Origin of the sequence: Parabacteroides sp. CH2-D42-20, assembly GCF_003670185.1 — a bacterium.
Taxonomy (GTDB): Bacteria; Bacteroidota; Bacteroidia; order Bacteroidales; family Tannerellaceae; genus Parabacteroides; species Parabacteroides distasonis.
In genome coordinates this window covers 1-57,671 of the sequence record NZ_RAYG01000032.1, presented here as the reverse complement: position 1 = coordinate 57,671, position 57,671 = coordinate 1, and the positions used below count along the sequence as shown (strand labels likewise).

The following is a 57,671-nucleotide window of genomic DNA, read 5'->3' as shown; positions in this document are numbered from 1 at the left end:
GGTCACGGGCTGGTTACATCCGTTTGAGACGGTTGTCTGTATGCCTTTTGTAATTGTCACTAGTTCGCTATCACCATCTGAGGCGGTTGTCCGGAATACGTAGTCACCGGTTACTCCGGCAGTCATATTCGTAACTTTTCCGGTGGATGAGACTGCTACGTTCTCTCCCGTGGGTTGGCTTACGACTTCCCATTTTGTGATATCGCTATTTCCTGTAAGTTGGTAAGTGGTTTGGTCGGCGCATATTGTTGTATTTACGGTCAATCCGAAGTTATGATGATGAGTAACTTTCAATGGTTCATAGATGTAGCCATAATAGACTGATTTTACATTTGTACTTAAAACACTCGCAAAAGTTAGCCTAGCTTTGTTAAATGCTTGGCCTGCTATGACCGAAACTTGAACGACCCCTTGTGAGAGAACGCCGAGCCCCAATACTGAAGGCTCGAAAGTCGTAGTTGATGTGTTTCCTTTGCTATCGGTTAACGTAAGTGTGGTAGTGGCTAGTAGATTTATGTTTAAGATACCAGTATCTTTGTATTTAAATCCGACTTCTGTGCCTACTGGATAATCACTTGTCCAAGATAATTCAACATAGGTAGAACCAACGGGGGAACCTACCACGGAAAAATCTGTTAAGTCCGCATTAATAAGCCTACTGGTATTAGTAGCGCCTACAGTTGATCCGGTTACACTCAGCCCTGCTATCGAGTTATTGGTAGTCAAAGTCTTCTCTACGGCATCTCCCACGAAAGCGTATCTGATCTTTAACTCGCCGAGAGCGGCTACACCTACTCCGGTATTGATAAGTCCGACTTCGTCAAAATCTTTGGTGGACGTAACGGTAAGATAGGATACGGCCTCCTGTTGCCCCGGTAGTTGTATCAAGTGAAGGCTGAGAGCGCTGGTATTTTGTCCTTCTTTAACTAGAATTGTTTCTTGTAAGACCCCTCCTTTATAGAGCATAATACCTATACCTTTCAATACATCTAAAGATAGGATACTACTATTTCCTCCTGCTTGGATACAGAAACCGGCTGTAGTACCGGCGGGGTATACGTTTTTAAGGTCCTTGATTCGTACGACGGGTCCTACGGCTACATCGACTCCGGCTACACCACTAAATGTTGCGTAATTGTTTAAGTTCTCATCCAGCAAATAATCCATATTTGTCACGCCGGAAGCTACTTTCGCTACGTTTATTAAATTATTTATCATACAATCGGGAGCTACTAATGCTTTACGGGCTAATCCTTCGGCCATTTGTACGTTGAACGCTGATAAAACGAGCAGGATTATTATAGGTATATATTTTCTCATGATCTATTTAAACTCTGGTAATGCCGGATATATGTCTTGTATTGCAAAAGGACTAGTACGAAGCGGCTTCTATGCCGCTCCGTCTATTTTATTAAGTTTGTACTCTTTCTATTCAACAACTAGTTTGTGGATTAACTCCCAGTTATCATTTACACGAAGAGTAATGATTTGACCTTTGAAAAGATCTTCAGGTTCCTCTACCTCTCCACCACCGGGAGTTTCAGGATTGCTTGGTTTGGCTATCGTTTTTTCTCCGATAGAATACAGATGATTACGTACTAAACTATAACTGGAGGTTGACTCATTCGGGATGGTACTATTGTCTATTTGTACCACATTTGCTTGAGCGGCCGCTAAGTTTACGGTCCAATATTTTATGATCGTATTGCTATTATCTAATAATTGTAATTCTAATGTATTCTTGTTTTGATTCGCAAATGGTATAACGAAATTGCTAGCGAAGACGGTTCCCTTTTTGGCATTGAAATCTGCGTTCATGGCTGCCGGTATTACCCAAGTCGGAGATATCTCCGTTCCTGCGTCTTGATCATTTAACAAGCCATCGTCATTAACATCCATCGGTGTTCCTTTAAACCAGTCGCTTAAATTAATTTCATAGAGGACAGCGGCGTCATTGGCACCCGTGGAATTATGGAATTTAGCTGTTGCTGTTGCTGGAGTTTTACCGTTTACGACATATTTTACATTAGTGCTTCCTGTTTTTCTGAAGCTACTGTTGAAATTTGTCATATCCAATTGAGTGTTTTTACCAGAGGAAACCAAACGTAGTTTAACGGCGTCTTTATTGTCTACCTTGGCGGGAATATTCTTGAAATATCCAAATACGCCGGCAACTTGGCGATGTAGATAAAGCACGTTGTTAGCGACATTCGCTGTTAACGCAAAATTCCGATTGTTATCAACGGTAATCTTTTGGATAGATCCGGCAAAGATCTCTTCACCCTCTCCTGCGGTTGTACTCGTAACATGATTGAATGTGCTTGCGCCAGACCAACCTTTGGCAATGTCAGTAAGAGCCGGGGCGTGTGTATAGTTTGATCCGGAAGAGGTATAACCAACCGCGTATACTAAATAACTCCCGGGGTCTAAGCCAGTATTAGCTCCGCTTGTGATCTCGGTTTTGAGGTTTAATGTCGCATAGCGGCCATGATCCGCCGAACCATCATAGGTTGAGCCGTTATATATGATTCCGGAAGGAGAGGAGGCATCGCTCCACTGAGCATATTCCTTATCATAGACACAACCTGTGATAGCATCACTTGCCCCTAGAGAGAATATAGCCACCTTTACTTTGTCGATTGTTTGTGCGGCCTCCGAGCTATATAGCGGACGTCCAGCCTTTGTCGTCAGCCCATCACCGGTATTAGCTACACGGAGTACTAGTTCTTGCCCTACCGGAGAACCTTGGCTCGGATCATCCTTTGGATCACCATCATTACTACATGCAGAGAACAAGAACATGCCTGTCGCTGCTAAACATAAAAACTTCTTCATCGTTTTGAAAATTAAAGTGAAACATTAATTGTTAATTACAGATTTGTTTAGTTGATCACGAGACCGTGTTGTTGTTCCCAGCTGTCGTTTACCAACATGTAAATCCTGAAATCTCCGCTATCATCATACACGTATTTTAATACTGTCAGTTCATTCCTTCTCATAGCGATATTTATACCTTTGGGTGTGAGGGCTGGAAGATCGTGCTGAGCGGTAGCGTAGAAGTTTAGCCTTAACAGCGAATATTGATCTTTTCCGGATGGTGCCAGCATTGTTTTAATGACAGTTTCGGACGCCGTTTTCCAGTCAGATTGTTTATAGACGGATGTAGATTCTGAATAATTAAAGTGACGGTCTACTCGTTTGAAAAGACTGTCTATTGACTTCTCTGAATGAACGATCGCACGCGGCAAGTTTACTAACTGTACGATTAGCTTACCTTTTGTACGTTCCATATTTATTGTATAATGATAATTATCAACGTTATATATAAGTGTATCATTCGATAGGTAAAGATCGTCACCCTCCTTGTTTCCTACATGTAATGTCGCTTTCTCTGGATCATCTTTTAAAGCAGTCTCATCGGCTAAACCTCCCCATACCGTAAATACATATTTACCTAACGGCATATTTTCAGGAAACGTGATTTGAAATGTCTTTTCATCACCACTTACGTTAAACACATTCTTTTGTTCAACTATATTTCCCGTATTAAAGTCGTATAATGTATAATGAAGTGTCGGTATATATTCTTTAAACGGCAGATTTTTATCTTTGTGTTCTTCAAGCTCTGTATTATTTATGTTAAAATAGTTCTTGTCTTTTACCTCTATATTTATTTGTAAAGGAGGACAAGGTTTTATGTCTTCTTTTATGCAAGATATACATAGCCATAAAAATGTGAATAAATATATGTAATTTATAGTATTCATATTTGACTTGATAAAGTTTAGACGTTTTATATAATCAACAGGACAGTATGATTTAAAGTTTTTGATATATCCCGTTATTTTTTTATTTTTTGAAAAGATTACTAAGTGATAAATACTGTATTAAAAGGCTCTATGTTGATACGATTTATGCGGATTTTTATAATTTTAAGTATACACTCTTTTATCTCTTTTTATTATAAGGCATGAACCATTGGTAATGCTTGCCTGTTTAATATCTATTATTACGTTAATAAAATAAAGAATATGAAAACAAATGATTCAAAAACATCCGTAGACTCTAAATTGGAGGAGATGGAGGAAAAGTATCCCGTAGAGCAAATCGCTGTTAAAAATGAGAAGAAAATAACGGCCAAGGATGTAAAGGAGGCTGTGAAAGAGATTAATCCTGATACGGACAGCTTGGGTAGCAGAGGATAAAACGTATTTTAATTTGCTCAAAAGAATAATTATTAAGATTTATAGTATTATCTTTGCGGTTGCGGTTGTAATAAACCGAGGTATAAAGATTGGTAAATCTAGCAAATTAAATAATAAAGATGTATAGAACAAGAACTTGTGGCGACTTGCGCCTTGCGGATGAAGGTCTGGTGGTTACACTGGCCGGTTGGGTGCAGAAAACCCGCAAAATGGGAGGAATGACATTTGTCGATATCCGCGACCGTTATGGTATTACTCAGTTGGTATTTAATCAAGAGGTTGATGCAGCTCTTTGCGAAAAGGCAAATAAGTTGGGCCGTGAATTCGTGATTCAGGTTACGGGTACGGTTCGTGAGCGCTCCAGCAAGAATGCGCATATCCCGACAGGTGATATTGAGTTGATCGTTTCTGAATTAAATGTTCTGAACTCTGCGCTTACCCCTCCGTTCACGATCGAGGAGGAGACAGATGGCGGTGATGACTTGCGTATGAAATATCGTTATCTGGACTTGCGTCGTGCTTGCGTTCGTAAGAATCTGGAACTTCGTCATAGAATGGCGTTCGAGGTTCGTCGCTATTTGGATGAGCAAGGTTTCTTGGAGGTAGAAACTCCGGTTCTTGTAAATTCTACCCCGGAGGGCGCCCGTGACTTCGTGGTTCCTTCCCGTATGAACCCGGGACAGTTTTACGCTTTGCCTCAGTCTCCACAGACCTTGAAGCAATTGTTGATGGTTTCCGGTTTCGACCGTTATTTCCAGATCGTAAAATGTTTCCGTGACGAGGATTTGCGTGCGGATCGCCAGCCGGAGTTCACGCAGATCGACTGTGAGATGAGCTTCGTGGAGCAAGAGGATGTCTTGAATATGTTCGAGGGCATGGCGAAACATTTGTTTAAGGTAATCCGTGGTGTCGAGTTCAAGGAGTCGTTTATGCGTATGACTTGGCAAGACGCTATGAAACAATATGGTAGCGATAAACCGGACTTGCGTTTCGGCATGAAGTTCGTTGAGTTGATGGACATCATGAAAGGCCATGGCTTCTCTGTATTCGATAACGCCGCTTACATAGGTGGTATCTGTGCGGAAGGCGCAGCGAGCTATACTCGTAAACAACTGGATGCGTTGACCGAGTTCGTGAAACGTCCGCAGGTAGGTGCTAAAGGTTTGGTTTACGCTCGTGTGGAAGCGGATGGTAACGTAAAATCAAGCGTAGATAAATTCTATAGCCAAGAGGTTCTTCAAGAAATGAAGAATGCGTTCGGCGCTAAGCCGGGTGATTTGATTTTGATCCTTTCCGGCGACGATGCGATGAAGACTCGTAAGCAACTTTGCGAGTTGCGTTTAGAGATGGGTAATCAATTAGGTCTTCGTGACAAGGATAAGTTCGTTTGCTTGTGGGTAATCGACTTCCCGCTGTTCGAATGGAACGAGGACGATCAACGTTTCTACGCTATGCACCATCCGTTTACCTCTCCGAATCCGGATGATATACCGTTGTTGGACACGGATCCGGGCGCTGTTCGTGCGAATGCGTATGATATGGTTATCAATGGCGTTGAAGTGGGTGGTGGTTCTATCCGTATCCACGACAGCCAATTACAGGATAAGATGTTCAAGCTGTTAGGATTCACCGAAGAAAGAGCGCAAGAGCAATTCGGTTTCTTGATGAATGCGTTCAAGTACGGAGCGCCTCCTCATGGAGGTTTGGCTTATGGCTTGGATCGTTTCGTGTCTTTGTTCGCCGGTTTGGATTCTATCCGCGACTGTATCGCTTTTCCGAAGAACAATTCCGGACGAGATGTTATGCTCGATGCTCCGGGTGTCTTGGATCCAGCCCAGTTGGATGAACTGAATTTGATCGTTGATATCAAGAAATAATCCAATCTGAAATTCCATTCGAATGGGAATCTTATTCCATCCGAATGGAATTTTCTTTTCTTCCGAAAGGAATTACTTTTTCTCCCGAACATAAATCAAAGGATATTTAGCATGGTAAAGGTTAAAGATATATTGAGAGAAATAGAGCATTACGCCCCGCTGCCGCTTCAAGAAGGTTTTGACAATGCGGGTGTGCAAGTTGGCGACGTGAACCAGCATGCGACGGGTGTGTTGCTATGCCTAGATGTTACCGAGGAGGTGCTCGATGAAGCGATCGAGATGGGATGCAACCTGATCATCTCTCATCATCCTTTGGCCTTTAAGTCGTTTAAGTCGTTGACAGGCTCCAATTATATCGAGCGTTGCATGATGAAGGCGTGTAAGTATGATTTGGTGGTTTATGCTGCGCATACCAATCTTGATAATGCCGTAGGAGGCGTGAATTACCGTTTGGCAGAGTTGATCGGCTTGCAAAATGTACGGATCTTGAGCCCCCAAAAAGGCGCTTTGTTGAAGTTGGTGACGTTTGTCCCCGAGGCTTATGCCGAGATCATGCGGAATACCTTGTTCAATGCCGGTGCGGGAAGTATCGGGAACTATGATGCTTGCAGTTATAATTTACATGGCGAGGGAACATTCCGTGCCAATGCGGGATGCAATCCGTTTTGTGGTGAGATCGGCGAGGTGCATGTAGAGAAAGAGGTGCGTATGGAGATGATCCTTCCGGCATTCAAGAAGACAGCGGTGACCCGTGCTCTGTTATCCGTTCACCCGTATGAGGAGCCGGCTTTTGATTTTTATTCGTTATCAAACACATGGGAACAGGCAGGTTCTGGTGTAGTGGGAGAGTTGCCTGCCGAGGAAGATGAGTTAAGTTTCTTGTTACGGATCAAGGCCCTGTTTAACGTCGGTTGCGTGAAGCATTCCCCATTTACGGGTAAGCCTATCCGAGAGGTCGCTATCTGCGGAGGCAGCGGCGCTTTCTTGATCAAGGACGCTATTGCGTATGGTGCCGATGTCTTTATAACGGGGGAGGCGAAGTACAACGATTTTTACGATGTAGAGGACCAGATTCTACTGGCGGTTATCGGTCATTATGAATCGGAAATCTGTACAAAAGACATATTTTATAACATAATATCGAAAAAATTCCCTACCTTTGCGGTACATTTTTCGAATGTTAATTCAAACCCAGTAAAATATTTATAGAATGGCTACAGATAAACAATCAGCTGAAAAGGAATATACGGTTGAAGAAAAGCTTTCTACGCTGTATCAACTTCAGACGATGATGACTGAAATTGATAAGATCAAGACCCTTCGTGGTGAGCTTCCTCTGGAGGTTCAAGACTTGGAGGACGAGATCGCAGGACTGGAAACACGTCTCCAGAACTATCAAGCGGAGATCAAGGAGTTTGAGACTTCTGTTGTTGAGCAAAAGCATAAGATCACGGAATCTACCACATTGATAGATCGCTATAAGGCACAATTAGATAATGTGCGTAATAACCGGGAGTTTGATAACCTGTCTAAGGAGATCGAGTTCCAAGGTTTGGAAATTGAGTTCTCAGAGAAAAAAATCCGTGAATTCGGAGAGGCGGTAGACGCTAAGAAAAAAGATATCGCTGAACTGACTGAGAAGCTGGAAGGCCGTAAGGCTGACTTGGTTCAGAAAAAGAGCGAGTTGGAGCAGATCATTTCCGAGACAAAGCAGGATGAGGAGAAACTTCGTGAGAAAGCGAAGAAGCTGGAAGCCGCTATCGAACCTCGTTTGTTGACCGCTTTCAAACGTATCCGTAAAGGTGCTCGTAACGGTTTGGCTGTTGTTTATGTGCAACGTGGTGCTTGCGGTGGTTGCTTTAACAAGATCCCGCCTCAGAAGCAATTGGATATCAAGTTGCGTAAGAAAATTATTGTTTGCGAATACTGTGGTCGTATTATGATCGACCCGGAATTAGCAGGTGTAGAAGATTAATTCAAAAGATCTATAAGTAATGGCTCTAGCTAAAACCGGCTAGGGCCATTATTGTTTTTAATACAAAGATGTTATGATACATACGATACGTTTATATATAGAGAAGTACCGGCTGTTATCCGAGGATCGTCCGGTTTTGGTCGGATTGAGCGGTGGTGCCGATTCTGTGGCTTTGTTGGGCGTATTGGTGCGTTTGGGATATCCGTGTATAGCGCTTCATTGTAACTTTCATTTGCGTGGGGAGGAGTCGGATCGGGATGAGGCATTTGCCTGTGAGTTCGCGGAATCTTTGGAAGTACCCTTTCATAAGATAGATTTCGATACGATCTCTTATGCCGGAGAGAAGCATCTCTCGATAGAGATGGCTGCCCGTGAATTGCGCTATGCTTGGTTTGAGGAGATGCGGGAGCGGCTGGGAGGGCAGGCGACCGCCGTCGCCCATCACCGGGACGATAGTGTGGAGACGGTCTTGATGAATTTGATACGGGGCACGGGAATCCGAGGGATGAGCGGGATCCGTCCGAGGAATGGTTTCATCGTCCGTCCTTTGCTGTGCGTAAGCCGTGAGGATATCTTGGCTTGGCTGGCGGATCAAGGCTACGCCTATATGGTGGATAGCACGAATTTATCAGATGCTTATACCCGTAATTTCATCCGTTTGAATGTGTTGCCGCTTTTGGAGGAGATAAATCCATCGGCCCGGAATACCATCGCACGTTCCGCCGAGCATCTTTCTGCCGCAGAGACTATATATATATATGTATTGGAACAAGCCCGGAAAGAGGTTGTCGTATCGGATGATCGTCTTTCTATCGGGGCGTTGATGCGGTTTCCGGCTCCGGAGACGATTTTGTATGAGTTATTAAAAGAATATGGTTTTACCCGTCTGGTCTCGGACGATATTTTCGCTGCCTTGACCAAGGAGCCCGGTAAGCTGTTTTACTCTTCCACCCATCGTTTGCTGAAGGATCGGGATTATTTATGGATCACTCCTTTAGAGAAGAAGGAAGAGCGAACCTTCGTTTTAGATCCGGAAAAGGGTATTAATCATGAACCTATTGAACTATCTTTCCAAAAACTTGTTATAACTATAGGTTTCCCTATCGAGAAGAATAAGCGGATCGCTTATTTGGATTATGATAAACTCGATTTCCCTTTAACATTGCGGACTTGGAAAGAAGGCGATTGGTTTATTCCCTTCGGAATGAAAGGACGTAAGAAGTTGAGTGACTATTTCTCCGATCATAAATTTAGCCGGATTGAGAAGGAGCGCACATGGCTTCTTTGTAGTGGCGACGCTATCGTTTGGGTGGTAGGAGAAAGGACTGATAATCGTTTTCGTATAGACGAATCAACAAAGCGTGTGCTAATTGTGAATTTTTTTGGCTAAATCCTCGTTTATTGTAAAAATATTCTTACATTTGCGAAGATTTACTCCGCAGATATGTTACTAATGGTTCAAATTAGCTGAACAATCCGGTTATTACATGAAAATTATAATTAAATAAAGATACAATGATACCATTGGGCGTACATCGTGTTTGTATATGTGATCCGTGTGTATGTACCATTTATATTATTACTTCGCAATATGCAGAAATATAACATTCTAGAACTAAATGAAAAACTTCTTCCCGAACTTCAAAGTATCGCGGAAGAGTTGGGAATAAAAAAAGTTAGCAGCTTAAAGAAAGAAGAGTTGGTTTATCGGATTCTTGATGAGCAAGCGATCTCCTATGCCGGCATCCAGGCTGAAAAGATGAAAGAGAAAGAGGCTAAGAAGCCTGTAGAGGGCCGTAAGAGAGGCCGTCCGGCTAAAGCCGCTTCTCCTAAAGTGGCGAAGGCTGAGACTGCCGAAGCTGCAGAGAGTGTCCAACAGGCTCCGGAAAAGCCAGTGGCTGCTCCGGCTGACAAGAAAGAGCAAAAAGAGCAGCCTGAACGTAAGAAAAGAGTCCGTATCGAGAAAAAGGAAAAGGTAGCGGGCGCTATCGCTCCTTCCGAGGATAACAAGGAAGTGGTGGTTTCGAAAGAGCCGCAAACGATCTCTACGGTAACGGAAATCTCGGCCGTGGAAACTCCGGCGGTAGTAGAGAGCCCGGTGGAGAAACCGTTGTTGCCTCCTGTTGTGGCGGAACTTGAAACGGAAGAAGAAGCCGCTTTGCCGGAAAATACGACTCCGGTAGAGGTAGCGGAAGAAACCACTTCACCACAAGCGACGGAAGAAGAGCCTAAGCGCATCGTATTTCGCCATCCGGACGCTAAATCCGTATTGGATCAGATTTTCCCGTTCTCCGCTCCGAAACCCGAGGCTAACAAACCTCAACCCGAGGCCGCTCCCCAGCAGAATAATCCTCGACAGAACAATCGACAGAATAATCATAATAACAACCGTAATAACAATAACGCTAATAACAACCAGCAGGCTCAAGAGAAAATGTATGAGTTTGACGGCATCCTTACAGGAACCGGCGTGTTGGAGATGATGCAAGATGGTTACGGTTTCCTTCGTTCTTCAGATTATAACTATTTGACTTCACCGGACGATATTTATGTCTCTCAATCCCAGATCAAGTTATTTGGCTTGAAAACGGGTGACGTGGTAGAAGGCTCGATTCGTCCGCCGAAGGAAGGTGAGAAGTATTTCCCGTTGGTGAAAGTGGACAAGATCAATGGCCGTACGCCGGAAGAGGTTCGCGACCGGGTTCCTTTCGATCATTTGACCCCGTTATTCCCGGATGAGAAATTCATGCTTACGGCACGTAAATCACCGAAAGTATACGATAATATCGCCGTACGTGTGGTTGATTTATTCTCCCCGATCGGAAAAGGGCAACGTGGTTTGATCGTCGCTCAACCGAAAACCGGTAAGACGATGTTGCTGAAAGATATCGCGAACGCTATCGCTTACAACCATCCCGAGGTTTATATGATTATATTATTGATCGACGAACGTCCGGAGGAGGTTACGGATATGGCTCGTAGCGTGGATGCGGAAGTAATCGCTTCTACATTCGACGAACCGGCTGAACGTCACGTGAAAATCGCTGAGATCGTATTGAACAAGGCGAAACGAATGGTAGAATGTGGTCATGATGTCGTGATTCTTCTGGACTCGATCACTCGTTTGGCTCGTGCTTATAATACGGTACAACCGGCTTCCGGTAAGGTGCTTTCCGGTGGTGTGGACGCAAATGCGTTGCAGAAGCCGAAGCGTTTCTTCGGTGCCGCCCGTAATATTGAGAATGGCGGTAGCCTTACGATTCTAGCCACCGCCCTTACGGAGACTGGCTCTAAGATGGACGACGTGATCTTCGAGGAATTCAAGGGTACGGGTAATATGGAGTTACAATTGGATCGTAAATTATCCAATAAACGTATCTATCCGGCTGTGGATATCACGGCTTCCAGCACTCGCCGTGATGATTTATTGCAGGATGAGAGCACGTTGAACCGTATGTGGGTCTTACGCAAATATCTATCAGACATGAACTCTATGGAGGCTATGGAATTTGTTAAGCAACGGATGGAACAAACCGTTGATAATATGGAATTCTTGGCATCCATGAACGGTTGATAATAACCCATAAAAAACACTATACTTTTGAGTTCAAAACAATATTGTTTTAGCTCCAAAAGTATAGTGTTTTATATTTAAAAGTATAGTGTTTTTATTGCGCCTTTTTAGGTCTTCCACGATGTCCCATATTTCGTTTTTGTGGGCTTGAGGATGATCCTTTATCCTCACTTTTACGAGGCCGTCCTCTGCCTCTTTTATTCATACCGTATTTTTCCGGCTCATACAAGGGCACTTCACCGAATTCCGGGCTGACCGGTATCTTATAAACCTCTTTTTCCAAGAAATCCTCTATGCGCTTGAATTGTGCTTGTTCGTCGATCGATACGAAAGTAATCGCCAATCCTTCGCCGTTCGTACCCCGTGCCGTACGTCCGATTCGGTGTACGTAATCCTCCGGATCATGCGGGATATCGAAGTTCACGACCAACTTGATGTCATTGATATCAATTCCACGTGCTACGACATCCGTAGCCACAAGGATATCGATATGTCCGCTCTTGAATTCTTTCATGACCTCCTCCCTTTGGGATTGCTCTAGATCCGAGTGCATGGCGGCTACATTGAACTTTAATCTTTTTAAGGTAGATGCTAATTCTTTCACCTTCATTTTAGAAGAGGAGAAGATAATTACCCGTTGAGGGCGGCTTTGAGTGAAGAGATCTTGTAGAATCTTGAGCTTTTGTGGATCGTAGCAGATATATGCGGTTTGCATGATAGATTCGGGTGGGCGTGAGATAGCGATCTTGACTTCTTCCGGATCTTTTAAGATGGTTTTAGCCAACGTCCGGATCTTAGGCGGCATGGTAGCTGAGAACATGATCGTCTGGCAGTAGGGGGGCAGCTGTTTATGAACCTGCATGATGTCGTCATAAAAACCCATATCCAGCATGCGGTCCGCCTCGTCTAAGACGAAGAACGACACTTTAGACAAATCTACAGAACCTAACTTAATATGGGACAATAAACGTCCCGGGGTAGCGATCACGATATCCGCACCCATCTCTAAACCTCTCTTTTGTTGTTCCCAAGCGATTCCGTCGGTACCTCCATACACGGCTACTGCGGATACGGAAGGTATAAAATAAGTGAATCCTTGAATTTGTTGGTCTATTTGTTGAGCCAATTCCCGGGTCGGTGCCATAATGACCGCATTCACCGCATCTGTCGGATGACAACCTTTGCTTAGTTCATTAATAACTGGCAAAACATACGCCGCCGTTTTACCGGTTCCGGTCTGTGCGCAAGCGATGATGTCTTTACCTTCTAAAATGACAGGAATCGTTAACTCTTGGACTGGAGTCGTTTCGTCAAAATTCATGTCATAAAGCCCGTCTAATACGGCATCTTCCAAATCTAATTCATCAAATCTCATCTTTTTACATTCAAATTCCCGGTAAAGATAAAGATTATTTAGAAATATTATGCAATAGGTAGGTTTCTCTTTGGTGATAAATAGAAAAATAAATACCTTTATCCCCGAGTTATACCCCAAAAACGAAAGAATTAATATGAATAGTCTAGAAAGCGGAAGTAACGTTCAGTCTGGATTAGAGATGATCATGGAGAAGAGTCCCGATACGATCGCATTAGTAGATCGAAATCTTACTCTTGTCAAGGTTATTTCTGCAAAAGACGATTATTATCATTATTTAGCGAATAACTGTATCGGAAAGCAACCTCAAGCGTTGTTCCCGGACGGGAAGAACTACGATCAATATGAGATCTATAGAGCTGCGGTTAAACGTGTTTTCGAGGAGCAAGTGAAAGTGGATTTCTCTTTTGAGGTCTCTTTTGAGGGAAAGAACTATTATTATCTATCGCAAGCAAGCCTTTTTAATGAGGAGCTTGTGATCGTTTATACACGCAATGTATCTTCTCTGAAAACAGAAAAAAATCTACAAGAACTGATCAATACGATATTAGATCGGTTACCGTTGGGTGTTTTCGTGAAAGATGGGGATAACCATTTTAATTACCTGTATTGGAATCATTTTATGGAGGAAATAACGGGTATTGAAACCCGGGAGATCGAGGGACATGATGATTTCGAGGTGAATTATAATGCCTTGATGACCGCCGAGGAGCGTCTGGAAACCGATATGAATGTGATCAAGACAGGACTGACCGCTAGATTTAAGGGCAAGGTAAAATCGGCCTCCGGCGATTACCGGGATATAGAGGTCGCTAAATATCCTATTTCCCTAAATAATGGCAAGCCGCTTGTCTTGGCTTTATGGAGAGATATAACTTCCGAGTTGGCTACGGAGAATACTTTGAGAAGAACCCGGATCTTGACGAAAATGGCATTGCGGATAAGTGATATACGTACATGCTCGATCTTCATCGATCCGGACAGTACCCATAATTTCAAGGATTCCGTTGTGACCTTGAACGATTGGAATACCATGTCGGAAGATATGATAGAGGTGTCATGGGGGCAGTTTATCAGCCGGGCGCATCCGGATGATCAAGAACATTATCATAATATGTTTACCCGTCTTTGCCGAGGGGAAATCTCTGAGGCAAGGATCGAGGCACGTATGCTATTTCCCGGCAAGAAGGAATATGTTTGGAGAGAGGTATTCGCTACCGTGTATGAACGGGACGATAAAGGAAGACCTTCGGTTATCCTTGGATGTTCAACGAATATTCAGGAACGGAAGAATCAAGAATTAAGCCTTGAGGAGGCGAAGGTGAAGGCTGAGGCCGCTGATAAGATGAAATCGAAATATCTGGCGGATATGAGCCATGAGATCCGGACTCCTTTGAATGCGATTACCGGTTTCTCTGAATTGATGGCTTTTGCTGATACGGATGAGGAACGTATGTCGTACTACGATGTGATCAAGATGAATAACCAATTGTTGATGCAATTGATCAATGACATCTTGGATATCTCGAAGATTGAGGCGGATGCGATAAAGATCACATATGAGCAATTAGATGTCAGTGAATTGATGGATACGATTTATGCTTCCGCCAAGTTACGGGTTCCGGGAGGAGTCAAGTTGGTTTTGGAGAAAGGGGCTGACCACCATATGTTCGGTACGGATAGCATGCGTCTGTTGCAGTTGATTAATAATTTGGTGAACAACGCTATCAAGAACACGAAAGAAGGTAGCATCACGATGGGATATACCATTCAACCGGATAATCAATTACGTTTTTACGTAAGGGATACGGGAATCGGTATCGATAAGGACAAATTGAAAGATGTCTTCGGTCGCTTCGTGAAAATAAACGACTATATGGAAGGTATCGGATTAGGACTGGCTATCTGCAAAGGATTAGTTGTTAAGATGGGAGGTTCGATACATGTTACTTCTGAATTAGGGGTAGGTTCAGAGTTCTCCTTTATTTTGCCGTCTCACGAATAGCGCTATTTGTAATAGCGCTTATAAATTTGGTCGTATAATCCACTGTTCTTGATTTGCTGGAGCCAACTATTTAGGCTATCCAGTAGGACAGGGGAGTCTTTACGGACCGCCCACGATTGCAATTGGGTAAAACTGACATCCGTTAGGATATCGACTTCCGGCAGGTTTTTCTGGGTCATGCGAGCGATTTGTTGGTCGCATACGGCATAATCGATATCGCCTTTGGCTACCATGATCATAAGCTGCTCGGTAGAATATAACTCATCTTCCACCACGTAGATCGTATCGCCTATCTCGTGTCCCAGATTTTGCAGACGCAATAAGGCCGGGGAATCTTTCGGTATGTATAAAGTCTTTTGGGCTAAATCCAATTGGTTACGGATAGGGGCTTGTCCGTTGTTCGCCTCTGCCGTACGTTGTACCAAGACTTGCTTGTTGAGAACGATCGGTTCGGTGAACAGGTAGTTTTCCCGCATCTCGGAGGTGATGGGTATGTTTCTTGCGATTACGTCGCATTTGTTGTCCGATAATTCCTCGAAACTTTTCGCTAAACTCATTTCCAAATGCGTCTGAACCTCCAATCCTGATAATTTAGCGATCGCTCGGCTAAGCTCGTATTGAAAACCTTGCACTGTATCGCCTGATACGAAATACCCGGATTGATTGTATTCGGTTATCATCCGGAGAATTCCTTCTTCCTTGATTTCCGGATAATCACGAGGTCCGATCTCTTGGGGACGTTGGTTAAGTCTCCAAAGCTGTACCATTGTCACTACAGCGACAATCAGTAGGAAAGCGTATAGGATAAGCAACTTCTTAGATCTCATGGCAATCGATTAATTATTGAAAGTCACGGAGATGCCCATTTTCAAGACCATCGGGTCCAACGGATAATGCGCAAGAGAGAAGTAATTCGGGTCAACGAACTTAGAGCCTAGATTGTATGCCATGATGAAGAAGCGAGCTTGCTTCAAATGGAAATTCGCATAAGCGTTGATCAACGGATAATTGCCAACCTTCACCTTCGTATCGCCTTCCTGTACTTGGAATTGCTGGGTAGCCGGCTCGTAATAAGGAGCGTAATAAGCGGTGTTGTAGTATACGTTCGCACCAATCTGTACGGTTAATACTTTCGCCAACTTAAACGCTAGATATATATTCGAGTATGCGCTGATATCCGGTAACGGGAGTTGAGACTTCTCGCTAGAAAGCTGATAGGCCACCTCATTCTCCCATCCGAACGCACGGTACATGATATCTTGCTTGATACGGGCTGAGACAACTTGAATGTTCTTACTGCTTTGCTCCGGCAAACCTTTGCCGTTGAAGAATACATAATTCTGGATACTTTCCACTCCTCCGGATAACTGGGTACGGGTGGATTCCAAGTTGATTTTCGCTCCGGCGTAAATCCTTTGCACATTTTTCAATGATAGATCCCACCAATAGTAACGCCCATGATGGTGACGTTGGTAAAACGCCGGGGTGATATTCTTGATATATCCTTCCGCCTTGATGGTAGCGTCTTTCTTGAAAAGCTTGAATTTGGTCTGTAAGTCTCCGCTCACTCGAACCTCTCCGGCGTCACTTCCCGCAAGTCCTAATTCTCCACGGACATTGTAGGTAAGAAGGCTACCACGGCGTTTGGATAATTCGCCTCCGATGTAGGTCGTAAACTCATCATATACCTCGGAAGTAGGGAAATTTAATGTACTCGGCTCAGAGCTTCCACGACCATCCGGACCGTAATCCAGTCCGGGAACTTGGGATGCCAATCTAAACCGGCGTTTCTCGAAAGTAACGAAGGCGGTCAGCCCAAACTTAGCCCAATCTTGGAAACCTTCCCGCAAGGCCAACGCAAAAGTATTCTTTAAATTCCAGGAGGAAGTCTGGTCATTCAAAGATGCGTCCATACCATAAAGATGAGTGTAGCAGGTATCGATCCCGGCATCATTAGAGATAAAGCGTCTGCGGTTATCTTCGTAATCGATGGTATGGATGATACTGGAAACCGGAATGAATACCTCTTTTACGTTCCCTTCCTCATCGGTTTCTTCCAATTCTTTGGTAAAACCGAGATTGTATCTCTGTGTCAGGAAATATTGTTTTCCACGGACACGGTTCCATGTGTCCGTGTAACGGACAGGGTATGATTTACTATCGATATTTCTTTGATTCTCGGCCAAGTCATCGGGATTCGTGATATACTGGTCATTTGTAAGTCCACCGTTCTCGTAGTTTACGAAATTGAAATTACTTAAATAAGCGTTTAACTCGTAACGGTCGGTGATATAACTTCCGAAAAAGCGATAACTTAATAATTTATTACCGTTGGAGTTATAATATCCACGACTATAGATATAATCCATCTCGCCACCGACATTGATCTTCTTGCCAAAGTTCATGGTCAGTACCCCTTTCAGTCGGTCCATCTTATTCTGGCTGGCTCCTCCTGTCGTATAAGTCACTTGGGTATAGGGTACTTTGGTATCATAGAAATAAGCGTTTGTCGGGGTCGTGATATAATAATCATAGGCATCGGCGAAGATGAAATCACGTTCCTCCTTACGTTCGTTAAAAATACGGGTTTGCGACGGCGATCCCACATTCGCCAGATAACCTACGGCCAATGAGTTCGCTTCCACCAACGTACTATTCCCGAAATTTAATCGATTGGTATCCATAGGAGCGATATAACGTTCTCCCAAAAGAGGCGTGAGCCGATAACCGATGATTCGTTTTGATTTCAGCGCCGCGCTATCTGTTTGCAGCAAGCTATCCGGTATTTCCTTGTTTGAGGATGATAAATTAGATAACGAGAATCCACCTCGTCCTCCCCGGCTCCCGGAACGTCCTTGCGCATGCGCGGAAGCCGCCGTTCCTATCAGAAAAAGTAATATGTATAGATAATACTTCATGGGTTGCAAAGATATAACAAAAAATAATGTGCCAATTATAAAATATGCCAATATGCCAATCAGAAAACTTAATTGGCATATCGGCACATCAATGAATGAGCTTCTTATATTTTCTGTATAATCTCCATTCCTTTCTTAATGGCAGCCTCGTTCATCGGCAACAAATGATGATGACGCTCGGGCAAGGATTTCTTCAATCCTAGCATGACGTTCTCCAATTGAACCATCGGGACGATATTAAGCAACCCGCCTAAGATCAACATATTGAATGCCTTCTCGTTCTTCATCTCGGTAGCGGCGTCCATGGCATCTACCCGATATGCGTTAATATCCGTACGTTTCGCCGGCGTATGGATGCCATAACCATCGTAAATCAAGATACCGCCCGGTTTCACCTTGCTCTCGAACTTATCCATGGAAGGTTGGTTCAAGATAATAGCGATATCATATTCATTCAATACGGGTGAGCTGATACGCTCGTCGCTCAAGATAACGGTTACGTTGGCCGTACCGCCACGTTGCTCAGGTCCGTATGAAGGCATCCAGCTAACCTCCTTGCCTTCCATCAAACCGGAATAGGCCAAGATCTTACCCATAGACAATACACCTTGTCCACCGAAGCCTGCTATAATTATTTCTTGTTTCATTGTCGTTTACCGTATTACTTATTCAACATTCTTTAAGTCGCCCAGCGGGTAGAAGGGGAACATGTTCGCTTCCATCCATTTATTGGCTTTTTCCGGAGTCATCTTCCAGCCGGATGAGCAAGTGGAGACGAACTCTACCACAGAAGTACCCTTACCGGCCATAGCGTTCTCGAAAGCCTTACGAAGCATCTTCTTCGCTTTCCGTACGGCCGCGGCCGTCTGTACGCTTTGGCGTGTTACCAAGCAAGTTCCTTCCAATTGGGCTAATAAATCACCGATCTTCAGCGGGTAACCGTTCAAGGCGATGTTGCGTCCGTAAGGACAGGTAGCCGTGGGCATACCTTCCAGTGTAGTCGGAGCCATCTGTCCGCCGGTCATACCATAGATCGCGTTATTTACGAATACGATCACGATATTCTCGCCACGGTTGGCTGCATGAATCGTCTCGGCCGTACCGATAGCCGCCAAGTCACCATCTCCTTGATACGTGAATACCATCTTCTCCGGATTCAAGCGTTTAACAGCAGAAGCTATGGCTGGCGCACGTCCGTGGGCTGCCTCGATCCAATCGATATCCAAGTAGTTATATGCGAATACGGCACATCCCACGGGGGAGATACCGATTGTCTTATCTTCCAGACCCATATCGGCTATAACCTCGGCGATTAACTTATGTATCACACCGTGGCTGCAACCGGGGCAGTAGTGCATGGGATTTTCATTCATCAATCTGGGCTTTTCATACACCAGATTTTCCGGTTTAATTATATCGTTGAGTTCCATAATCTTTAATTATTAATGTATATATCTTAAGACATATTGCACCAGCCGCAATACGATCGCCGCCCCGCCACAATACAAGAATACGGCCTTATCGCTAACAGCGAAGTAACATACCACGGCAGCTATGGCCAGTAGCATAAAAACCAGCGTCAATATCTCGTCAGCTTTACTTCCTCGTGTCATACGGATCAGAATAATTTTTCCTTCAGCGCGTTCAATACCTCATCCGGGGTGAATACGATTCCACCCAATCGGCCAAAGTGCTCTACCTTCACCTTACCATTTACGGCTAGGCGAACGTCCTCTACCATCTGTCCGGCGTTCAACTCAACCGATAACATACCTTTTACCTTATCCGCATAAGCGGCGATCACTTTTGTCGGGAACGGCCATAACGTGATCGGGCGTAACAAGCCAAGCTTGATACCTTCCGCACGGGCGATCTCGACTACCTTCTGGCAAATACGGGCGGAAGAACCGAACGCGATCAATAGATAATCAGCGTCCTCACATTGGAACTCCTCGTAACGAACCTCGTTTTCCTCGATCTTGCGATATTTCGCTTGGAAACGAATATTGTTCTCTTCCATCTTCGCCGGGTCTAGCTCCAAGGAGGTGATGACGTTACCTTTGCGTCCGCCCTTCTTTCCTTGTACGGCCCAAGGACATTGAGCGATAATCTCTTCCTCGGTACGGCGGGGTTGATAGGGAGGCAATACCACCTTCTCCATCATCTGTCCGATGATACCGTCCGCCAAGATAATAGCGGGGTTATTGTATTTGAAAGCCAGATCAAAACCAAGGCCTACGAAATCGGCCATCTCCTGTACGGAAGAGGGAGCTAAGGTTATCAAGCGGTAATCGCCATGACCACCGCCTTTCACGGTCTGGAAATAATCAGCCTGACTCGGCTGGATCGTTCCTAATCCGGGACCGCCACGCATAACGTTCACGATCAGACAAGGAAGCTCCGCTCCTGCGATATAAGAGATACCTTCTTGTTTCAAGCTCACGCCCGGACTGGAAGAAGAGGTCATCACTTTCTTTCCAGTGCCGGCTCCGCCGTATACCATATTAATAGCGGCTACCTCGCTCTCCGCTTGTAAGACTACCATGCCGGTCTTTTCCCACGGCATCTCTGCCATAAGGGTTTCCAATATCTCCGACTGCGGAGTGATCGGATAGCCGAAGTAACCGTCCACGCCATAGCGGATAGCCGCATGGGCGATGGCCTCGTTACCCTTCATTAATTTTATATCTTCTGCCATATCTTGATATAACTTTATATTTTTACTTTGTAGATCGTTAGACAACCGTCCGGACAAACTAACCCGCAACTAGCGCAACCGATGCATGCGTCCGGGTTCTTCATGTACACATAGTGATACCCCTTGTTGTTTACTTCTCGTGGGTGCAACTCCAGTACATCCGACGGGCAGGCTACTACGCAAAGGTTGCATCCCTTGCAGCGCTCTGTGTTTACAACAACAGCTCCTTTTATTTTCGCCATAATACTTGTTTATTTAAAATCTAAATGTAACACATTTCTATTGAGGCATCAAAGTTAGTAAAAAATTACTCGTTGCCAAGATTATAACGTTTCATTTTGTTGAATAGCGTCTTTCTACTGATATTTAACACCTCGGCGACTAGGGTACGGTTATAGTTACTTTTGATACTTCTTTATCACTTTATTAGTATAGAGAGGATTTCGCTTATTGGAAAAGTACGATGTGCGATGATAAAATGTAGGCAAATAAGAATGGGCATTCTAATCACCTTATAATGCCCATTGTAATATTGGGTTACGCCTTAGCGCTTTTTTGTGAGAGCTTTTCTAGGAAATATACGATCCCGAAACCTAAGATCATCAATCCGACGGCCTCCCAAACAAACTGATTCGGAGCGATATTCGCCTCAACCAACGGCTTGGTCATGCCATGGCTATCCACATAGGTCTCGATCGTTTCTTTCCAAGGCCATACCTTGTTAAGCGAACCCAACATGAATCCGGCCAATACGGCGATCGTTATATCATGGAATTTACGAAGGGCGAATGACAACACGCGGGAGAACGTCGTGATACCAATAGCCGCACCCGCTATAAACACCAACATAACGGGAACGTTAAACGTCTTGACTGCCTCCATGATATAGAAGTATTTTCCGAGCAACACTAAGATAAAGCTACCCGAGATACCCGGCAAGATCATGGCGCAAATAGCGATCGCCCCACAGAGGAAGATAAAGAGTAAATTACTCGGAGTCTCGGCGGGAGTCGCCACGGTGATATAAAAAGCGATCACCGCCCCGACAACAAAACTCAAGATCGTCTTCCAGTTCCATTGCTTGATATCCTTAGAGACGAACCAAGTGGAGGCCAGCACCAAACCAAAGAAAAAAGACCATACCAAGATCGGATGATACACCAAGAGATACGTAATGATCTTCGCTAGGGAGAATATACTAATACCAATACCACCCACGATAGAAAGCAAGAAATTAGCGTTGATCCCTTTCCAGAAGGCCGCTATTTTCCCCGTGAATAATTGTTTCAATGTCGTCCCGTTAATACTTTTGATAGAGTCGATCAGTTCCTCGTAGATACCTACGATAAAGGCGATCGTTCCTCCCGACACGCCGGGAACGACATCCGCCGCTCCCATACCCATACCTTTTAATACTAAAAAACCGTAGTCCTTGAGATTTCGTTTGTTAGGCATATTACATTATTAATTGTCTAATTACTGTTATCTTTATTCTTTAAAAACTCTTTTACCAGATCCTCGGGTTGGATATGTTTCTTCTCTTTATCGGAATCGATGGTAAAGTCCGCGAATACTTCTGGTCCCACTTTACGAAGCAAATAAAGAAGATCATCTCCGGATATTTGGCCGATATGCTCCATGAAATTTTCCATATCACGGTTATCCAGATAAGCCATAGCCAAATGGATATGAATCATTGGAGTCTTCGGGTTGATTTGAAGGACTTTCTTGTAATAAGAGATCGCCTTATCTACATCTCCCTTAGAAAGCAAATATTGTCCGGCATGAAGCAGGCTGTTGCATTCTTCTTGAGTTTCCGGATTGATACTTTTCTTATCGATGATCTTGAATATCTTATTCGTAATAGCGATAGCCTCCTCCTTTTTCCCGCTATCAAGCAAGCAAAGCGCTAAAAGAGAAAGGAGACGGACATTGTTCGGATACAATTGCGCCGCCTTGAATAACATGATGGAAGCCTCATTATCACGCTCGGTCTCGGTACAACAACGGATATAATTGATATAATTGGTCGGCCCATCCTCCATATCCGGATCGTTTATGATCGTGGAAAGCAGTTGGTAAGCCTTCTCATATTGCTCCAGCTTCATATAACATTCCGCCATGAGTGGAGAGATACGGCGCATCACCTCCTCATCACCCTCGATTTCTTGATATTCCTCGATCGCCTTCTCATAGCTCTCGTTCATATACAGGCAGTACGCTTTCAATATTTTCAGTTCCGTATCGGAATCATCACACGTCAAGGCGAAGTCGAAAGCCTCGATCGCTTTCTCGTAATCGCCAACCATGGAATGTAGCCTTCCCAGCGTAAACCAATACTCGTATGAGAAAGGATTCTTATCGATTAGCTCATTACATAACTCGATCGCCCGGGGAACGTCTCCTTCCGTCTCGAGGATGTAGCAAAGCTCATTCTTAAGGATCAAGTTATCCGGAAATAAAGCCAAGCCACGGTCCACGAAATCGCGGGCCTCTTTGTTCATGTCTAAATCATTCAGGATGGGGGAGATGTACTCGAAGACTTCCTCCAAATAGTCACAATCCCTAGTGATCAACTCTTCCGTGATCTCCAGAACCTTGGAATATTGGTTGAGCGAGCAATAGCATTCCATTTTTAACATATCCAGATCTTGGTTATCAGTCTCCGCTATATTCTCGAGTAGAGCGAGAGCGCTCTCATAATCCTCGTTATACGCGAATTGCCTGCCTTTCTTGATTTGCAAGGCGGAATTACCGGGATGAAGCTTTAGCCCGAGGGCTAAGACTTCATCAAAGTAAGTATAATCGTTCGAATCTTCAAAGCTGTCCAACATTTCATCGATTTGATCAGCGTCGAAATAAGGCTCCTTACCCTCTTCCTTCGCTGAAAGATAATGTTGTAACAAGCGTGAGATATCGTCTTTTTTCATTTACTATTCTTTATTTATTAATCTTGCTCCACGTGTCCTTTAGCCCTACGGTACGGTTGAATACCAAGTTGTCGGGGGTGGATTCGCTATCTATGTTGAAATAGCCGATACGCTGGAATTGAAGGTAGGAAAGCTTGGGCAAGGTAGCCACGAACTTCTCTACGTAACAGTTTTTCCGGATCTCCAAGGAGTTCGGGTTGATGATTTCCTTCATCGCCTCTAGCGGGGAGCAATTCTTCTCCTCCCGGATAGCGGCCAATTCGTCCCGGGGGTTCTCCACCTTCCAAAGGCGGTCGTATAAGCGTACTTCCGCTTTTTGGCAATGGGCGCAGCTTACCCAGTGCAAGGTACCTTTTACTTTACGGTTAGCGTCCGGCATACCGCTGCGGGTATTCGGATCGTATTCGCAATATACCTCGGTAATCTCACCGTTCTCGTCTTTCTTACAGCCCGTACATTTTACGATATAGGCGTTCTTCAGACGAACTTCCTGTCCCGGTGTCATCCGGAAATATTTCTTGGGAGCGTCTTCCATGAAATCCTCACGTTCCATCCATAACTCACGGCTGAACTCGATCGTATGGCTGCCGGCTTCCGGATCTTCCGGGTTGTTGATCGCTTCCAGCTCCTCGACCTGTCCTTCCGGATAGTTGGTGATAATCAGTTTCACCGGATTGATCACGGCGGATACACGGATGGCGCGGGCATTCAGATCCTCGCGTACGGCGCTTTCCAGCAAGGCGAACTCGTTCAGGGCGTCGTAAGTCGTATAACCGATCTTGTCGATGAACTTACGGATAGACTCCGGAGAGTAACCCCGGCGGCGGAAACCGCAGATGGTCGGCATACGGGGATCATCCCAGCCGTTTACCAAGTTCTCTTTTACCAATGTAAGCAGGTTACGCTTGCTCATCAGCGTGTAGCTTAGGTTCAATTTGTTGAACTCAGTTTGTCGGGGGCGGTTGTCGTTCAAGTCCTCGCCTTCCTTCAGCCAGTCGATAAATAAATCATACAGAGGACGGTGTACGACAAACTCCAAGGTACACAAGGAATGCGTCACGCCCTCGAAGAAATCGCTCTGTCCGTGGGCAAAGTCGTACATCGGATACGCTTTCCACGTCGTGCCCGTACGATGGTGCGGATGGTTAACCACCCGATAGATGATCGGATCGCGGAAGTGCATGTTCGGGTTTGCCATGTCGATCTTCGCGCGAAGTACCATGGCACCTTCCGCTATCTCACCCGTGTTCATCTTCTTGAAGAGAGCTAAGCTTTCCTCGATCGGGCGGTTGCGATACGGGCTCTCGATGCCCGGTTGTGTAGGCGTGCCCTTTTGCTGGGCTATTTGTTCGGATGTCTGCTCGTCAATATATGCTTTACCTTCCTCGATGAGGCGGATCGCGAAATCCCACAATTGCTGGAAGTAGTCGGATGCGTAATAAATATTTCCCCACTGATATCCCAGCCATTGGATATCCTCCTTGATCGCCTCCACGTATTCCTCATCCTCCTTCGTCGGGTTCGTGTCGTCGAAACGGAGGTTGCAGATACCGCCATGGCGTTCAGCGATGCCGAAATCTAGGCAAATGGCCTTCGCGTGGCCGATGTGAAGGTATCCGTTGGGCTCGGGCGGGAAACGGGTTTGTACACGTCCTCCGTTCTTGCCTTCCGCTAAATCTTTCTCTACGGCTGCCTCAATGAAATTCAGGTTCTTCTTGCCTTCTTCTTCGTTTGTATTGATATCGCTCATACTTAAAAATTGATAGTTTTTCTTCGAATGGGGCAAAGGTAGCGATTTCTTTTTAAAATAGGCTGATGAGCAGGGCTATATTTAGGACGGTTACCATCGTTCCCAGCAGCAAGAGGATGATGGTCGTAGAGCGGCTGTTCGCGTAGACACCCATGACCTTCTTGCTGGAAGTGAGGTACACTTGCGTGAAGACCGTGATCGGCAATTGCACGCTCAACAACATCTGCGACAGGATCAATCCCTTGAACGGATCGCCGATCAGGAATATGATGGCCAAGGCGGGGACGAACGATAGCAGGACTCCCAGCTTGGAGTGGAGGTCGGTATGATTGTATGCCTCGCCATAGAATCCGGCGAAGATGGAAGCCCCGGCGATACCGGATGTGATGGTCGAGGATATGCCCGCCAGTAATAGGGCGGCGGCGAAAATCACCCCGGCGTTATTTCCTACGAGGGGTACCAATAACTGTTGCGCTTGGTCCAGCTCGTCTACGGCGATGTTTTGCTTGAAGAAGGTAGAGGCGGCCAAGATGATCATCGCCGAGTTGATCGCCCAGCCGATCACCATGGACAGGAGCGTGTCGTAGAACTCGTACTTCAGTTGTTTCTTGATGACCGACTCGTCCTCTAGGTTCCATTCCCGGCTCTGTATCACCTCCGAGTGCAGGAACAGGTTGTGAGGCATCACGACGGCTCCCAGTACGCTCATGATGATCAGCATGGAGTTCTCGGGGAAGGTGGGTTTCACCCAGCCTACCACGGCCTGCCCCCAGTCTACGTCGACCAACGCTAGCTCGTATAGGAACGAGAGCCCGATAATGGACACGAACGTGATGATCCAGCGTTCGGTCTTGCTGTATGTATTACTGAATAGCATGGCGAGGCATACGATGGTGACGATCACCGCTCCCGCCTTGATCGGCATACCGAACAGCATCCGGAGGGCGATGGCTCCACCGAGTATCTCGGCGAGGGAGGTGGATATGCTGGCGAGCATGGCCGATCCTAGGATCGGGCGGCTTAGCACGCGGGGCATGTATTTGTTGGTCGCCTCCGAGAGGCAGAGGCCGGTCACGATGCCGAGGTGGGCCACGTTGTGCTGGATAATGATCAGCATGACGGACGAGAAGGTGACGACCCACAGGAGGGCGTAGCCGAACTCGGAGCCCGCGGCGAGATTCGTCGCCCAATTCCCGGGATCGATAAAGCCTACGGTGACAAGTAATCCGGGGCCGATATATTTTAGCAAATCCAATGCCCCGGAGCGGGGGCGGTGGTTGATCTTCAGTTTGTCTAGTAAGTTCATGTTTGTATAGATACTTTTAAATTAAAAAAACAGCGTAAAGATACGAATAGTTTCGTTGTTACCCAACGGTGGCCGGAAATACGTTCGTACGGCCGATGGCGGGTATCCGTACGGCTGTCCTCTTGTAGCTGCCCGGCTGTCCGTCCGTATCCGTACGGCTGCAAAGATGTAGCTACTCGGATACAAAGATGTAGCTGCCCGGATACAAAGATGTAGCTACTCGGATACAGATGGGCAGCTGTACGGATACGCGGTCGTACCCGTACGGTCGCGCCCGTGTATCCGGGCTTGTGTGTCCGCGTATCCGCCCGGCCGCGTGTCCGCGTTTATGCGGATACGGTAAACGAGCTACGGGAATGTCAACACGAAGGTAGTCTGCCGTTGGGCCGGGTTGCTTCTCAACGCGATGCTGCCGCCGGACAAGCGCATGATCTGTCGTGAGATGGACAGCCCGATACCGCTTCCGCCTTCTTTCGTGGTGAAGAACGGCACGAATATATGCTCGGCTTCCTCGGGGGGATGATGGGGCCGTTGTTCGTCACTTCTAGGATAACGGCCTCGTTGGGGTCGCAATACGCCTTGAACAAGATAAGGCCGTTTTCTTGCTCGTGCCCGATCGCTTGCATGGCGTTCTTCAAGAGGTTCAAGACTACTTGCGTGATCAGGTTCTCGTCGGCGTAAACGATCAAGTCCTCCGGTTCCACGTCGATACGGATGGTTATGTTCGGGTAGTTATTGTGATGGCGGGCCAACCGCGTGAGCCGTTCGGCGAACTTATTGACGTAGAATAAAGAGGGCTGAGGCGTCGGTATATGCGTAAACTTACGGTAGGATTCGACGAATGCGATCAGGCTTTTCCCGGTAGAGCTGATTACCTCCAAGCCGCCCTGTATCTCCTCGTCGACATTCTGGTGGAGGGAAAGCAAGGTGTCGCTCAAGGAGGTGATAGGGGTGACGGAGTTCATGATCTCATGGGTCAAGACCCGTGTCAGCCGTATCCATGACTCGATCTCCTTATCGTCCAGCTCGCTGTTGATATCATTGATCGCGATGATGCGGACGTGTTTCTCTTGGAGCGTCATCTCGGAGACACGGACCGAGAGATGTACCGTGCCCCGCTCGTTGATAAAGGAGATCTGATGTTTCTCGCCGGGACGAACGTCGCTGATGAGGCGCTCTAGATTCTCGTCGATACGTCCGAGCTGGCGGGCATGGGTAAAGACCGTCAATCCCAGCAGTCGCAAGGCCTCGTTGTTGGTCTGGAAAATATTGCCCTTATCATCTTCTACGATGATACCCGTATTCACTTGGTTCATGATCAACTCGTAATATTTCTCTTTCTGGATCGCCTCGGCTTTCGCTTGAAAAAGTATCTGGGTGATGCGGTTTAAGGAGTCGCTAACCAGCTTGTCGTTGGAGGAGCGCCCACGGGTAGCGTACTTGAAAGCGTAATCGCTATTGTCGATCGCGTCGAACATGAAGGCTACCTTTTGTGCGTTCCGCTTGAACAAAAGGCTGATGCCCCGCAAGGCAGCCAGCCATCCGATGCCTAAGAACAGGAACCATCCCCATTCTTCCGCCAAGGCCAGGTAGGTGAGTGCCGCCGTCAGCCCGATAGCGAGGGCGAGGCGGAAGGTGAGGCTGTAATAAATGCCTTTAAAGTTCATACCGCTTGATCTTATTATAAAGCGTTTGCCGTGAGATACCCAACTGGTTCGCCACGAGCGAGAGATTACCGCCGAATTTATCCATGGCGGCCTTGATCATTGTATACTCCATTTCCTCGAGCGTAGTGATGTCATTCTTGACGGGCACCTCCCGCTTACGGGGGAAATCGAAATTGCTGCCATCTAAAGTATCACCATCGGCGATGATAATCGCTTTCTCCACGGTATGTTCCAGTTCGCGGATATTACCAAGCCAAGGTTGGGCTTTCAGCTTTTCCTTGGCGTCGTCGGTGAGGGTCATGGGCTTTTTACCGTAGATGTTGGTATATTTCGTGATGAATATCTCGGTAAGCGGTACGATATCCTCCGGCCGCTCCCTCAAGGGCGGGATCTCTACGTGTATCGTATTGATACGATACAGCAAGTCCTCGCGGAATTGCTCTTTCTGTACCATCTCCTGCAAGTCCCGGTTCGTGGCGCAGATCAGGCGGATATTGATGGGGATCGGGGTATTGCTGCCTACCCGTACGATGCTACGGCGTTGCAAGGCGGTCAGTAATTTGGCTTGCAGATGATAAGACAGGTTACCGATCTCGTCGAGGAACAAGCTTCCGTTGTTCGCTACCTCGAACTTACCGGGGCGATCCGTCCGGGCGTCGGTGAAGGCCCCTTTTACGTGGCCGAATAACTCGCTCTCGAACAGCGTCTCCGTGATAGCGCCCATATCCACCGGTACCATGGCCTCATCCTTGCGGGGGGATAGCAGGTGTATTTCCCGGGCCAGCATTTCCTTACCGGTTCCGTTCTCTCCCGTGATTAATAGATTGGCGTCTGTCTTGGCTACTTTCTCTATCAGCATCCGTAGTTGCTGCATGGCGTTGCTGTCTCCCCAGAACATACCGCTTTCCTTGGATACCAACTGCTTGTTGCCGACACCGCCTTTATGATTAGCCGAGCGGATTTGGTAAGCGGCTTGCAAGGTTTCCAATAATTTAGCGTTGTCCCATGGCTTTACCACGAAATCGGTGGCTCCTTCCTTGATACCTCGTACCGCCAGATTGATGTCGGCGTAGGCGGTAAAGAGAACGACTTGTATCGAGGGATATGCCTTCTTGATCTCGGAGAGCCAGAACAGTCCCTCGTTGCCGCTGTTTATACCGGCGCTGAAATTCATGTCGAGCAATACGACATCCACGTTCTCGTCGTGCAGCGTGTTTTTTATCTTGTTCGGGGTAGAGATGGTGATAACCTTCTCGAAGCAAGTTCCTAACAGCATTTGTACGGCGGTCAGGATACCTTTATTATCATCCACAACTAGTATAGTGCCTTGTTTTGCCATGTCATGTCCATTTATACGGGCAAAGATACTCGATCTGGTCGATACTTCCTAAACCAGATACATCCTATTTCTGTTTCATATACCGTATGGATAAAGAAATAACGAATATAAATGGTCAGACGGGAGGGAATATCCCGGATGGCTTGCCAATCCCTAGCCGTTATTGGGCGATCCTAGCGATTGGGCTTGGTGTTACCGTGTCGGTGTTGGATGGGGCGATCGCAAACGTGGCTTTACCTACGATTGCCGGCGATCTCCATACGAGTCCGTCTGCTTCTATATGGGTGGTGAACGCTTATCAGTTGGCGATCACGATTTCTTTGCTGTCGTTATCGTCGATGGGAGAGATCTGGGGGTATCGGAAGGTGTATACGATCGGGTTGCTGTTATTTAGCTGTACCTCTTTGGCCTGCGCTTTATCCGATTCCTTGTTTACGCTGATTATCGCCCGTACGCTACAAGGTTTTGGCGCCGCTGCCATAGCGAGCGTGAATACGGCCTTGATCCGTATTATTTATCCCAAACGTTTTCTGGGGCGAGGTATGGGGATTAATGCCTTGGTGGTATCCGTATCGGCCGCCGCTGGTCCTACGATAGCCGCCGGTATATTGTCCGTGGGGAACTGGCCTTGGTTGTTCGCTATAAATATCCCGATAGGTATTACCGCTTTGATATTGAGCTTTAAGTTCTTGCCGCAAAATCCGGTGAAGGCTGTCGGACGTAAGTTTGATGTTACGGCGGCACTCATGAATGCGCTGACATTCGGTTTGGTGATAGCGATTATCGAGGCGTTCACGCATGATGTACATATCTCATTGATAATAGCGGCGATTGTTATCGTATTGTTCTGTGGGTATTTCTATGTCCGGAGAGAGGAACGGCAGGCCTATCCATTATTGCCGATAGACTTGCTGCGTATTCCTCTTTTTACCCTTTCTATCATTACGTCTGTGTTTTCTTTCATCGCTCAGATGCTGGCTATGGTCTCTTTCCCGTTTTTCTTGCAGCGGGTACTGGGACGTGATGAGGTGGCGACCGGCTTATTATTGACTCCTTGGCCTTTGGCGACAATGGTGTGCGCCCCTTTGGCCGGGATCTTGTCGGAGAAAATGAATGCCGGGGTCTTGAGTGGTATCGGGTTGATTATCTTCTCGGGAGGGTTGTTCTCGTTGGCGGAATTACCGGCGCATCCTTCCGATCTGGATATTATCTGGCGCATGGCGCTTTGCGGTTGTGGCTTCGGGTTGTTCCAGACTCCTAACAATAGCCTCATGATCGGGGCCGCTCCGGAAAGTAGGAGTGGAGGGGCTAGTGGCATGTTGGGTACGGCCCGTTTGCTGGGACAAACTTGCGGGGCTTCGCTGGTAGCCTTGATGTTTAAGTTATTTCCCGGCCATAGCATGCCCGCGGCGTTATGGCTGGGAAGTGTGTTGGCCTTGATCGGGGCGGTTATTAGTTTCTCCCGGATCAATCGTAAGGCTTGATCGGATTAGGCGAGATGCGATTTTACCTGCATTTTCGCCCGGTATCCCAGCAGGCATACGGAGCATAAGAAGCCTAATGGGTAAGCCATCCAAATCCCGGCGATACCCCAATGGAACGTGAATCCCAATAGATATCCGGCAGGTATGGCTATTATGAAATAAGCGAGAAACGAGATCCACATAATCGCTTTCACGTCGGCTAGCCCTCGTAAGGAGTTCGCTAAAATGATTTGTGCGCTGTCTCCTATTTGATAGAGCATCAATATGGGGAGTAGTGTCTTCACGATTGCGTTGACATGAAGATTATCCGTAAATATCAATCCAAGCCCGGATTGGGTCATGAATAAGGTGGTGCAGACAATACAAACGACAATAAGCCCCAGATGAAGCCCGGCAATGGTGATCTTACGCACCATATACCAGTCGTTCGCCCCTTTATAATAACTGGTACGAATCGCTACGGCGGCTCCAAGACCTAAATAGATGGTAAAACTGATCGTTGATATGGTAATAGCTATTTGATGGGCGGCAAGCTCAAGGCTACCCAGCCAACCCACCATGATGGCGGTGACGCAGAATGTTCCCGCTTCCAAGCCTTGTTGTAGACTGATCGGCCAGCCTATGGAATTCAGCCTTCTCCAACTCTGCTTATTGATACGAATATGGGTGAAACCTTTCCGGTAAGGCTTATAGTCGGTTCGCAGCATGAATACGGCGATGAAAAGCAATAGCATGATGATACGTGAGATAAAGGTGCTTATACCTGCCCCAAGCAGTCCGAGTTCCGGCATTCCGTATTTTCCGTAAATGAGGATATAGTTGCCGATGATATTCAGCAGATTCCCTGTCAATAGGATCCACATGGATATGGATGGGTTGGCTATGCCTTCCACGAATTGACGGAATGAATTATAAAGCATTACGAATAGGATCGAGACTAATGAGACTGCGAAATAAGGTCTTATCAATGGCAAGAGTTCTTCGGGTTGGCCTAAAGAGTCTAGGTTTAGGTAAATCCCCAGTAAGACGGCTATCAATAATAAGGTGGTAGTCATATTGGCAACCAGACTGTTTTTGAGCCAGCCTCCGATCACGATCTTTTTATTCATCGCTAAATTCTGTCCGATCAGCGGGGTAAGATTATAGGAGAATCCGGTTCCCATTATGATAAATGCGTTTATTACATTATTGACGAACGATGCCGCCGCTAGTTCCTCCGTACTGTGTTGTCCCACCATGATGGTGTCTGCCAATCCGGTGATGATAGCCCCCAATTGTCCAATGATGATAGGTACCCCTAGCATTACTAAGGATTTATAATATTGTTTGTAACCCGCTATTCTATTGTACATATGTATTGTTCTGTTATTAATGATGGTGTAAAAATCCTTGATCGTATATGCCGGATATACGATAGAGTTGTTCTAAATGAAAATGTAAAGATAAATTAGAAGGAATAGGGTGCGGATACGGTAGAACCTCTCGTAGTCCAATGGACGAACAAGATGCTTTTAGTCGTAAAAAAATAATATTCGAATTTACAGCTCATACCTCTTCTTAGATTTAGCGGTGCAAAATTACGTAAAATCACTGGAATCCGCAAACCTTCAAAATTACCTTTGTTTTTGGGATCGTACTTTTTTTATATCTTTACGGTTATAAGATAAATGAATGATTATGGATCAGTTCGTAGAACAATTAAGGCAGGTGTCTCCTTTATCAGATGAGATCGTGGGGCAGCTGTTGGAAGAAATGAAAGAGGTTTCTTTTGCTAAGGGAGAATTATCGATCCGGGAGGGAGAAAGAGATCCGTTTGTTTGGTTCGTGAAAACCGGATTGGTCCGGGCTTTCGTGGAGCGTGAGGGGAAAGATATCTCGTTATGGTTTGCCTCGGATAGCGAGGTGATCAATTTTGTTTATCGGGATATCTCCGCCTATAATGTTCAAATGGTGGAGAATACGACATTATTGAGAATGCCGAAAACGAAATTGGATTACCTATGCCGGAGCTCCCTTGAGTTGGCCAATTGGGGATTGAAAATACAAGATTACTATCTTCGGGAATATGAGAACTATTTTATAAACGATAGCTGGATGGAAGCTCGTGAACAATATGAGTCATTGCTGAAAACCCGCCCGGACTTGATCTTGAAACTACCCTTGAAACATATCGCCTCCTATTTACAGATAACCCCACAGTCATTGAGCCGTATCCGTGCTTCCGTAAAAAAATAGGGAAAAGTCATTATTTATCATAGGGTAATTTTTCTTGTTTTCAATAGCCATACCTTCGCGTCGTTAAAAACGTGAAGTGGATAATATGAAAATGAGTGGAGAAAAGGCGATCCATCGCCAAGAGTTGGAGCGTGGTTTACTAACCCAAAAGATTTCAAGACTATTTCTGAAATATACGATACCGGGAGTAGGCGGCCTATTATTCCTCGGGATTCAGTCGGTGATCGATGGTGTGATATTAGGGCGGTTTGTCGGGGCGAACGCTTTGGCCAGCGTGAATCTGATCTTACCTTGCTATAGTTTGATGACGGCTTTGTCTATCGTGATAGGAGTAGGGTGCCAGACCTTGATCGGTATAAACCTCGGACGTTCGGATCGGCAAGAGGCGAATAACGCTATAACTACCTCGTTCTTGTTTCTTGGAGGAATATCCGTTTTGATTAGCGGGTTGATTTATATATTCGCTGGAGATATCGCCCGTATGTTAGGTGCGAATGACGTATTGGTTACGGGAGCCGTGGATTATATTCGTTCCCTTGTCCCGTTTTTCCCTTTATTATCATTGATGTTCTTAGGAGATTATATGATTAAGGCGATGGGGCATCCGCTTTATGCCATGATCGTAATGGGAAGTACGGTGTTGATTAATATCGGTCTGGATCTTTTGTTTATCCCGGTAATGGGTTTAGGGATTAAGGGGGCGGGATTGGCTACAGGTTTGGCCTTTACCTTGGGAGCGCTGTTCAATATTCCCCGGATGTTCCAGCGAGGGCAAGTCGTAGCGGTACAAAGAGGACGTTTCCGTTGGCCTTTGGTCTGGAATGCGTTATACAATGGCTCTTCGGAAGGAATATCCGAGCTATCTGCCGGAATCACGATTTTTTTGTTCAATATAACGATGATGCGATATTTAGGAGAGGATGGAGTCGCCGCCTTTACGGCGATTAACTATATCCTGTTTATCGCCACCACGGTATTCTTAGGGATATCCGATGGAATTATACCGATTATCAGTTATAATTTCGGGGCGGGAAGATTGGACCGGATCGAGAAAGTGCTGAGATTAGCAGGGCGTGTTAATTTTATGATAGGTATAACGTTATTCGCCATCTTATTCTTTTTCGGGCAACAGATCACGTCCTTTTTCTTTAAGGGAGGAGAGGCTTTGGACGCTTTGGCGATCGCTAATTACGGCATAACGATTTATTGCTTCACCTTCTTGATGAGTGGGCTGAATATATTGGCCTCCAGTTATTTCACGGCTATCGGCAACGCTAAGCTGTCGGTTGTTATCTCTATGCTGCGTAGCTTGGTATTCGTAACCTTTGGTATTATCGTTTATCCTTCTTTATTCGGCATCCAAAGTATTTGGTATAATGTACCGGTGGCGGAGTTGTGTACGTTATTTATCTCCTTTATGTTGGTAAGGAGAGAACTTTTAAAAGAGGCCGTGCTGAAAAATTAATCAGCACAACCCTCTTAATTTCTTATTCGATATTCTTCCGTATCTTCGTCAGATACTCTTTCATCTTCTCGGAATCCTTATCCTTGATGATTTCTTGCAAGATATGCAATTCCTCTTGTATCCGCTCGATTTGGCGAGGGGTACGGGGGTTGAAAAGGATCTCGGTCAATAGATAATCGTCCTCGGACAGAAGGCCGCGGGCGATTTTCATATGGCGTTTGAAAGTGGTACCCGGAGCATCCTGATGCTTCATCGTAGCGGCAAATACCATAGTGGAGGCGAAAGGGATACCTAGTGAGTAGGCTACCACTTTATCGTGCTCCTCGAACGTGTATTCGCAGATATGCAGGCGGAGGCTGGAATAAATATCCTTGAAGAATATCTTACCCAAATGATCGCCCTCGGAGATAATAATCGTATTCTCTTTCTCCAGTTGCCCCAGATTGGCGAATGTCGGTCCAAACATCGGGTGAGTGGAAACATACGGGAAACCGCATGTCTCATAAAACTCCTTTAAATAAGTCTTCACGGAAGCGATATCGGAAATAATGCAATACGGTTGCAAGTAAGGCATTACGGCCTTGAAAGCCTCTATCGTGTAACTTAACGTCACGCAGTTGATGACCAACTCGGGATTAAAATCCTTAACCTCTTCCGGGTTTTGTAGGCGAAGGGCGTTATAGATAAAACGCATACGTTTCGGATCTTTCTCCAATACGGCTACCTCATGATCAAAACTAAGCAGGTCGGTGAAGAAAGAACCCATCTTTCCTGCGCCTAAAATCAATATTTTCATCTTATAAATTATTGTTCGTTCATGATAATCATTTGCTGGCGCACGGATTCCTCATGGATCTCCTTCAAGATCTCCTTTACAAAGTCCGGGCTCAGGTCCATTTGTTCACCCATGCTGGAGCGTTTCTCTAAGATCTCGCTGTAGCGGGGAGACTGTAAGATCGGCATATTGTGCTCTTTCTTATAAACGCCGATCTCCTTGGAGATACGCATACGTTTAGCCAAAAGCTCCAATAATTGCTCGTCGATACCATCGATCTGGCGGCGAAGAGCGGTCAGGTTCTCGGTAGTCTGGTTTACGTCACGGATCACCAATAGGTTCAATACGTAATCCAATACATCCGGGGTGATTTGCTGGGAAGCGTCGCTCCATGCGCAATCCGGGTTACAATGAGACTCTACGATTAAGCCGTCGAAACTCAAGTCCATCGCTTGCTGGCAAAGTGGGGCTACCAACTCACGCTTACCACCAATGTGACTAGGATCACAGAAAATAGGCAGGTCCGGCATACGGCGGCGAAGCTCGATAGGAATATGCCACAACGGAAGGTTACGGTAGATCTTCTTGTCGTATGAGCTGAAACCTCTATGGATAGCACCCAAACGATGAATGCCCGCTCCGTACAAACGCTCGAACGCTCCGATCCACAACTCCAAATCCGGGTTAACCGGGTTCTTGATCAATACAGGTACATCAACCCCTTTTAACGCATCGGCGATCTCTTGGACAGCGAATGGATTTACCGTCGTACGTGCTCCGATCCAAAGGATATCGATACCGGCTTTCAATGCCTCGAATACATGATCTTTAGTAGCGACCTCGGTAGATACCAGCATACCGGTCTCTTTTTTCACTTTCTTCAACCAAGCCAATCCCTCGGCTCCGATCCCCTCGAATCCACCCGGTTTCGTACGAGGCTTCCAAATACCCGCACGGAATATCTTAACGCCTCTGGAGGCTAATCCTTGGGCTGTTTCTAACACTTGCTCTTCTGTCTCGGCGCTACAAGGGCCTGCGATTACGATAGGACGTTGTGTATCAACTCCCGGTAATGCTAACGGTTCAATCTTCATTTCCATCTTTGTGATCTATATTTTAATTTTCAATTTTCAGTTATAAATTCTCAATTCTCTTCAAGGCTTCTTCTAAAGTCTCGTTCTTGCAGCAAAGGGAGATACGGATATAACGCTCGCCACGGCTACCGAAGATAAATCCCGGCGTAAGGAATACGTTTGCCTCGTATAGCACCTTGTTGGCGATTGCCTCGCCGCTCTCGGCGGAGTCGGGGATACGTCCCCAAAGGAACATACCTACTTGGTTCTCGTCGTACTCGCATCCCAAAGTACGCATGATTTGTCCGGCAAGGTCCCGGCGGCTACGGTAGACACGATTCATGTTATCGTACCATTCTTTCTTTGCGCTCAGGGCTTCTACCGCCGCATATTGCATCGGCTTGAACTGCCCGGAGTCGATATTGCTTTTTACCTTCAGTATCCATTGGACGAATTGGGCGTTGGAAGCCAGCATCGCCATACGCCAACCCGGCATATTATGAGCCTTACTCATGGAGTTCATCTCGATGCAGATCTCTTTGGCTCCCGGTATGCTTAAGATACTTAGCGGATGCTCATTCAAGATGAAGCTATAGGGGTTATCATTACATATAATAATACCGTGCTTCCGGCCGAAGGCCACCAGTTTCTCGTATAGCTCTACGCTAGCGTTCGCCCCTGTGGGCATATTCGGGTAATTGGTCCACATCAGCTTTACGTTGGAGAGATCCATTTTCTCCAGTTCCTCGAAATCCGGTTGCCATCCCAATTCCTCTTTCAACTCGTAAGGGATCAAACGAGCCTCTACTAGCTTGCTGACGGAACTATATGTCGGATATCCCGGGTTCGGAACCAGTACGCCATCCCCCGGATTCAAGAATGCCAGCGAGATATGCAAGATACCTTCTTTGGAGCCGATGAGCGGTTGGATCTCTGTTTTCGGGTCCAAGTCTACGTTATACCACGTCTTGTACCAATCGGCGAATCCCTTACGCAGTTCCGGTATGCCCACGTACGGCTGATAACCGTGCTCGTTCGCTTTGCGGGCATGTTCACACAACGTCTCGATGGTCTGTTCCGAAGGTGGAAGGTCGGGGCTGCCTACGCCAAGGTTAATGACGTTCTTGCCTGCGGCGTTCATCTCGGCTACTTCCTTCAGTTTCTTGGAGAAGTAGTATTCCTGTACGCTACCTACACGGTTAGCGGGTGTAATGTTACACACTTTGTCTTCCTTCTGCATATTCGCCTAATATTTTTAAGTCTTTTGTTAACGGTCTGATAGCGTCCAATGCTTGTTTGTAACGGGTAAAATCCGTGAAAGTAAGGTCGATGTAGAACAAGTATTCCCATTCACGCCCGATAATAGGCAAGGACTGTATTTTAGAAAGATTCATGTCGTAAAAAGAGAGAACGGAGAGGACTTTGGAAAGGCTGCCGGAGGTGTGGGGAAGAGCGAATACGAGAGAGGATTTGTTTTTATCGGTTCCTCGAAGCATCTCATCCGCCGTCCAGCGGTCCGCTATAGCGAGGAAGCGGGTGAAATTCCGTTTGTTAGTTTCGATCCCCTCGGCAAGGACTTCCATCTTGTAGATCTGGGCAGCCAGTTTCCCGCATATCGCCGCATGTCCTTTCAGTTGGTTTTCCGAGATCCACCGGGCACTCATGGCGGTATCTTCTTTCTCTACCACCTTGGCGTTGGGCAAGGTATCCAAGTAATCGGTACATTGCATCAATGCGATCGGGTGGGAGTTGACCTCCGTTATATCATGTATAGAGGTTCCCGGAAGCGCTACCAAGGAATGGGAGATACGTAGCTTATACTCGCCGGTGACGCTCAGCCCGCTTTCACGGATCAGCTCATGGTTTTGAAGGAGGCTTCCCGCTATCGTATTCTCGATGGCCATCATGCCTAGTACGGACGGGTCTTTCTTGATCGTCGTGATAACATCCCGAAACGTATTGCAAGGGATGATTTCTATTTCTTCACCTTCATGATAATTACGGGCGGCGATGTCGTGATACGAACCGGCTATTCCCTGTATTGCTACTTTCTTTTTCATCTTGTTTCTCTATTTTTACTCTAAACTGTTACAAACAAAAAAAGTCCCACCGAAACCGGCAGGACTTTATATTTTATTGATATTTATATTCAATCATCAACGCTTTACATACAAACTCCTGCCTTTACTCTGCTAAAGTAAAAGTAATAAAAGTAATATGTAAAGCTAAATCGATTCATTGTCTGTTTGTTTTTAAATACGCAGCAAAAGTAACGCTTTTTTGGAAACTACAAGCAAAAAGTGATATTTTTTTTTCTGTTACATTTAAATTTTATCTTAACTGTTTCTGAACTTCTGTGGAGATACGCCTACGTACCGTTTAAAGTACTTACCGAAAAAGGATACATTCGGGAAGTTCAAGGAGTAAGATATCTCTTGGATAGTCAAGTCCGTAGCCATCAATTGCGATTTTGCGTCCATGATTATCATATCGGCTATGATATCGGATACGGAACGTCCGGTCTTTTGCTTGATGATCATGCAGAGGTGCTGGGGAGAAATACTTAGTTGGCTGGCATAAAAAGCTGTTTGCCGCTTTGAGGTATAATTCTTCATCACCAGTTGGATGAATTTCTTGTGGATCTCGTCGCTACGGGTCGTTATCTTGTTAGGCCATGATTTCCCTTGATACAAATCGCTGATCCCATGGATCATGGTAAGCAGGATATGTTTCACCATCTCCCTGTTTATGGATTTCTCTTTCGCTTGTACCCGCTCTAGCAAATGGAAATAATCGTTAATGAAGTCCGCCCGGTCCTCACTCAGTGATATGATCGGATTCTCGTAGATAGTAGGTAAGGCGCTCATCGTAGACTTTATCATGTTCACGCAGTCCATGAACTCGGATGAGAATCCTATAAAGGAAAGGCGGAAACTCTCTTTCTGCTCACAGAACTGAATAATGCTTCCCGGCATCAAGGTGATGAAATCATTCGGTTTCAAAGTGTACTCTGTCAAGTTGATGGATGCCCTTAAATTTCCTTCAACGCATAAAGCGAAAATACCTGCTTTTAACCGGCAAGTCTGCTTGTAAAAGTTTAAGATTGCCTCGGTAATGTCGTTTCCTACGACATAATCCCGGGGCAAATCTAATTGTGGTAAGTTTGCGTTCATCCGTTATTTTATTAATGATCGAACACAAAAGTAGTAAAAGTGCTGTTGATTCACTTCTTAATTTAAAAATAGACCAATTAATCCTTGAATCAGACTTATTCCGCTTGTGCTTCCTTATTCCGTTTATGCAAGCTTTTCAGTTCGAAGGATAGCATGACACGGAATATACCTATTATTAATAAGGCATAAGCGATCATGTAAACCAACGTGAAGGCTCCTAGGGCGGGTTGCCAGATAACACCGATGGAGCAAAGGATAGCCAAGATACCGAAGACCATGTACCAACCCCAGTTCCGTGTACCGTATCGTTTCAGGTCCATCGAGTAACCGGTAGCCGAGAAGCCTCTGAACATAAGCCAGAATGCCAAGACAAACGGAAGCACCTCCATGCTAAGCCCCGGGCTTGCCATCAAGAATATACCTAAGATCAAATCGATAATACCTCCGGTCAAATACCATCCCCAACTGCTGATACCCTTTTTGTTCGCCAAGGCGAAAGCGATCTCGAACAAGCCGCTTACGAACATAGAGACGCTGAATAAGATACTAAGCGCTACGTAGCTCGCCAATGGCGCGAACATTAAATAAATAGCGACGATGATGTAAAGCAGTCCGACCAATAGTGATAACCACCAATTCTTGACCGCATAATCCATTTTATCAATAAATGTTTTCATATTGGATAATATTTGTATTGTAATTACCCAATTAACAAAGGGAAGGAAGAAAAAGTTCTGGGTATTTGTGGCTAGGATATCCTTAAAAACTTTGTCCTTTGGAAATTAATTCTTTTCTTTGACGTTTCAAATCAATATAGGTATATAAGTACGAGGATTATGATGAAAAATTTGATAGCGATAACTTGTTTTGTCGTGGCGTTGGTGTCTTGTAATAAGGTGGAACATAAGCTGGAAGGGAAATGGCAATTGAAAACCGTAGAGGCGAATGGGGTGGTCCAGACGGTGGATACGGTTTGGTATAACTTCCAGACCTCTTTGTTCGAGTATCAATTATATGACCCGGCAAAGGACGTATATCGTACGAATTTCGGTTATAAGACGTTGGAGGGAGATACGAGACTGGATCTGGAGTTGGTCAACTATGGAGGTACGCCTTTGGAACAATTCATGCGTTATACGGATTGGACCTCACCTAAACAAACTTTCACGATCGAGCAGTCATCTGTGACGAATCTGGTAATGAGCTGCGAAGGAAGAACGTATACGTTTAAGAAATTCTAAGATATCATGTGCTGTTTGATCTCAGTCCCTCATAAGGAGTACTCCAGTACTCCCTAGGAAGTACTGCGATACTCTTTGCGGAGTACTGGAGTACTTCTTACGAAGTACTCTCAGCGATGTTAGATCATGCGACCAAATCCGCTTCTATAGCTTGCGCCACCTTGATTAAATCGGCGGGGGCTATCTGTATCTGCAAGCCTCGTTGTCCGGCGCTTACATAGATCTTATCGAAGCCGGATGCCGTAGGATGGATATATGTAGGGAAATGCTTTTTCATGCCGATAGGCGAGCATCCTCCCCGGATATAACCGGTAAGCGGTAACAACTCTTTCACGGGGATCATCTCACATTTCTTGTTCCCGGATACCTTGGCCGCCTTTTTCAAGTCCACCTCGTCCGCTCCGGGGATCACGCATACGAAATAACCGCTCTTATCGCCATGTAAGATCAAGGTCTTGAATACTTGGGCGATATCTTCCCCTAGCTGCTCCGCTACATGCGTAGCGCTCAGATCATTCTCGTCTACTTCATAAGGCACGAGCTGGTAGGCGATCTTAGCCTTGTCCAGCAGGCGTGCCACGTTTGTCTTATTAATCTTCTCTTTCATCGTTTAGATCCCTTTCATGGATAATTGAACACGTTTTCTGGATAGATCTACGCTTAGAACCTTCACCTTGACATGCTGATGGATGGAGACCACTTGGGTAGGATCGCTTACGAAACGATCCGCCAGCTCGGAGATATGGACAAGCCCGTTTTCCTTGATTCCTACATCGACGAAACAACCGAAGTTGGTGATGTTGGTCACGATACCGGGCAATACTTGTCCTTCTTTCAAATCCTCGATCGTTTTCACCGTGGGATCGAACGCGAATACTTGGATCGTTTGGCGGGGATCACGGCCCGGTTTATCCAGTTCCTCCATGATATCAAGCAAGGTAGGCATCCCGACCTTATCCGTAAGGTAGTCCGTTAGTTTTAGTTTCTTTTTAAGCGCTTTGTCGGTGATCAGGTCGGCTGCCGAGCATTTTAGGTCCTTGGCCATCCGTTCGACGATCGGGTAGCTCTCGGGGTGTACGGCCGAGTTGTCCAACGGGTTCTTTCCGTCGGGTATCCGTAGAAATCCAGCGCTTTGTTCGAAAGCCTTCTCTCCCATACGGGGGACTTTCATCAGTTCTTTCCGGGAAGTGAAGGGTCCGTGCTCCGCCCGGTAATTCACGATGTTTTGCGCTAGCGTAGGGCCTAATCCCGAGATGTAAGTCAGCAAATGCTTGCTCGCCGTATTCACGTTTACACCTACTAAATTCACGCAACTCTCCACGGTTTGATCCAGACTCTTTTTCAAGGCGTTTTGCTCTACGTCATGCTGGTATTGGCCGACACCGATACTCTTCGGGTCGATCTTGACCAACTCGGCCAAAGGGTCCATCAGCCGGCGACCGATGCTGACAGCTCCGCGTACCGTGACGTCGTATTCGGGAAACTCCTCCCTAGCGATCTTGGACGCGGAGTAGATAGAGGCTCCGTTTTCGCTGACTACGAACACTTGTACCTTGCGGTCGTATCGTATATTCGTGATGAACTGCTCAGTCTCACGACTGGCGGTACCATTACCGATGGCAATGGCATCTATGGCGTAAGTGGCTACTAACTGGGCGACCTTAGCGGCGGCTTTGCCCTTCTCGTTCTGGGGCGGATGCGGGAAGATCGCCTCGTTATGCAGTAAATTCCCCTGTGCGTCCAGACAGACCAACTTACATCCGGTACGGTAGCCGGGGTCTACGCCTAATACCCGTTTTTGTCCCAAAGGGGGGGCGAGCAGCAATTGCCGGAGGTTCTCGGCAAATACCCGGATCGCCTCCTCATCGGCTTTCGCCTTGCTCTGGTTGGAGAACTCCGTCTCGATAGAGGGTTTCAGCAGGCGTTTGAAAGAATCGTCGACAGCTGTAGCCACTTGCTCGGAAACCTCTCCACGACCTTTTACGAAACGCCGGTTCAAGCGATCCAGACAAGATTCCGCATCGGGAGAGATACTTACACGAAGGATACCTTCCGCCTCTCCCCGTCGGAGAGCCAATAAGCGATGGGAACTGGCCCGGTTCAAAGGCTCGCTGAAATCAAAGTAATCCCGGTATTTAGCGCCTTCCTCTTCTTTCCCCTTGATCACTTTGGATGTGATCATGGCGGTATGAGCGAAAGAGTTACGTACGGTGTTACGTGCCGATTCGTTCTCGTTGATCCATTCGGCGATAATGTCCCGTGCCCCTTGCAAGGCTTCTTCGGCGTTTTTCACTTCCCCCTTGATAAAGCTCTTGATACGTGCGGATAGGTTATTCTCGTTTTGCATCATAACGATCTTAGCCAAGGGCTCCAGTCCTTTTCGGCGTGCGATCTCCGCCTTGGTGACCCGTTTCGGTTTGTAAGGGAGATATAAATCCTCGATCTCGGTGCTATCCCAAGACTCCTCGATGCGTTTCCGGAGCTCGGGAGTAAGTTTCTCTTGCTCTTCTATCGTGGCGAGGATCGTTTCCTTTCGTTTGCGCAGTTCCGTCAGTTTATCCAGTTGATCTTTGATGGCACCGATTTGCACCTCGTCTAATCCTCCGGTCACCTCTTTCCGGTAACGACTTATAAAAGGTATGGTAGCGCCTTCGTTCAAGAGCCCGATTGTCCGTTCCACTTGTCCTTCCGGAATTTGTAGAAAACGGGCTATAAGCGTGTGAAATACGTTTGTCATATCTAGTTTTCTTAGAATTGGAGTACAAATATACGGTTTTGCTTATATTTTCGGTCGGGATGCTCACTTCTTGGGCTTATTATTTGTATCTTTCATTAATTTTCAAGAATTTTACGGCCGGAATATTCAAGCCTTTGATTAAAAAAATCAACATGGAAGTTAATACTACGGAGAACAAAACTTTGGAACAGGATTATAGGGATTTAGCAGGATTGTTATCTAATATCGTGGACTCGTTGCCCATCTACTTTTTCGTGAAGGATACGGGTGATAATTTCAGGTACGTGTACTCCAGCCCTTTGATGAACCAACTTTACGGACGATATCATAATGATGTGGTCGGGAAAACAGATTTTGACCTATTTCTAGATCCGGTCGTCGCCCAATCTTTCAGGGATATGGACGAGGAGGTGGTGAAAACGGGTAAGATGCAGCGTTTCGTGGAGCAAATGATCGATCCGAAAGGTATCTTGCGTACTATGGATACGATGAAACTGCTAGCGCCCCGTGAGGATAAGCCTCCTTATTTAGTAGGGATTTCATGGGATATTACAAAGCAAAGGCAGGTCGAGGAGGAGTTGCATAGCTATAATAAGCGCTTGGCGCTCGCATGTCAAGCGGGTAAGATCTACCCGTGGCTTTGGGATCTGGTAAACGGTACGGCGGAGCTTTCCTTGGAAGAAAACGGCCAGATCAAGCATGTGCAGATCACCCACGCTAGTTTTACGGAGAAGATCCATCCGGATTACCGGAAGGTCTATGAGAATATTACAACCGCTTTCATGCGGGGCGAGATCGATTCCATGCGATTCAGTTTCCCTTGTCGTTATTTCTCGGATGAGTATGTATGGTTGGAGAAGATCGGTGAGGTCTATGAGGCCGATCCGGATGGCAAGCCGATCCGCTCGATCGGAATCCTTCGGGATATGACCGTCGATAAACGGCACGAGGCGGATGTGCAGGCTAAGCGTTTGGCGGAAGAGAGCGACCGGATGAAGTCCGCTTTTATCGCTAACATGAGCCATGAGATACGTACCCCTTTAAATGCCATCGTCGGCTTTTCCACCTTATTGGCGGAGAGTGACGATGAGGAGGAAAAAAAGGAATATCTGAGGATCATAGAGAGTAGCAATGAGTTTTTGTTGCAGTTGATCGGTGATATCTTGGATATCTCGAAGATCGAGTCAGGAAAGATGGAGTTTATTTATACGACCCTGCGTTTGAGTGAGATATTCGCTCCCCAGCAGCAAGCTTTCGCCTTGAGAGTGGCCCCGGATGTAAAGGTTATCTTTGAGTCGGACGGTAATGACTATTGTATTGTGTCGGAGAAGACCCGTTTGACTCAGGTTTTGACCAATTTCCTTTCCAACGCCGTGAAGTTCACCAGCTCGGGTTCTATACGGTTTGGTTATCGTTTGACCGATGATGGTATCTATGTCTACGTAACGGATACGGGTATGGGAATCAGTAAGGAGTCTCAAGCGAGCATATTCAATCGTTTCGTGAAATTGAACAGCTTTAAGCAAGGAACAGGATTAGGGCTTTCTATCTGCAAGACGATTATTGAGAAGTTGAAAGGTAAAATCGGGGTTGAGTCGGAGGAAGGAAAGGGCTCTACATTCTGGTTTACGATACCTTGCCAACCGATGAAAGTGAAATAAGACATTCAAGTTTGGTTGGAATTTATAGGTAAATCACCTCATCCGCCAACAACCGAATCTCATCCGGATTATGTGACGTGAAAAGAATGATCCGTTCTTCTTTCATTTGCATTTCTCGTATTCGTTCTATGATGCGATGGCTTAGGGCTTCATCCAAGCCTTTGAACGGCTCGTCCATCAAAAGGAGAGGAGAAGGGTATGCCAATGCCCTCGCTATAGCGATACGTTGTTGCTGTCCGTAACTAAGCTCTTTAGGATATCGGTTCCCGAAGGGCTCCATTTCCATTTCCTGTAAGTGTTTTTGGGCAATTCGCCGGGCTTTTTCCTCCGTGAGAAAAGAGGAGAGGGGGAGGATGATATTTTCTTCTGCGGTTAGATGGGGCAGGAGTTGCGGTTGTTGGAATATGGTGGCGATTCCAAAGTGTCTTGTGGGATGTATCTCTCCTTCCGTAGGCAATAAGATACCTCCGATTAGGTTTAATAACGTTGTTTTTCCTTTGCCTGAAGGTGCGCTAATTCCATAAATAATCCCTTTCTGAAAGGAATGGGAAAAGTGCTGTATGCCGTATTGGTAACTTATATCTTTCGTGTCTAAAACTGATAATGTAGGGGTCGGGATGGTCTGATCCTCATTCGCGAAAGATATTTTAGGGGTGATATCAGCGACTTTGCTAATTCCTTTGTCAAAAAAGAAACTGATGAATACCGCCACGATTGTCCAAGCGAGTAGCTCAGGGACAGCGATAAAGTTTTGCGCCCTTTTCATCTCGCTTCCGATTCCGAATGCGCATTGCGACAAGACTTCTCCCATAATGATCGCACGCCAGCCGAATCCGGCGGCGGAGGCAAGTCCGCTATATAAGAATGGCTTTAGCTGCGGATAGATGATCTGGAATAAGACATTGGAACGTTTGATATGGAACAGACGTGCCATAATGGATAAACCCGGACGTAGATCGAGGATTCCCCGTGTCAGATTCTCTGTTAGTAGCGGGAACATGGTGAGGAAGGCGATCATCAAAGGGATACTTTCCGGATTTAGGAATATAAGCGCCAAAAGTATGAAGGATATGACCGGGATCGAGCGCATGATGGCAAGCAGAGGTCTGAATAATTCATACACCCACTCAAAACGGGCGAATAACCCGGCCATCCCTATCGCACAAACGAATGAGATCGACATGCCTAAGATTCCCCGGAGTATAGTCGCTCCGACCGACTGATAGAAACTACCGGAGACGAGCCATTCGCAAAGTGTCCGTACGAGTCGAGGAAGTGAAGGTATCAGCTCCGGTTGGTTGGCTATAACGGCGAATAGTTGCCATCCCGCCAAGAGGATAGCGGTAGCGACTATCGTAGTGATTGTTTTTCGCAATCTCATTGTTTTTCGGGGATAAATCCGGCATCGGGAAGCCTCCCGCCGACGGCCTTGGGTTCATACTGTTCGATGAGACGTAGGAAACCCATGAGGGCGTCTTTCGCCTCGATAGCTGATAAATAATAGATTTTACACCGCTCGATACTCTTAGGAGTTAAGGCCCCTTGGGCGAAGATTCCATGTTCTTCCAAAGAATGGATGGTCTCTTTCGGATATCGTACGGCTTTTTGGCAGGAGGCTCGTAAGGCATCCTCAAAAGCGATACGATATTTCTCCATCGTCGGGGTGTATACGACCGCTGTTTGGGCGAATCCGAGGGTATCGTTGTCTGTAAAATGATTCAAGTCCGCAGTTATTCGTAAGCTGCTGTCTTTCCGTAAAGCGATGCTTAGAAACGGTTCCCCGAGCACGGCACGATTTACTTTTCCGGCTAAGATACCTTGGGTGATTTCCCCGGCGGTATTGAAGGCGTAATTCAAAGGATAATCTAATCGTTGGCGGCGGAGATAGTACCGGGTAAGGATATCGGGAGTCGTACCGTTGCCGAATACATACAATGCCGGTTCTTTCAAGGGAGTTTTCTCAACGAGGTAAAGGGTTCCCCAGATCGGGCACCCCGCTAGTTTGATCTTGATCCCTTTATTGTACAAGTTCGCCGCATTGATCATGGGGAGTACGGCTATGTCGGTCTCCTGCTTGATCAGTAAGGCTTGCGCCAGATCAGGCGAGTCTACCACTTTTACTTGTACTTTTTTGTTATCTATAATTGGAGGATTCTCAAGCCAATCGGCGAATGCAATAACGGATGGACCACGAAGTACCGAAACCTTGATTACGGTATCTTCCGTTTGTGCGTGCCGGCAACCGGAGCAACAAAGTATGAATAGTAGAAAAATGTATTTAATCATATCTAGACCTCTATAAAACAATTAAGGATTGCCTCCCGGCAACCCCTAACCAACTTTGTTAACCTTAAATCTAATACTATTATGAAAAAACCACAGTGCAAATGTACTGTTTTCTATATATCTGTCAATAGAATAAATGCTAATTAGTGTTTTGAGGTTCATAAGAAAAGCTAAAAAGCCTTCTTTTGAGTCGCTAGGCTAACCAAAACAATCGTTATCGCCGATAATGGCAAAGCAAATAAGATCGGATCTATCGCATGCCACGGATATACATCGATCAAGACGTCTTGTCCGAATAAAGCCTTGCAAAGTCCTACCGGAGCCGCTTCCGCCTTATGAAGGAACAACATGGCGAATAAACTGGCCAAGCCTCCTACCCATAAGCTGGCCAAGGCCCCTTGCCGGGTAGCCCCTTTCCAATATAGCGAGCAGAAATAGGTAGGTAGGAATGTAGCCGCACAAATACCCATGAACAAGGCGGTGCCTCGTGCGATAATACTCGCGCTTAGCGTATAGCAGATAACGTAGCTGACCAAGATAGAGCATAGCACGCCGATACGTACACCTAATGTAGAGTTCGGATTTTTGCTACGTCCTAGTTTGGGGAATGCGTCTGCCCCGAAAGCCGCTCCCATGGTATGAAATTGCGCGCTAAGGGTAGACATACTGGCAGAGAGAATACAAAGCATGAAAACCGCCCCGAACCACTCCGGCATCGCTTTATTGATAAATAGGGGGATGATCTTGTCCATATCTTTTACCGCCTCGGAGGCGACTACACCTTCCGTCTTGAGGAAAAACAAATTAGACAAGGCTCCCACGTGATAAATCGCCCCTACCGTGACAATCAAGAACACGCAGCCGATCAATACGCCCCTGTTGAGTTGCTTGGTACTTTCCACCATCATGAAGCGTACGACTAGTTGTGGCTGCGCTAAGCAACCGATTCCTACGCCAAGGATCAATGAGGTAACCAATGTATACCATTGTGGAGAGCCTGAGATGGGCATAGCTGTCCATCCTTGATGTCCCAAGGCCTTGAAGCGTTCGGGCACCATGGGGGCGATATCCGTCAACTTCTGGTTTGCCTCGATAAAGCCCATGTCCATGATATGGTAAAACCAAAATAGCAGGAATAGCATACAAGCGAACATGATAACCGCTTGCAACGCATCCGTATAAAGTACTCCCTTGATTCCGCCCGTAATCACGTAGGCCGCTACGATCAAGGTGAAGATCAACAAGGCCAGATGAAGGTCGATGTGAAACATCTGTTCGATGAAGACGGCTCCTCCCTTCATCACCACGGCGGCGTAGAGGGGCATGCCGATGAAAATGATCGAGGCGATAAAGATCTGTATAGACCGGGACTTATAGTGTAATCCCAATAATTGCGGGAAAGTCCGTGCGTTATGTGCCTCGCCTAACTTCCGGGTCCTTCGTCCGAAAAAGATAAAGGCTACCACTACGCCCATGAACATGTTCAATAAGCAAAGCCATTGAATACCCATGCCGAACGTAGCGGCTACGCCACCGAAACCAACGATCGCCGATGCCGAGATAAAGGTCGCCCCGTAAGACAGGGCCATGATAATGGGGTTTACTTTTCGTCCGCCTAATAAATAATCACTGGCATTTTTCGTCTGCCTGTATCCGAGATACCCTAACCAAGCGATTACAAACATGTAAATGATGACAATAATGCCTAATGTTAGCGTACTCATTTTCGTGATTCTTTAGTAGGGTTTGTTTTTTCGTCGTCTTCTTTATTCCAAGTGGTTATCCCGAACCAAATAGAAAATAGGAGGCAGGCGAACGCTAGAAGGTAAGCCAGCCAAATACCGGGGTCGCTGATTCCGAACATATATCCGTGCCTATTAAAGTTTTATTAGATCACTTTCACAGATATACTCGAGATTCTGACGGCGGATTACTTCACGGGCGCTTTCCCGGTTGTTCGTACGCAAGATCAAGATCGCTTTTTCCCGGATGGAGAAACAATACATATATTCTATGCTGATGCCCGCTTTCGTGAAATAAGATAATGTATTGGCAAAACTTCCGGCGCATGAGCTGGTTACGATCGCTAATACGTCGGTCAGGTTGGCGCTGACATTATTCTCTTTTAATATCTTGTAAGCCTTCTGGGGATCGCTTACGATGATACGAAGGATTCCATACTCGGAGGTGTCGGCTACGGTGGCCGCAATGATGCGTATGCGCTCTTCCGCCAATAACGCTAATATCTCGCTTAATTTCCCGTACTTGTTTTCAAGGAAAATAGAAATTTGATTGACTGTCATAAGGTGTTATTTTAATTGTTTATTTAACAAAGCTTGCGATGATCTTTCACTCGTACCGCCTTGCCATCTGTGGTTGGCAAAGATCCCTTGGCTACCAGCTTGATACGTGGTGTAAGTAATAATTCGTCCTTCAACTGACGGGTGATACCTTTCGTCAAGCGCTGCAAGGCGGAATAATCATCGGTGAATAGGTCGCTCAACTCTACCTCGATCAACATCTCGTCGCTGTTGCCGATCGTTTCGAGGGTGATCAAGTAATTGCTGCCTAATTCCTTGAATTGCATCAATATCTTTTCGATTTGGATGGGGAACAGGTTCACGCCCTTCAAGATTATCATATCGTCGCTACGTCCTTTGAAACGGGCAAGGCGTTTATGGGTACGTCCGCAAGGGCAATCGCCCGGTAAGATACAAGTAAGGTCACGGGTACGATAACGGAGTAAAGGCATCGCCTCCCGGTTGATGGTCGTTAATACCAATTCTCCGACCTCTCCCTCGGGTACCGGTTGCAAGGTAACCGGGTCTACGATCTCTACGATCACGTTGTCTTCCCAGATATGCAAGCCGTTCTGCTCCGTACATTCGAACGCTACACCCGGCCCGTTCATCTCCGACATACCGAAACAGTTGTAAGCCTTGACACCCAGAAGCTGCTCGATGCGTTTACGTTGTTCTTCCGAGTGTGGCTCGGCACCGATACATACGGTGTGTAGTTTGGTATCCTTTCTGGGGTCTATTCCCTCCTCATACATAACCTCAGCCAAACGAGTGGCATAGCTCGGTATGATATGTAAACAGGTGGTGCCGAAATCGGTGATGAACTTAATCTGTCGTTTGGTATTACCGGCCGCCGCAGGCACTGTCAACGCACCTAATTTTTCTGCTCCATACTGGAAACCGAGGCCACCGGTAAACATGCCGTAGCCGGATGTATTCTGGAATACGTCCGTATCCCTTAGCCCTACCATATACATGCAACGAGCTACTTGGTTAGCCCATTGGTCCAAGTCCTTGGCGGAATGTAAGACAACGGTAGGATTACCTGTCGTTCCACTGGAAGAGTGGATACGTACACATTTCTGTAACGGGATGGCAGCCAATCCGAACGGATAGTTATTTCTAAGATCATCTTTCGTTGTAAACGGAAGTTTTTGTAAATCCTCCAAGGACTGAAAACTGTCCGGGGTAATTCCTTTCTCTTTGAATATCTTATGGTAAAAAGGGGAGTTGCCCGCTAGTTCTATGGTTTGTTTCAGTCGTTCCAGTTGGAATTTTACCAGATCTTTACGATCCATGGTTTCTATTTCTTTCTGCCAATACATCATCGTTTTTTCAATTAGAGTGTGTTTAATTCATGAAATTAGATTGCAAATGTATCTTTTATTTTGGATAATGCCATGCTTTTGTGTCAAAATATTAGTAATGACCTTTTGAAAATAAGAATTATTAGGCGGTAAGCCGTTGTAAATAAAAAAATAATAGTTATTTTTGTCCATTACGCAATTTAACTTTATGTATGGGCCATGGGAAAATATGACCACCTTTCCAAAGAAGAGTTGATTCAAAGGATTGAGAGACTGGAAGCCGATCTGGAAAAAGCCACTTTGACACCATCCGCGAGCGATAACGAACTTGAGATGCGCCAAAGCCAGCATACGATCAACTTCTTAAATATCTTGATGGATACGATCTTGTCGAACGTATTTGTGGAGATCACGGTGAAAGATATTTTCAACGGTTTCCGGTATATCTATTTTAATAAGGCGGCGGAGGAATTTACGGGGGTCAAGGCGGAAGATATCTTAGGGAAGACGGATTTCGAGCTTTTCCCTGATTCCCGGCGGGCGCATGAGATCCGAACGGAAGATTACCATACGATCAAGACGGGACGTATGGTAAAGGAAATGGTCGAGTATGAGAAACCGAATGGAGAGGTGAGAATCGTAAATATCGTACGTTTACTGATCACGAATCCGGACCCGGGAGCCTCGCCTCTGTTATTGGTCATGCTGAATGATATCACGGAGCAACGTCAAGACCAGTTGGCGCTGATGAAAGTACAAGAGGCGGATAAGATGAAAAACGCTTTTATCGCTAATATGAGCCATGAGATACGGACCCCCCTGAATGCTATCGTTGGTTTTGCCCATCTCGTGACGGAAACGACTAATGCCAGTGAGCAAAGGGAATACTTTTCGATTATAAATAAGAATTGCGATTTATTGTTGAAACTGATTAACGATATCTTGGATTTGTCGAAGATCGAGTCCGGTCGGTTAAACTATAACGTGTCGGAAGTTGAGTTGAGGGATATTTGCCAAGAGGCCTATGTGGTACAATCCTTGAAGATGACTTCCGATGTGGCATTATTATATAACTCGGTCGCCATGCCTTCTGTTCGTCTGTGGATCGATCCGCACCGGGTAGAACAGGTCTTGTTAAATCTCTTGTCTAATGCCATTAAGTTTACTTCCAAAGGTTTTATCTCGCTTTTTTATGAGGTGGAAGATATGTTCGTACGTGTCTCTGTCATGGATACCGGAATCGGGATATCAGAGGAAAAGCTGGAGTCTGTTTTCGAGCGTTTCGTGAAATTGGATGATTTTTATCAAGGGGCTGGTTTGGGACTACCGATCTGCAAGATGATTGTAGAGCAGTTGGGTGGTGAGATCGGTGTGCGATCTGAGCTTGGCAAAGGTTCCACTTTCTGGTTCACCTTACCATTGGTTGTTACGGATAAGGCTGTTGTGGAGAAGGATGATCCTTCTGTTTTAAGTGAATGTCAACTATATTAAATAAAAAAGAAATGAAAAATGCGGTTGTCTTTTTAGCGACAGGCTTTGAGGAAATAGAGGCCTTGGGTACGATTGATGTCTTGAGGCGTGGTGGTGTACGGGTTATGATGGTATCTATTACGGGTGACCGATTGGTGATAGGAGCTCATGATATTCCGGTAATGGCTGATTATCTGTTCGAGGAGGCGGATTTCAGTTGCGTCGATGCCTTGATCTTGCCGGGTGGAATACCCGGAAGCAACCACTTAAATGCGCATGCCCATTTGAAAGAATTAGTCAAGGAGAAAACGGAGGAAGGCGTATTAATCGGTGCTATCTGTGCCGGACCGATGGTTTTAGGTGGTCTTGGATTGCTAAAAGGGAAAAGGGCTACCTGTTTTCCTTTCTTCGAGCCAACAATGGTAGGCGCTATCCCTACGGATAATGGAGTAGAGCAGGATGGAAATATCATCACAAGCAAGGGGCCGGGTTTTATGTTTGAGTTTGGTTTGACGATCTTGAGGAATCTGAAAGACGAGGAAATCGCTTTGGAAGTGGCGGATGCCTTATTATATGACGCTTTGTTGCATGGGACAAAGCATTAATGTGCTTGAAATTAAAATCCCTTGAGAGAATGTCTCTAAGACATTCTCTCAAGGGATTTTTGTTGAAGAGAGTTTTCCCTTTCCTAAATTATTTCTGGAAAGATTTTTTCATACGTGCGATATCTGTCAAATAGTCTTGCAGATCTTGCTCGTGTTCTTCTTCCTCAGCTAAGATATGCTTAGCGATATCACAAGTCGTGAAGTCGATGCCGTCCGTGAATTTAGCGATTTCTTGATAACGCAAGATGGCGCAACGCTCGGAGGCGACATTCTGGTTCAGAAGGCTTACTACGTCAAAGTCTGTCGGTGAATCATATTTGCATCGGGCTAATTCAAACCATTGTTTCGGATCAAGTACCGGAACTCCTTCCAATTCGATGATCCGGTCTGCCAATAATTGGGCGTGATGCCTTTCTTCCTCGGCATGTTCCTCGAATTCACCTTGTACGTCGGAACGCATGGCTCCTTCAACGACCAAGGCTCCTACCCAATATTGATAGTATGCTAGCCATTCTTCCGCTAACGCGGCGTTTAGTTGAGATAATAAATTGTCGACATCCAATTTCCCTCTTAAAATTTTGACGCTTTCTTTTGCCATAGCTGTATTAATTTAGAATTAAACGTATTGTTCGTTTTTTATAGTTCTAACAAGCTTACTAGGGCATTGTTTATTGTTTGTCAAAATTTTAACGTTATGCTGCGATTGTTACAATTTAGGTAATTCCCAAGGTGCCCGGTAATAGGCTTTCGACAAGGCGGTAGCCTCGTTATCGCCGACAAACAAATTGTTTTTATCATCCCAATGAACTTCCCGTTGAACCCGGCAGGAGATATTCGCCAGATGAGCCATCTTCGCTACACGGGCACCGATAGCGACATCGGCGTTCGGAAGCTCACGGCTTTTAATGCAGCTCAACATGTTTCCCACATGATTATAAAGTCCTTTGCCTTCTCCTTTCTTGAAAGGAACGGCTTCCATGCGGGCTACGTTATTGGATACGACTGGTATGACTTCCCAACCGGCCCTGTCGAGTACCATCGTACCATTCTCCCCATAGAACGCTAATCCTTCCTTACGGTTATAGAGTCCGTGATTGATTCCACAGGCGTGATCCCAGATGATATTAAAATCATCGTAGGCATAAGTCGCCATTAAAGTATCGGGTGTCTCCATAGCGTCGTTCGGATAGGCGAACTTGCCACCGCCTGAGAATACACGGCTGGGAAGGCCCGCGTTCATACCTTCTAGGGCATAATCCAGTAAATGTACACCCCAGTCCGACATCAAGCCTCCGGCATAATCCCAGAAAAAACGGAAATTATAATGAAAGCGATAAGGATTGAACGGACGTTTAGGAGCCGGGCCTAGCCACATATCGTAATCCACACCGGCGGGAGCGTCGCAATCCGGTTTAACCGGAAGTGTCGGCTTGCCGTCTTGGTAAGCCCAGACCTTGACCGTACGGATCCGTCCGATATTTCCGGCTTTCAAGAAATTAGCCGCCTCGTCCCAATGCGGGTCGCTACGTTGCCATTGGCCTACCTGTACGATCCGGTTATATTTACGGGCGGCTTTTTCCATCAGGTTACATTCCTCGATCGTATTGGAGAGCGGCTTCTCTACATATACGTCTTTTCCCGCTTGGCAAGCCCAGACCGTCGGAAGGCAATGCCAATGGTCCGGCGTACCGATAATGACTACATCTACGTCTTTATTATCGATTACTCGTCGCCAGTCCTTATATAAGTGAGGTACTTTTTTCCCTGTTTTCTTCTCAACGTCGGCAGCCCGTTTGTTTAACCATTCGTCATCGACATCGCAAAGAGCCACGCATTCCGTCTCCGGATAATCAAGAAAAGTATTCAAATCCCCGTATCCCATGCTACGGCATCCTATGAGGGCTACCTTTACTTTGTTGCTAGGGGCGGTTTGTCCGTATATGGAGGAATACGATTTACCGATAAGCGGCGATAAAGTAAGTCCGGACATGATAAGTCCGGTTTTTTGCATAAAAGTACGTCTGTTCATGATATTAGTTTTTAATACTGTTATAAATATATTCCATATCCACGTGCTCCCTTACGAGGGCGGCGAGTTTATCATACTGCTCTTCCTTAAAAGCGGCATAATCGAAAGGGCCTGTAGTCGTTTCCGTGTCAAAGCCCTCAGCTAAGTTGTCCAATACGGCCGGATTATCAAGGATACCATGCATATAACTTCCCCAGCATCGGTTGTTGAGGTAATATCCGTCCGTTCGTCCGTCTTCCAGTCGGGCTACGGGCTGTTCGGGGGCGTCGCCCAATAAGGTGGTTCGTCCCATATGTATTTCGTATCCTTTACAATCCTTATTCTCCGAGGAGGGGAGGAAAGCAAAGTCGCTTTGTCTCGTGATCTTCTCCTGCTCGATGACTGTGCATTGAGGCAGAAGACCGAGACCGGGAATCGCCGGGATATTTCCCTCGATACTTTCCGGATCTTCCAAGCGGACTCCCATCATTTGATAGCCACCGCAAATACCGATCACCTTTTTACCCGCTTTATGCGCCCGGATAATCGCCATCGCTATCCCATTGGCCCGCAGGCTTTGTAAGTCCGATAACGTATTCTTTGAGCCGGGGAGCAGGATGATGTCGGCTTTCTCTATCTCATCGATATTGTTGGTATAATACGGATTGAAACGGGGGTCCATCTCCAATACATCAAAATCCGTGAAATTAGACATTCGTTTCAGCAGGATGATAGCTACATTGATTTTCCCGTCTTTATAAGTGTTATTTTTCATATCCAACGCTACGGAATCCTCTTCCTCTATCTTGATATCCCGAAACCATGGAATTACGCCGACCACGGGAATCCCAGTCAATTCCTTTAATAGGCTCCGTCCTTCTTCGAATAAAGAGGCGTCTCCACGGAACTTATTGATGATAACCCCTTTCATTAACACTCGTTCCTCCGGTCGTAATAAAGCGATCGTTCCATATACAGAGCCGAATACGCCCCCACGGTCTATATCCGCAACTAAATAGGTAGAGGCTCCGGCAGCGATCGCCATACGCATATTGGTGATATCCCGGTCTCGCAGGTTTAGTTCGGAGATGCTTCCGGCTCCTTCCAATACGATCGGGTTATAGCGAGCTTCCAGACGGTTGAAGGCTTCGATAGCTTCCTTAAATAGCTCCTCCTTCTGGTTTTGTATCCCGAAATAATCCTTGGCGGACATATTGCCGACTGGCTTTCCGTTTAATACGACTTGTGAGCTTTTATCATTTGTCGGCTTTAGTAATATCGGGTTCATATCCGTATGCGGGGAAATACCGCAGGCTTCGGCTTGTACGACTTGCGCCCGACCCATCTCGCCGCCTTCCGGGGTAGAGTAGGAATTGAGGGACATATTTTGTGCCTTGAACGGTGCCGGTTGATAACCATCTTGCTTGAAAATACGGCAAAACGCCGCGTTAATAACGCTTTTACCCGCATCAGAGCAGGTTCCGACAAACATAATCGGTCGTAGGTGTTGCTTCATCTGTATAGATTTTATTTACACAGTGTACAAAGGTAGTATTTTTGGCCTTTTTATTAAGGAGAAGATATGAAAAAAGAAGAAGATTTTGTTATGGGCCTGTCCATCTATATGGCTTGTCTGCATGAGAAAAAACGGTATTCCACGGCGAAGAGTTATCAAGATGCCTTGAATTCGTTCAAGTGTTTTTGCGGTATGGAGGCGATTCCTTATGCCTATATTAATAGGAACAGGCTTTTGTGCTATCAGTCATGGTTGTTGGACAAGGGCCGTTCGTTGAATACGGTGTCTACCTATATGCGTCGGATTCGTCACATTTATAACTTGGCCGTGGAGGCGAACGAGGCTCCCTTTGTACCCAACCTGTTCAAAGATGTCTTCACGGGCGTTGAAAGCAAGCGGAAGAAGGCGTTGCCGCGAGAGATGCTGGAGCGTATGTTTAATGCTGAATTGGAGGATCAATCCTTGCGGCGTGTACAGTTGACCGTTCGGTTGATGTTTGCGTTCAGCGGGATAGCGTTTGTGGATCTTGCGCATTTGAAATGGGAGAATATCCGGGATGGGATATTGCAGTATCACCGACAAAAGAGCGGATCTCTCATACAGTTGGAAATTCCCTCCGGGGCGTTGCGGCTGTTGGATGAGTTGTCCGCTTGTACGGCAAAGGAATCCCTTTATTTATTTCCTTTTTTGAGTGGAACGAGAACCGGTGAGGCGGC

Annotated in this window: 50 protein-coding genes and 1 pseudogene (1 of these 51 running past the window's edge); 15 read left to right on the top strand and 36 right to left on the bottom strand. The window is 46.1% G+C overall.

Going from position 1 to position 57,671, the window contains the following annotated elements; all coding sequences use genetic code 11:
* From D7V92_RS17880 to D7V92_RS17870, 3 genes are all read right to left on the bottom strand, one after another.
* A protein-coding gene (locus tag D7V92_RS17880; protein WP_147425517.1) for a hypothetical protein crosses the window boundary here: on the bottom strand, positions 1-1,320 show its 5' end (the start). Its footprint begins 3,009 nt before the window's first position; only the first 1,320 of its 4,329 coding nucleotides appear in the window; the start codon lies at positions 1,318-1,320; its stop codon lies off the left edge, out of view.
* Between the two features lie 108 nt (positions 1,321-1,428).
* Positions 1,429-2,835 (bottom strand): hypothetical protein, encoded by a 1,407-nt coding sequence (locus D7V92_RS17875; protein ID WP_227806012.1) that lies wholly within the window; start codon positions 2,833-2,835, stop codon positions 1,429-1,431.
* 47 nt (positions 2,836-2,882) lie between these two features.
* Positions 2,883-3,767: a hypothetical protein gene (locus tag D7V92_RS17870; RefSeq protein ID WP_051635660.1), complete on the bottom strand. Its 885-nt coding sequence runs from the start codon at positions 3,765-3,767 to the stop codon at positions 2,883-2,885.
* A 264-nt stretch (positions 3,768-4,031) separates the two neighbouring features.
* Between D7V92_RS17870 and D7V92_RS22300 the strand changes: the two genes are divergently transcribed.
* The 6 genes from D7V92_RS22300 (at position 4,032) to rho (ending at position 11,631) form a co-directional block, all read left to right on the top strand.
* Positions 4,032-4,205 carry a hypothetical protein gene (locus D7V92_RS22300; protein WP_172681342.1) on the top strand — a complete coding sequence of 58 codons (174 nt, stop codon included), beginning with the start codon at positions 4,032-4,034 and terminating at the stop codon, positions 4,203-4,205.
* 119 nt (positions 4,206-4,324) lie between these two features.
* Positions 4,325-6,082, top strand: a complete 1,758-nt coding sequence (gene aspS, locus D7V92_RS17865; RefSeq protein WP_008771881.1) for an aspartate--tRNA ligase — start codon at positions 4,325-4,327, stop codon at positions 6,080-6,082.
* 111 nt (positions 6,083-6,193) lie between these two features.
* Positions 6,194-7,291 (top strand): Nif3-like dinuclear metal center hexameric protein, encoded by a 1,098-nt coding sequence (locus tag D7V92_RS17860; protein WP_036616768.1) that lies wholly within the window; start codon positions 6,194-6,196, stop codon positions 7,289-7,291.
* Position 7,292: 1 nt separating this feature from the next.
* The gene (locus D7V92_RS17855; RefSeq protein WP_005868214.1) at positions 7,293-8,057 is read left to right on the top strand and encodes a zinc ribbon domain-containing protein; all 765 of its coding nucleotides are present in this window, start codon (positions 7,293-7,295) and stop codon (positions 8,055-8,057) included.
* 73 nt (positions 8,058-8,130) lie between these two features.
* A complete protein-coding gene (tilS, locus tag D7V92_RS17850; RefSeq protein WP_008771883.1) occupies positions 8,131-9,447 on the top strand; it encodes a tRNA lysidine(34) synthetase TilS in 1,317 nt (438 codons plus the stop codon).
* 201 nt (positions 9,448-9,648) lie between these two features.
* Entirely contained in the window at positions 9,649-11,631 is a 1,983-nt protein-coding gene (rho, locus tag D7V92_RS17845) for a transcription termination factor Rho (RefSeq protein WP_121773438.1), read from the top strand.
* Positions 11,632-11,725: 94 nt separating this feature from the next.
* Here rho and D7V92_RS17840 read toward each other — a convergent pair whose 3' ends face one another.
* Entirely contained in the window at positions 11,726-13,006 is a 1,281-nt protein-coding gene (locus D7V92_RS17840) for a DEAD/DEAH box helicase (RefSeq protein WP_121773424.1), read from the bottom strand.
* Between the two features lie 136 nt (positions 13,007-13,142).
* On the opposite strand from D7V92_RS17840, the gene D7V92_RS17835 reads away from it, so the two are divergent.
* Positions 13,143-15,011: an ATP-binding protein gene (locus D7V92_RS17835; RefSeq protein ID WP_121773423.1), complete on the top strand. Its 1,869-nt coding sequence runs from the start codon at positions 13,143-13,145 to the stop codon at positions 15,009-15,011.
* Positions 15,012-15,013: 2 nt separating this feature from the next.
* Here D7V92_RS17835 and D7V92_RS17830 read toward each other — a convergent pair whose 3' ends face one another.
* From D7V92_RS17830 to D7V92_RS17770, 14 genes and pseudogenes are all read right to left on the bottom strand, one after another.
* The gene (locus D7V92_RS17830; RefSeq protein ID WP_121773422.1) at positions 15,014-15,838 is read right to left on the bottom strand and encodes a transporter substrate-binding domain-containing protein; all 825 of its coding nucleotides are present in this window, start codon (positions 15,836-15,838) and stop codon (positions 15,014-15,016) included.
* Positions 15,839-15,847: 9 nt separating this feature from the next.
* Positions 15,848-17,929, bottom strand: coding sequence for a putative porin (locus D7V92_RS17825; RefSeq protein ID WP_121773421.1), 2,082 nt, complete (start codon positions 17,927-17,929; stop codon positions 15,848-15,850).
* A gap of 104 nt (positions 17,930-18,033) precedes the next feature.
* A complete protein-coding gene (locus D7V92_RS17820; protein ID WP_121773420.1) occupies positions 18,034-18,576 on the bottom strand; it encodes a 2-oxoacid:acceptor oxidoreductase family protein in 543 nt (180 codons plus the stop codon).
* Positions 18,577-18,594: 18 nt separating this feature from the next.
* Positions 18,595-19,359 (bottom strand): thiamine pyrophosphate-dependent enzyme, encoded by a 765-nt coding sequence (locus tag D7V92_RS17815; protein WP_005856318.1) that lies wholly within the window; start codon positions 19,357-19,359, stop codon positions 18,595-18,597.
* Positions 19,360-19,371: 12 nt separating this feature from the next.
* The gene (locus tag D7V92_RS22295) at positions 19,372-19,542 is read right to left on the bottom strand and encodes a hypothetical protein (RefSeq protein WP_005856320.1); all 171 of its coding nucleotides are present in this window, start codon (positions 19,540-19,542) and stop codon (positions 19,372-19,374) included.
* A 5-nt stretch (positions 19,543-19,547) separates the two neighbouring features.
* A complete protein-coding gene (locus D7V92_RS17810; protein WP_005856322.1) occupies positions 19,548-20,627 on the bottom strand; it encodes a 3-methyl-2-oxobutanoate dehydrogenase subunit VorB in 1,080 nt (359 codons plus the stop codon).
* Positions 20,628-20,641: 14 nt separating this feature from the next.
* Positions 20,642-20,869: a ferredoxin family protein gene (locus D7V92_RS17805; RefSeq protein WP_005856324.1), complete on the bottom strand. Its 228-nt coding sequence runs from the start codon at positions 20,867-20,869 to the stop codon at positions 20,642-20,644.
* Positions 20,870-20,934: 65 nt separating this feature from the next.
* Positions 20,935-21,036 carry a helix-turn-helix domain-containing protein gene (locus D7V92_RS22640; protein ID WP_226766767.1) on the bottom strand — a complete coding sequence of 34 codons (102 nt, stop codon included), beginning with the start codon at positions 21,034-21,036 and terminating at the stop codon, positions 20,935-20,937.
* Positions 21,037-21,164: 128 nt separating this feature from the next.
* Entirely contained in the window at positions 21,165-22,082 is a 918-nt protein-coding gene (locus D7V92_RS17795) for a DUF368 domain-containing protein (protein ID WP_022192847.1), read from the bottom strand.
* 17 nt (positions 22,083-22,099) lie between these two features.
* On the bottom strand, positions 22,100-23,557 hold the full coding sequence (locus tag D7V92_RS17790) for a tetratricopeptide repeat protein (RefSeq protein ID WP_036616750.1): 1,458 nt from the start codon (positions 23,555-23,557) through the stop codon (positions 22,100-22,102).
* A 10-nt stretch (positions 23,558-23,567) separates the two neighbouring features.
* The gene (locus D7V92_RS17785) at positions 23,568-25,307 is read right to left on the bottom strand and encodes a glutamine--tRNA ligase/YqeY domain fusion protein (protein ID WP_008778287.1); all 1,740 of its coding nucleotides are present in this window, start codon (positions 25,305-25,307) and stop codon (positions 23,568-23,570) included.
* A 52-nt stretch (positions 25,308-25,359) separates the two neighbouring features.
* Positions 25,360-26,613 (bottom strand): Nramp family divalent metal transporter, encoded by a 1,254-nt coding sequence (locus tag D7V92_RS17780; RefSeq protein WP_005856333.1) that lies wholly within the window; start codon positions 26,611-26,613, stop codon positions 25,360-25,362.
* 348 nt (positions 26,614-26,961) lie between these two features.
* Positions 26,962-28,280: pseudogene (locus D7V92_RS17775) on the bottom strand (PAS domain-containing sensor histidine kinase).
* Positions 28,270-29,619, bottom strand: coding sequence for a sigma-54 dependent transcriptional regulator (locus D7V92_RS17770; RefSeq protein WP_036616744.1), 1,350 nt, complete (start codon positions 29,617-29,619; stop codon positions 28,270-28,272). The pseudogene D7V92_RS17775 and the gene D7V92_RS17770 overlap by 11 nt, the downstream one beginning before the upstream one ends.
* A gap of 86 nt (positions 29,620-29,705) precedes the next feature.
* Between D7V92_RS17770 and D7V92_RS17765 the strand changes: the two genes are divergently transcribed.
* Positions 29,706-31,103, top strand: coding sequence for an MFS transporter (locus tag D7V92_RS17765; protein WP_008771902.1), 1,398 nt, complete (start codon positions 29,706-29,708; stop codon positions 31,101-31,103).
* Positions 31,104-31,108: 5 nt separating this feature from the next.
* Here the strand turns inward: D7V92_RS17765 and D7V92_RS17760 are convergent, their stop codons facing one another.
* Positions 31,109-32,455 (bottom strand): MATE family efflux transporter, encoded by a 1,347-nt coding sequence (locus tag D7V92_RS17760; RefSeq protein WP_121773419.1) that lies wholly within the window; start codon positions 32,453-32,455, stop codon positions 31,109-31,111.
* A gap of 319 nt (positions 32,456-32,774) precedes the next feature.
* Here D7V92_RS17760 and D7V92_RS17755 point away from each other — a divergent pair, with 319 nt between their 5' ends.
* Positions 32,775-33,338: a Crp/Fnr family transcriptional regulator gene (locus tag D7V92_RS17755; protein ID WP_199718922.1), complete on the top strand. Its 564-nt coding sequence runs from the start codon at positions 32,775-32,777 to the stop codon at positions 33,336-33,338.
* Positions 33,339-33,423: 85 nt separating this feature from the next.
* Complete coding sequence (locus tag D7V92_RS17750) at positions 33,424-34,803, top strand: MATE family efflux transporter (protein ID WP_057327117.1); 1,380 nt, start codon at positions 33,424-33,426, stop codon at positions 34,801-34,803.
* Positions 34,804-34,825: 22 nt separating this feature from the next.
* On the opposite strand, the gene D7V92_RS17745 is transcribed toward D7V92_RS17750, so the two are convergent.
* From D7V92_RS17745 to D7V92_RS17720, 6 genes are all read right to left on the bottom strand, one after another.
* The gene (locus tag D7V92_RS17745) at positions 34,826-35,599 is read right to left on the bottom strand and encodes a prephenate dehydrogenase/arogenate dehydrogenase family protein (RefSeq protein ID WP_005868245.1); all 774 of its coding nucleotides are present in this window, start codon (positions 35,597-35,599) and stop codon (positions 34,826-34,828) included.
* An 8-nt stretch (positions 35,600-35,607) separates the two neighbouring features.
* Positions 35,608-36,678, bottom strand: coding sequence for a bifunctional 3-deoxy-7-phosphoheptulonate synthase/chorismate mutase type II (locus tag D7V92_RS17740; RefSeq protein ID WP_005868246.1), 1,071 nt, complete (start codon positions 36,676-36,678; stop codon positions 35,608-35,610).
* Between the two features lie 34 nt (positions 36,679-36,712).
* Entirely contained in the window at positions 36,713-37,891 is a 1,179-nt protein-coding gene (locus tag D7V92_RS17735) for a pyridoxal phosphate-dependent aminotransferase (RefSeq protein ID WP_008780461.1), read from the bottom strand.
* Complete coding sequence (locus D7V92_RS17730; protein ID WP_009017875.1) at positions 37,866-38,711, bottom strand: prephenate dehydratase; 846 nt, start codon at positions 38,709-38,711, stop codon at positions 37,866-37,868. The genes D7V92_RS17735 and D7V92_RS17730 overlap by 26 nt, the downstream gene beginning before the upstream one ends.
* 276 nt (positions 38,712-38,987) lie before the next feature.
* Entirely contained in the window at positions 38,988-39,824 is an 837-nt protein-coding gene (locus D7V92_RS17725) for an AraC family transcriptional regulator (RefSeq protein WP_005868251.1), read from the bottom strand.
* A gap of 95 nt (positions 39,825-39,919) precedes the next feature.
* On the bottom strand, positions 39,920-40,501 hold the full coding sequence (locus D7V92_RS17720; protein ID WP_121773417.1) for an HdeD family acid-resistance protein: 582 nt from the start codon (positions 40,499-40,501) through the stop codon (positions 39,920-39,922).
* A 159-nt stretch (positions 40,502-40,660) separates the two neighbouring features.
* On the opposite strand from D7V92_RS17720, the gene D7V92_RS17715 reads away from it, so the two are divergent.
* Positions 40,661-41,065 carry a lipocalin-like domain-containing protein gene (locus D7V92_RS17715; protein ID WP_008771908.1) on the top strand — a complete coding sequence of 135 codons (405 nt, stop codon included), beginning with the start codon at positions 40,661-40,663 and terminating at the stop codon, positions 41,063-41,065.
* Between the two features lie 124 nt (positions 41,066-41,189).
* Here D7V92_RS17715 and ybaK read toward each other — a convergent pair whose 3' ends face one another.
* Together ybaK and D7V92_RS17705 are read right to left on the bottom strand one after the other, a co-directional pair.
* Complete coding sequence (gene ybaK / locus D7V92_RS17710) at positions 41,190-41,672, bottom strand: Cys-tRNA(Pro) deacylase (RefSeq protein ID WP_121773416.1); 483 nt, start codon at positions 41,670-41,672, stop codon at positions 41,190-41,192.
* Between the two features lie 3 nt (positions 41,673-41,675).
* Complete coding sequence (locus tag D7V92_RS17705; RefSeq protein ID WP_121773415.1) at positions 41,676-43,802, bottom strand: Tex family protein; 2,127 nt, start codon at positions 43,800-43,802, stop codon at positions 41,676-41,678.
* A 152-nt stretch (positions 43,803-43,954) separates the two neighbouring features.
* Between D7V92_RS17705 and D7V92_RS17700 the strand changes: the two genes are divergently transcribed.
* Entirely contained in the window at positions 43,955-45,463 is a 1,509-nt protein-coding gene (locus D7V92_RS17700) for an ATP-binding protein (RefSeq protein WP_005856384.1), read from the top strand.
* Positions 45,464-45,485: 22 nt separating this feature from the next.
* On the opposite strand, the gene D7V92_RS17695 is transcribed toward D7V92_RS17700, so the two are convergent.
* The 6 genes from D7V92_RS17695 to D7V92_RS17675 all read right to left on the bottom strand — a co-directional run bounded on the left by D7V92_RS17695 (position 45,486) and on the right by D7V92_RS17675 (position 51,377).
* The gene (locus tag D7V92_RS17695) at positions 45,486-46,844 is read right to left on the bottom strand and encodes an ATP-binding cassette domain-containing protein (RefSeq protein ID WP_121773414.1); all 1,359 of its coding nucleotides are present in this window, start codon (positions 46,842-46,844) and stop codon (positions 45,486-45,488) included.
* On the bottom strand, positions 46,841-47,749 hold the full coding sequence (locus D7V92_RS17690) for an ABC transporter substrate-binding protein (protein ID WP_121773413.1): 909 nt from the start codon (positions 47,747-47,749) through the stop codon (positions 46,841-46,843). Before D7V92_RS17690 ends, D7V92_RS17695 begins: the two co-directional genes overlap by 4 nt.
* Before the next feature lie 170 nt (positions 47,750-47,919).
* Positions 47,920-49,473 carry a sodium:solute symporter gene (locus D7V92_RS17685; protein ID WP_008780467.1) on the bottom strand — a complete coding sequence of 518 codons (1,554 nt, stop codon included), beginning with the start codon at positions 49,471-49,473 and terminating at the stop codon, positions 47,920-47,922.
* Entirely contained in the window at positions 49,470-49,613 is a 144-nt protein-coding gene (locus D7V92_RS22755; protein WP_005856393.1) for a symporter small accessory protein, read from the bottom strand. Before D7V92_RS22755 ends, D7V92_RS17685 begins: the two co-directional genes overlap by 4 nt.
* A 13-nt stretch (positions 49,614-49,626) precedes the next feature.
* On the bottom strand, positions 49,627-50,052 hold the full coding sequence (locus D7V92_RS17680; protein WP_005856397.1) for a hypothetical protein: 426 nt from the start codon (positions 50,050-50,052) through the stop codon (positions 49,627-49,629).
* 23 nt (positions 50,053-50,075) lie between these two features.
* Complete coding sequence (locus tag D7V92_RS17675; protein ID WP_005856399.1) at positions 50,076-51,377, bottom strand: phenylacetate--CoA ligase family protein; 1,302 nt, start codon at positions 51,375-51,377, stop codon at positions 50,076-50,078.
* Positions 51,378-51,575: 198 nt separating this feature from the next.
* Between D7V92_RS17675 and D7V92_RS17670 the strand changes: the two genes are divergently transcribed.
* Positions 51,576-52,847, top strand: coding sequence for an ATP-binding protein (locus D7V92_RS17670; protein WP_005856401.1), 1,272 nt, complete (start codon positions 51,576-51,578; stop codon positions 52,845-52,847).
* A gap of 11 nt (positions 52,848-52,858) precedes the next feature.
* Entirely contained in the window at positions 52,859-53,431 is a 573-nt protein-coding gene (locus D7V92_RS17665) for a DJ-1 family glyoxalase III (protein ID WP_005856403.1), read from the top strand.
* 88 nt (positions 53,432-53,519) lie between these two features.
* Here D7V92_RS17665 and D7V92_RS17660 read toward each other — a convergent pair whose 3' ends face one another.
* The 3 genes from D7V92_RS17660 to D7V92_RS17650 all read right to left on the bottom strand — a co-directional run bounded on the left by D7V92_RS17660 (position 53,520) and on the right by D7V92_RS17650 (position 56,955).
* A complete protein-coding gene (locus tag D7V92_RS17660) occupies positions 53,520-54,029 on the bottom strand; it encodes a ferritin-like domain-containing protein (RefSeq protein WP_005856408.1) in 510 nt (169 codons plus the stop codon).
* Between the two features lie 108 nt (positions 54,030-54,137).
* Entirely contained in the window at positions 54,138-55,460 is a 1,323-nt protein-coding gene (locus D7V92_RS17655) for a Gfo/Idh/MocA family protein (protein ID WP_011966421.1), read from the bottom strand.
* A 4-nt stretch (positions 55,461-55,464) separates the two neighbouring features.
* The gene (locus D7V92_RS17650; protein WP_121773412.1) at positions 55,465-56,955 is read right to left on the bottom strand and encodes a cobyric acid synthase; all 1,491 of its coding nucleotides are present in this window, start codon (positions 56,953-56,955) and stop codon (positions 55,465-55,467) included.
* Between the two features lie 66 nt (positions 56,956-57,021).
* Here D7V92_RS17650 and D7V92_RS17645 point away from each other — a divergent pair.
* Positions 57,022-57,671, top strand: a 650-nt coding sequence (locus D7V92_RS17645) for a site-specific integrase (protein ID WP_121773437.1), incomplete at its 3' end; no start/stop codon positions are given.

Excerpts from the sequence above, each read along its gene's own strand:
- D7V92_RS17835 (WP_121773423.1), top strand. The coding sequence starts at position 13,143 with ATGAATAGTCTAGAAAGCGGAAGTAACGTTCAGTCTGGATTAGAGATG.
- D7V92_RS17690 (WP_121773413.1), bottom strand. The coding sequence starts at position 47,749 with ATGATTAAATACATTTTTCTACTATTCATACTTTGTTGCTCCGGTTGC.
- D7V92_RS17870 (WP_051635660.1), bottom strand. The coding sequence starts at position 3,767 with ATGAATACTATAAATTACATATATTTATTCACATTTTTATGGCTATGT.
- D7V92_RS17820 (WP_121773420.1), bottom strand. The coding sequence starts at position 18,576 with ATGAAACAAGAAATAATTATAGCAGGCTTCGGTGGACAAGGTGTATTG.
- D7V92_RS17855 (WP_005868214.1), top strand. The coding sequence starts at position 7,293 with ATGGCTACAGATAAACAATCAGCTGAAAAGGAATATACGGTTGAAGAA.
- D7V92_RS17705 (WP_121773415.1), bottom strand. The coding sequence starts at position 43,802 with ATGACAAACGTATTTCACACGCTTATAGCCCGTTTTCTACAAATTCCG.
- D7V92_RS17735 (WP_008780461.1), bottom strand. The coding sequence starts at position 37,891 with ATGCAGAAGGAAGACAAAGTGTGTAACATTACACCCGCTAACCGTGTA.
- D7V92_RS17725 (WP_005868251.1), bottom strand. The coding sequence starts at position 39,824 with ATGAACGCAAACTTACCACAATTAGATTTGCCCCGGGATTATGTCGTA.
- D7V92_RS17695 (WP_121773414.1), bottom strand. The coding sequence starts at position 46,844 with ATGAGATTGCGAAAAACAATCACTACGATAGTCGCTACCGCTATCCTC.
- aspS (WP_008771881.1), top strand. The coding sequence starts at position 4,325 with ATGTATAGAACAAGAACTTGTGGCGACTTGCGCCTTGCGGATGAAGGT.
- tilS (WP_008771883.1), top strand. The coding sequence starts at position 8,131 with ATGATACATACGATACGTTTATATATAGAGAAGTACCGGCTGTTATCC.
- D7V92_RS17665 (WP_005856403.1), top strand. The coding sequence starts at position 52,859 with ATGAAAAATGCGGTTGTCTTTTTAGCGACAGGCTTTGAGGAAATAGAG.
- D7V92_RS17810 (WP_005856322.1), bottom strand. The coding sequence starts at position 20,627 with ATGGCAGAAGATATAAAATTAATGAAGGGTAACGAGGCCATCGCCCAT.
- ybaK (WP_121773416.1), bottom strand. The coding sequence starts at position 41,672 with ATGAAAGAGAAGATTAATAAGACAAACGTGGCACGCCTGCTGGACAAG.
- D7V92_RS17700 (WP_005856384.1), top strand. The coding sequence starts at position 43,955 with ATGGAAGTTAATACTACGGAGAACAAAACTTTGGAACAGGATTATAGG.
- D7V92_RS22295 (WP_005856320.1), bottom strand. The coding sequence starts at position 19,542 with ATGACACGAGGAAGTAAAGCTGACGAGATATTGACGCTGGTTTTTATG.
- D7V92_RS17655 (WP_011966421.1), bottom strand. The coding sequence starts at position 55,460 with ATGAACAGACGTACTTTTATGCAAAAAACCGGACTTATCATGTCCGGA.
- D7V92_RS17875 (WP_227806012.1), bottom strand. The coding sequence starts at position 2,835 with ATGAAGAAGTTTTTATGTTTAGCAGCGACAGGCATGTTCTTGTTCTCT.
- D7V92_RS17780 (WP_005856333.1), bottom strand. The coding sequence starts at position 26,613 with ATGAACTTACTAGACAAACTGAAGATCAACCACCGCCCCCGCTCCGGG.
- D7V92_RS17795 (WP_022192847.1), bottom strand. The coding sequence starts at position 22,082 with ATGCCTAACAAACGAAATCTCAAGGACTACGGTTTTTTAGTATTAAAA.
- D7V92_RS17675 (WP_005856399.1), bottom strand. The coding sequence starts at position 51,377 with ATGATGTATTGGCAGAAAGAAATAGAAACCATGGATCGTAAAGATCTG.
- D7V92_RS17805 (WP_005856324.1), bottom strand. The coding sequence starts at position 20,869 with ATGGCGAAAATAAAAGGAGCTGTTGTTGTAAACACAGAGCGCTGCAAG.
- D7V92_RS17840 (WP_121773424.1), bottom strand. The coding sequence starts at position 13,006 with ATGAGATTTGATGAATTAGATTTGGAAGATGCCGTATTAGACGGGCTT.
- D7V92_RS22755 (WP_005856393.1), bottom strand. The coding sequence starts at position 49,613 with ATGTTCGGAATCAGCGACCCCGGTATTTGGCTGGCTTACCTTCTAGCG.
- D7V92_RS17770 (WP_036616744.1), bottom strand. The coding sequence starts at position 29,619 with ATGGCAAAACAAGGCACTATACTAGTTGTGGATGATAATAAAGGTATC.
- D7V92_RS17720 (WP_121773417.1), bottom strand. The coding sequence starts at position 40,501 with ATGAAAACATTTATTGATAAAATGGATTATGCGGTCAAGAATTGGTGG.
- D7V92_RS17830 (WP_121773422.1), bottom strand. The coding sequence starts at position 15,838 with ATGAGATCTAAGAAGTTGCTTATCCTATACGCTTTCCTACTGATTGTC.
- D7V92_RS17740 (WP_005868246.1), bottom strand. The coding sequence starts at position 36,678 with ATGGAAATGAAGATTGAACCGTTAGCATTACCGGGAGTTGATACACAA.
- rho (WP_121773438.1), top strand. The coding sequence starts at position 9,649 with ATGCAGAAATATAACATTCTAGAACTAAATGAAAAACTTCTTCCCGAA.
- D7V92_RS17825 (WP_121773421.1), bottom strand. The coding sequence starts at position 17,929 with ATGAAGTATTATCTATACATATTACTTTTTCTGATAGGAACGGCGGCT.
- D7V92_RS17760 (WP_121773419.1), bottom strand. The coding sequence starts at position 32,455 with ATGTACAATAGAATAGCGGGTTACAAACAATATTATAAATCCTTAGTA.
- D7V92_RS17745 (WP_005868245.1), bottom strand. The coding sequence starts at position 35,599 with ATGAAAATATTGATTTTAGGCGCAGGAAAGATGGGTTCTTTCTTCACC.
- D7V92_RS17755 (WP_199718922.1), top strand. The coding sequence starts at position 32,775 with ATGATTATGGATCAGTTCGTAGAACAATTAAGGCAGGTGTCTCCTTTA.
- D7V92_RS17750 (WP_057327117.1), top strand. The coding sequence starts at position 33,424 with ATGAAAATGAGTGGAGAAAAGGCGATCCATCGCCAAGAGTTGGAGCGT.
- D7V92_RS17730 (WP_009017875.1), bottom strand. The coding sequence starts at position 38,711 with ATGAAAAAGAAAGTAGCAATACAGGGAATAGCCGGTTCGTATCACGAC.
- D7V92_RS17670 (WP_005856401.1), top strand. The coding sequence starts at position 51,576 with ATGGGAAAATATGACCACCTTTCCAAAGAAGAGTTGATTCAAAGGATT.
- D7V92_RS17650 (WP_121773412.1), bottom strand. The coding sequence starts at position 56,955 with ATGAAGCAACACCTACGACCGATTATGTTTGTCGGAACCTGCTCTGAT.
- D7V92_RS17715 (WP_008771908.1), top strand. The coding sequence starts at position 40,661 with ATGATGAAAAATTTGATAGCGATAACTTGTTTTGTCGTGGCGTTGGTG.
- D7V92_RS17860 (WP_036616768.1), top strand. The coding sequence starts at position 6,194 with ATGGTAAAGGTTAAAGATATATTGAGAGAAATAGAGCATTACGCCCCG.
- D7V92_RS17680 (WP_005856397.1), bottom strand. The coding sequence starts at position 50,052 with ATGACAGTCAATCAAATTTCTATTTTCCTTGAAAACAAGTACGGGAAA.
- D7V92_RS17765 (WP_008771902.1), top strand. The coding sequence starts at position 29,706 with ATGGATAAAGAAATAACGAATATAAATGGTCAGACGGGAGGGAATATC.
- D7V92_RS17685 (WP_008780467.1), bottom strand. The coding sequence starts at position 49,473 with ATGAGTACGCTAACATTAGGCATTATTGTCATCATTTACATGTTTGTA.
- D7V92_RS17660 (WP_005856408.1), bottom strand. The coding sequence starts at position 54,029 with ATGGCAAAAGAAAGCGTCAAAATTTTAAGAGGGAAATTGGATGTCGAC.
- D7V92_RS17815 (WP_005856318.1), bottom strand. The coding sequence starts at position 19,359 with ATGGAACTCAACGATATAATTAAACCGGAAAATCTGGTGTATGAAAAG.
- D7V92_RS17785 (WP_008778287.1), bottom strand. The coding sequence starts at position 25,307 with ATGAGCGATATCAATACAAACGAAGAAGAAGGCAAGAAGAACCTGAAT.
- D7V92_RS22300 (WP_172681342.1), top strand. The coding sequence starts at position 4,032 with ATGAAAACAAATGATTCAAAAACATCCGTAGACTCTAAATTGGAGGAG.
- D7V92_RS17790 (WP_036616750.1), bottom strand. The coding sequence starts at position 23,557 with ATGAAAAAAGACGATATCTCACGCTTGTTACAACATTATCTTTCAGCG.